The following is a 55779-nucleotide window of genomic DNA, read 5'->3' as shown; positions in this document are numbered from 1 at the left end:
TGTCGTCGGCACCGGCGGCCGCATCGGCGTCGATGAACTCGGCGTTCGTCCCCGATTCGGCGGCGTCGATATCGGACTCGAGTGGCTGTTGGGTCGGTTCGTCAGCGGGTTCGTCGGAGGGCGTGTCGGCGTCCGTCGCGGTGGAGAGACTCGTCACTTCGGTATTCTCACTGATGACGTTGCGCTCGCCACAGCGGGAACACTCCTCGTATTCCTGGACGGTAACGACGACTTCGCTGCCCCGTTCTTCGCGCTCGCGTTCGACATCGGCCTCGCCGAAGTCGTGCCCGAGCAGCGAACATCGCAGGACCATTGTCCCACCGTACCGAGTCATTCCATAAAAAACGTACTGCCTGTGTGTCCTAGCTCCGTGACGGTCTCGAAGAGCGACCGGTTCGAGGGAGCGACCCGAGTCCCGTTCCCAAGGGTGGGTCGACGAGCGTCGGCGTACGGCCGACGGCCGGCGGCCGTCGCCGTCGGAACGGCAAACGTCAAATCCCAGGTTATCGAATGGGCATACGGATGAGAGCAAAGCGGGAGTACCGGAACCGGGAACGGACGGAGGTGGCGGTGCTCGACGAACTGGTCGACCGCGCCGACGATGGGATGACCGTCTTCGAACTCCGCGCGGCCGTCGAGGTCGACATCGACGAGCTCGAGGACGCCCTGTCGACGCTCAAGGAGGACGACCTGATCGACGTCGAGTCGGGCTCCGAGACGGTTATCAAGCCCGCCGAGCGCGTCGTCCCCGACGAGCCGGCCGACGAGGATGACGAGCAGTCGCTTGGCGAGTGGCTGCGCGAGCGGATCCCTTTCTGAATCGAAACGCCTGAGGGCTTCAGACCCCAGGAGGTACGCATGACCGTCATCGAGTCCGTCCACGAGGATCACGGGGCTACGTTCGGCGAGCGCGCCGACCGGACGATCGTCGAACATTTCGGGCGACCGGAGCGGACCCACCGCGCAGTCCGCAACGGCGTCGGCCTGCTCGAGTTGGCCTACGGCGTCATCGTCGTCGAGGGCGCAGACCGCCGCGAGTACGTTGACAACGTCGTCTCGAACCGGGTCCCCGACGAGGACGGCCAGGGCTGTTACGCGCTCGTCCTCGACCCACAGGGCGGGATCGAGGTGGAGCTCTACGTCTATAACGCGGGCGAGCGCCTGCTGTTGTTCACCCAGCCTGAGACCGCCGAGCCGCTGGCCGAGGAGTGGTCGGAGAAGGTGTTCATCCAGGACGTCGAGATTCGCGTCGCGACCGACGACTACGCCGTCTTCGGCATCCACGGTCCGCAAGCGACCGAGAAGATCGCGAGCGTCCTCAATGGGGCCGGCTCACCCGACGAGCGGTACTCGTTCGTCCGCGGGACGATGGGTGACGAAGGCGTCACCGTCATCCGCACCGATGCCCTCACCGGCGAGGAGAGCTACGAGGTCGTCTGTGCGGCCGACGACGCCGAGGCCGTCTACGACACGCTGCTCAATCAGGGACTGAACGCCGCGCCGTTTGGCTATCGAACCCTCGAGAGCCTCACCCTCGAGGCCGGCTCCCCGCTCTTTCATACCGAACTCGAGGGAACGCTGCCGAACGTGCTGGGACTGCGAAACGCGCTTGACTTCGAGAAGGGCTGTTACGTCGGTCAAGAGGTCGTTTCCCGCGTCGAGAACCGCGGCCAGCCCAGCCGGAAGCTCATCGGACTGACGCTCGAGGGCGAGCGTGTGCCCGATTCGGGCGCGGCCGTCTTCGACGGCGACGCGTCGGTCGGCGAGGTGACCCGCGCGGGCGAGAGCCCGATACGAAAGGAGGTCATCGCGCTCGCGCTCGTCGACTACGGCTACGAGAGCGACGAGCTGACGGTTCGGGTCGGTGGCGAGGAGGTTCCGGCCGCCCCGACCGACCTGCCGTTCGTCGCGGGCTCGGATCGGTCGGACCGGCTGCCGAACTACCGGTAACGGCGAGACGAATTCGACCTTCCGCCGACACCTCGATCGGCAACCACCTCCCCCACGCGGTGGGGTGGTCGTGGGCGGCGAAACTGAACGGCGACGAGGCATTACTCGAGGACGATCGAGTCACCGCGAGCCAGTATAAAGCGCCCGCTGGGACAGGCCAACGGCTACCCGTCGATCGGCCGGAGAGGCGGTCGATATGCAACTCGAGCGGCCGAGCCAGGAGACAGCGACCTGGAGCGGTACGGTGCCGAGCGCGGTCGATTCGCGGGTCCTCGGACTGATCGTCGTGACGGCCAGTCTCGCGGCGTCGATCAACCTCCCCTACGGCGGGCTGCCGATGGCGGCTGCCGCGTTCGGGCTGCTTTCCGTGAGCGGCGTCGCTCTCCACCTACTCGGCGAGCGGAAGCTCCGCCGAATCACCGAGGGGCTCGTCGAGCGATGGGTTGCGGCCGGCGGCGAGATCGAGGACGTCACGCGGTCCGCGAGCGGCACGCGGACGGAGTGGCGGATCCACACCCCCGACGGCGAGGTCGTCGTCGGCGGGGTCGCACTGGTTCCGATCGCTCGGCTCTCAGTCGAGTGGCGCGGCATCGGCGATACGATGGCCGCCAGCGAGGCCGAAGCCGACCTTGACCGGCTCGCGGCGGGGCTCTACCGCGAGATTTTCGAGTTCGACTCGAACCGGTAGCTCGAGCCAGATGTGGGACCGAACTAGCGTGATGAGGATCGGCGGTACTGGGCCGATCACTCGAACAGTTCCCCGTGACGCCCTGCTAGATCCGTGTACTCTCCGGATGAGTACGCCTCGAAGATTTCTCTGGCATCGATCCCCGTCTCGGAGAGCGGAGTGACCTGTGCGGGGACGCCGCGGACGAACGACTCCGGCGGGATCGAGTAGGCGTCCGGGACCACGGTCCCCGCGGCGACGATGCTACCGCTGCCGATCGTCACGTCGGTGTTGATCGTCGCGTTGAACCCGACGAGAGACTGCGCTTCGACGGTCGCCTCGTTGAGTACAGCCCCGTGGCCGACCATTACCGAGTCCGCGAGTTGGGCCGCGTGCAGCGTCGCGTTGTCCCCGACGTGGGTCACCCGCCCGATCCAAACAGGACCGATATCGCCCCGACAGACGACGCCGGGCCAGACGCTCGCGTCCGCCTCGATCGTCACGTCGCCGACGAGGGTCGCATCGCGACTCACCCGCGCCGCCTCGTCGATCGTCGGCCGTTCCCCCTCGAACTCGTAGGTTCGTCTATCGACCATGCATTATCGTCCCATACCTGCGGCTATAATACCGAATTCCGCCGATCGTGACCGTCAGCGCTCGTTGACAATCCCGCGACGGGGTAGATGGAGACCCATTTCGTGGTGAAAACAGACGGTCCGAAATGGAGCGAAGCGGATCGCGACGCGAGAGTCACGACTCGATCTTGTCGACGATCTCCGTGGCCTGTTCTTTCGCTTTGTCCTCGCCGACGTGCTTATCGATCAGAACGCTCGTGACCTCCCAATCGTCCTCGCCCTCGAGCTTGCCGGTCCTGACTTCGCTCCCCTCCGAAACCGATTCGGCCGGCTGTTCCGCCCAGTCGGGGGTCCGTATCTCGTCGTACCGATCCGGGTCGCGAAACCGGACGTGGATATACTCGTCGTCCGTCTCGACCATGTTGACATCAGGGGTGTCGGCCATATGCGACTGTCCACGGCCAGCGCGCGTAAATGACATCCCTGAATGTGCTTCGTCCGGCGACCGTCGGCCCACCGTCAACGACGACGCTCGAGCCACCGCCGACCGGCAGTCTTCGGCACTGTCGCTATCCGGCTCGCGCCTGTAGCATCGCCATGCTCGTCCTCGGCGACGCTCACGCCTCCGAGCCGGACCGGCTGGAAACGCTGCTCGCGCTCTACCGAACCCTCGAGCCGGATCACGTCCTCCAGCTCGGCGACCTCAAGCGGTACGACCTCCCGGCACCGACGTGGTTCGTCGCGGGTAACAACGAGGATCTCGACGTGATCGACGCGCTCCGGGCGGGCGAGGAACCGCCGGAGACGACCACCGTCCACCTGCTGGCGAGCACGGCGGCGACGGTCGACGGGCTCCGCATCGCCGGCCTCTCGGGCAACTTTGCGCCGACGAAGTACGACCTCCCGCGGGACGACCTGTCGGGCAACCATCGTCGTCACTTCACGCACGAAGACGTTGAGCAGGCCGCCGCACTCGAGGATATCGACGTCTTGCTTACCCACGAGGCCCCGACCGGCCTGCTGTCCTACGGCTACGACCCCGGCTGCGAGCACATCGACGACCTCGTTCGGGCGCTCGAGCCCGAGCTCTGTCTGGTCGGGCACCACCACCGCCACCGCGAGAGCGAAATCGGAGAGACGAGAGTCGTGAGCCTCGCTCCCGCGTGGGAACGATACTACACGCTCGATCCGGAGACGCTGGCACTCGAGGGCCACGATCACGAGCTATCCGCGAACGGCAGCTGACGGAACTCGATGGGCATCGAATCGGGCCGAAAAACGAACCGGAAACTCGAATTCGAGCGGCGGTGCCGTGCGGCTTAGAACGTCTCGAGGTAGCGGTCGAGCTCCCACTGGGAGACGTCGACGAGGTAGTCCTCGAACTCCTGGCGCTTCGCTTCGACGAACTTGGAACCGACGTGGTCGCCCAGTGCGTTGTAGATGACTTCGTCTTCCTCGAGGGCCTCGACGGCCGCGCCGAGGTTCGACGGGAGCGTCTCGATCCCGTACTCCTCGCGTTTCTCCTCGTCGAAGTCGTAGATGTTCTCGCGGACCGGGTCGGGACATGCGAGATCCTTCTCGATCCCGTCGAGACCTGCGTGGATCATGACGGCGAGTGCAAGGTAGGGGTTACAGGACGGGTCGGGCGAGCGCAGTTCGACGCGTGAGGCCGCGGGCGTCCGCGCTGCCGGCTTGCGGATCAGTGCCGAGCGGTTGCGGTCCGACCACGCGACGTAGACGGGTGCCTCGTAGCCGGGCACCAGCCGCTTGTAGCTGTTGACCGTCGGGTTCGCGATCGCCGTGATCGCCGGCGCGTGCTCCAAGATCCCCGCGGTGAAGGCGTGCGCTTCGTCGCTCAGGTTGAACTCGTCGTCCTCGTCGTGGAAGGCGTTCTCCCCGTCCTCGGTGAACAGCGAGAGGTGCGTGTGCATCCCCGAGCCGTTGATTCGCGGGATCGGCTTTGGCATGAACGTCGCGTGCAGGTCGTGCTGGGCCGCGATCGCGCGCACGACGGTGCGGAAGGTCCCGACGTTGTCGGCCGTCGTCAGGGCGTCGTCGTAGGTGAAGTTGATCTCGTGTTGCCCTTCGGCGACCTCGTGGTGGCTGGCCTCGACCTCGAAGCCCATGCTCTCGAGACCGTAGATGATGTCGCGGCGGACGTCGCTGGCGAGGTCTTTCGGCGCGAGGTCGAAGTAGCCGCCGGCGTCGTTGGTCTTGGTGGTCGCGCGACCGTCCTCGTCTTCTTCGAAGAGGAAGAACTCCGGTTCGGGCGCGGCATTGACCGTATAGCCCATCTCGTTGGCCCGCTCGAGGGCGTTTTTGAGGACGCGACGCGGATCGCCCTCGAAGGGCTCACCGGTGTACGTGTCGTAGACGTCACAGATCATGCGAGCAGCCGCGCTTTCCTCTTTCTGTCGCCACGGGAGAATCGCGAAGGTCTCGGGGTCGGGCTTGAGCCGCATGTCCGATTCCTGAATGCGAACGAAGCCCTCGATCGACGAACCGTCGAAGTAGATTCCCTCGGTAAACGCCTTCTCGGCCTGACGGGCCGGAACGGAGACGTTCTTGACCGTGCCCAGAATATCCGTAAACTGCAGTCGGAGGAAGTCGACGTCCTGTTCCTCGATTTCGTCGAGCACCGCCTGCTCGGTCTTAGAGAGGTTTCCGCTTGTCATCTTTCTCGTCGTATCCTCGTAACCAGTATACTAAAGCGCTACTGTTCCGTGCAAATCTCCGCTCTCCCTCGGCAAACTGCATATTCGTAAATTTCTAAAGGCCCCGGCGAGAGGGTAGATGTGATGACGTACGAAAATCTCGATGCAAAACTAGTAAATGCACTTCTCGGTGACGGTCGGGCGAGCCTCCGAAGCCTCGCCGAAGAACTCGACGTCTCGGTCACCACCGTCTCGAATCACCTCTCTGATCTCGAGGAGCAGGGCGTGATCGAGGGCTATACACCGAAGGTCGACTACGACGCCGTCGGCTACGACGTAACCGCGGTCATCCAGCTCCAGGTCGAAGGGAACGCGCTACCTGACGTCACCGAGACGCTGCGCGATCACCGACAGATGACCAGCGTCTACGAGGTCACCGGCGACTACGACGTGATCGCCATCGGCAAGTTCGAAGACACCGACGGCATGAACGACCAGATCAAGCAGTTGCTGACCGATCCCGACATCAAGGCCTCGAACACGAGCGTCGTCTTAAACGCCGCCTCCGAGAACGAACAGTTCGAACTCGAGGTCGACGAGAGCGCCTGAACTGACGGCCCGTTACGGCGATCACGCGATCGGGAACGGCATCGTCGGTCGGGAGACGACTCGAGAACGACGCGAATTCGTTCGGGATACGGACAGCGGCAGACGACAGTCTCCTCTTCCTCCTCTTCTTTCGGGCCTGGACCGAAGGCCGCCGACGTCTGAAACGGCCGATCACGCTGTTGTAACCGACCGAAGGGAGAAGGTGAAAATCGTCCCTGATCCGTCGTACTGTCCGCGCTCGAGAACGGTCACCAACGTAACGACGGCCGTTTCCGGACGGGAAATCATATGTACGGTATAATATCGATGCATAATATTAATCAGAAACGTAATGGTGACTATCAAATTACCCAGGAATATGGATCGGTCACTGGTTCGGAAAATCGGGTTTGGATTCTCTCTTACGCTACCGGTCTTCGGGCTTCTCGTCTGGTTGCTCGATGTGAATGAGATCCATACGGCACTCCGAAGTGCGGATCAAAGCGTTCTCCCGTGGGTGTTTGTATTCGTTATCTGTTGGCTGCTCGCCTGGGGGTTGTCGTTTCGTGTCGTTCTTCGATCGCTTGACATTCCCATCTCTGTTCCGTGGTCGTTTTTACTCTTCTCGGGCGCGACCTTCTCGAATAATGTAACACCGTTTGGCCAAGCAGGCGGTGAACCGATCACCGCCTACTTCATCTCTAGAACGTCGGATACGAAATACGAGACCGGACTGGCCGCGATTGCGAGCGTTGACACGCTTAACTTCATTCCATCGTTCGTCTTTATCGTCGGTGGAATCGGGTACTACGCGCTCGTCTTGTCCCTTTCCTCGCTGGTGAAAGGGGTTGCCATCTACGTCGGTGGGGTCGGACTTGTCGTATTCGGTGGCGGATACTGCGTTTGGTCGTATCGGACTGCGCTCACAGATCGCCTCGCGTCAAGAGTCAGTATATCTCTGCATCGAATCCTGTCCGTCATTCCGCGGGTGTCCACACCGAGCCAAAGCACGATCAAACAGAGAATCGTCGGATTCGGCGATTCGATCGAAACCGTTGCTGCAAATCCGACTCGGCTCCTCTTCGCACTCGGATACTCGGGAGTCGGGTGGTTGTGTCAAGTAGGTGCGCTATGGGCGGCCCTCTATGCAGTCGACGCGACGGCCCCCGTCGTGGTATTACTGTTCGCGATACCGCTCAGTAATGTCGCTGGAGCAACCCCACTCCCGGGCGGTGCAGGAGCGATCGACGCGACGCTTATCGCACTACTCGTTTCGGCGACGGGTATCGAATCGACACTCGCTGCGGCCGCAGTCATCATCTTCCGGGGATTCGTATACGGTGTACCGATCGTGATTGGCGGCAGTGTACTCGCGGCGATAACGGCGAAACGTGTCAGTTTCTAAGCGCAGATTCGGTAACGGATTTCTCGTCACGCGGGAGGACGCATCTCCGCCGACGCACGTTGACGAGTTACTCCTCAGCTTTGATATTGTGTACCGGAACGAGGGTCTCTTCGATCGTCGCGGTCTCGTCGATCCGTCCTCTAATCATGTCGCGGTCCTTGTAGGCCATCGGCGCTTCGTCGATCGTCGCCTCGGTGACGCTCGTCGAAAAGACGTCCGCCATCTCGGCGCTGAACTCCGCCATGGTGAACTCGTCGAACGCCCAGGTTCGGGAGCCACGTCGCCCGGCACCGTGAGGTGCCGACCTGTTCCACGAGTCGGCTCCGGTACCGCGGACGATAACCGACCCGTCGCGCATATTGAACGGAATTACACCGCGTTCGCCGGCGTGGACGCGCGTCGCTCCCTTGCGGATGACCAGATCCTCGAAGTCGATGTAGTTGTGTGTCGAGACGATTCGCTCCTCGATATCGGCCTCGAGTACGTCCGCGACGGTCCGTGCCATCAGCCGGCGACTCTCTGCAGCGTAGGTCTGGGCGAAGATCATATCGCGGAGGTAGCCGTGGCGGTCGTCCCCTTCGAGGTAGTCGAGGTCGTCACCAGCGCCGTTTTCGCTGGTGTAGCGAGCGATCGCGTTCAACCCCTCTCTCGTCTCGTCGATCCGCGTCGGTTCCGTCTCGCGGTAGTCCGCGACGACCGCGTCCATGTTCTTCCAATCCTCGCCCATCCCGCCCTGGACCCAGTCGAGGAGGTCGCTGTCGCTGATCGCCTCGAGATCGAATTTGTAATAGCGATCGTCGACGTCCGCAAGACGGTCGCGGATCTCGTCGGCGCGGTCGTCACAGCACTCGGTGGCCCGCTCCTGCCAGAATTTCGCGATCGACAGTCCGATCCCCCGCGAGCCGGAGTGGACGATGACCCAGTACGCGCCGGTCCGTTCCGACCGCGAGAGTTCCACGAAGTGGTTCCCGCCGCCGAGCGTGCCGAGCGAGTCAATCGCCCGCTTGGGCGAGTACTCGAGCCGATCGCATAGATTCAGGAAGTACGCCTTGCCGTACGACGGGGATGCGATATGATCGCCGTCCCAGTGATCGTTCAGGGACTCGAGTTTCGCCTCGCAACGATCCCACGGGAAGTCATCGACGAGGTGATACTCCTGGGACGGGTGGCCGGAATCGCCGAACGTCGACCGCCCCATCGGGATCGCCTGCCGAATATCCTCGTCAAGGCCGTGCATCCGGTCCTCGTTCTCGAGGCTTTCGGTCAGCCACTGGCCGGTGTCGTCGTCGAGTCGGACAGCGGTCATGCCACAGCCGATATCGACGCCGACCGTGTTCGGGCAGATTCGATCGCCGAGTTCCATCGTGAACCCGACTACGCTCCCCGCACCGGGGTGTCCGTCGGGCATGATCCGAACGGGATTGCGAAACGCCTCGTGGTCGACCATCTCCTGGACCTGTTCGACGAACGCCTCGTCGAACGCCGTTCGCGGTCCCAATACGACTGCCGTCGTCTGCTCGCCATCGATTTCGAACGTCATGGTAGTTGTCGGTCACAGTGTTCGTTCACGGAACAATACTGACTGCCTTCGTAGCCGCGGATTACACGCCAGGGCCCGAAATTCGGGAGAGAGCCGCTGCTGTGGACGTGAATGCGGCACCCCCGTGTTCCTCAGCCCCGGGCGGGTACTCCGCACGTGGGGTCGAGTTATGCGGGCGAAGAAATTCGGCCTTCGCCGGACGAGATCCCGTCGAGAGATTCGACGGGACCGGTCGTCCAGCGGTCGATGGCCGGTTCCACATGGTGATCGCTCGGTGGCACGCAGGCCAACCCATTCGTGACTACCGAAGGGCGAACGGATCGTGGGATGGCGTGTGCGATTGTCATGTGGAGTTACGTACGTGATCGCGCTGTGAACGGTTCAGATACCAATCGTATCGAGACCGTATTAACTCTGTTCAGAGAATGGTTCACACAGCCACGGCTTCGAAGCCAAGCTATGTCTCTGCCCGCAATTTCCCTGCGGTCTAAGTCAGATGGACGAGCAGCGCAAAGCGAGCCCGTGAGCGGAACAGCGGGAAAAGAATAGTTACGCTACGTTCATCGAGCGAACGAGCGAGCGGCGTGCGCGAGTGAGTGCAGCGTCAGAGCCGATTTCACATCATGCCGCCCATGCCGCCGCCCATGCCACCCATGCCGCCGGCACCGGGCGCGCCGCCCTCTTCGTCCTCGCCCTTGTCGGTCGAGAGGTCGCCGGCGGAGATGATGTCGTCGATTTTGAGCACGAGGTTCGCGGCCTCTGCAGCGGAGGTGACGGCCTGTTCCTTCGCGTGGGCCGGCTCGACGACGCCGGCGTCGAACGTGTCCTCGACGTCGCCCGAGAAGACGTTCAGGCCGGCCGTGACGTCGCCATCGTCGTGTGCCGCACGCAGGTCGACGAGCGTGTCGATCGAGTCGAGACCGGCGTTCCCAGCGAGAACGCGCGGGACGAGCTCGAGCGAGTCGGCGAAGGCCTCGACGGCCAGCTGCTCGCGCCCGGAGACGGAGTCGGCGTAGTCGCGCAGACGCGAGGCGAGTTCGACCTCGATCGCACCGCCGCCGGCCAGCACGCGGCCGTCGGAGACGGTCTGTGCGACGACGTCGAGCGCGTCGTTGACGCCGCGCTCGAGTTCGTCGACGACGTGGTCGGTCGAGCCGCGCAGCAGGAGGGTGACGCCGTGGGCGTCCTCGCCCTCGACGTAGAACAGCTCGTCTTCCTCGTCGCGGGTGATGTCACCGAAGCCGAGGTCCTCGGCGGTCGCACTCTCGAGGTCGGAGACGGTCGACGCGCCGACGACCTCCTGCAGGAACTCGAGGTCGGACTTCTTGGCGCGGCGCACGGCGAGGATACCCTCTTTGGCGAGGTAGTGCTGGGCGAGGTCGTCAATACCCTTCTGGCAGAGGACGACGTCCGCGTCGAGGTCGACGATGTGATCGACCTTCTCGCGGAGCTGTTTCTCCTCGCGGTCGAGGAACTTCTGGAGCTGGTCGGGGTCGGTCACGGAGACCTCGGTGTCGACGTCGGTCTCCTCGACCTCGATGGCCTCGTCGAGCAGCAGGATGTCCGCGTCCGTCGCCTCGGTGGGCATGTTGTCGTGGACGGGATCCTTGTCCACGATGCCGCCCTCAAGGAGGTCGGACTCGCCGGCGCTGCGGCCGGTCTGGGTCTCGATGTTGAGGAACTCGAGGTCGACGACGTTGTCGCCGTTCTCGTCCTCGACGGTGACCTGACGGATGGCCTCGACGATGAGCTCGGCGAGGTACTCCTTGTTGACCTCGGTTCCCTTGCCGGTCATCGAGGTCTCGGCCGTTTTACGGAGGAGTTCCTCGTCGTCGGTGTCGATGTCGGTCGCGATGTCATCGATCTCCTCGCGGGCCTGCTCGCTGGCGAGGTGGAAGCCCTTGATGATCGCCGTCGGGTGGATGTCCTGCTCCAAGAGGTCCTCGGCGTTTTTGAGGAGTTCGCCGGCGATCGCGACGGCCGTCGTAGTGCCGTCGCCGGCCTCGTCTTCTTGCGTTTCGGCGACCTCGATGATCATCTCGGCCGTGGGGTTGTCGATGTCCATCTCTTTCAGGATGGTGACGCCGTCGTTGGTGATGGTCACCGACCCCATGGAGTCGACGAGCATCTTGTCCATTCCCTTGGGACCGAGCGTGGAACGGACAGCTTCAGCGACCGCACGGGCGGCGCTGATGTTGTAATCCTGCGCGTCCTTGTCCTTGACGCGCTGGGAGTCCTCGCTCATTACGATCATCGGCTGACCCTGCTGCATTCGCTGACTCATAGTCGAGCGAATGATTGATTGTGATTCTATATAAATCTTCCTAATTCTGTCGGGCGTCGCACTCGGACAACACAGTCGTCGACCGAGAAAACCGTGGTAGTACGGGACGATAGCGACCGATTTCGCCGGCAAAATTCGGTCGTCAATTGTTCCCAGACGAACGGCGACGAGGTGTTTTTATACCCGTGAACAGGGGATTCGGTGATCGAATCGACCGGATCGGTCAGCCACCCGACTACTCGGTCGCCCAATCACGGCTTTCGACGGTCGAAACGGTTCTCAGTACAGCACCGGCGAAGCGGTAAGAATAGTTACTCGGAGTCGAGTCAATATAGCGGAAGAGTTATGCCGGTAGTCACGTATTACCACTCGAGCAATGGACGAGTCCCCGTCCTTTCCCGAATCGTTCGACGACCCCCGAATCACCTCGCAGTTCTGTCGCCGCCTTCCCGGCGGGGCCGGTGATCTCGTACTCGTCGGTGTCGTCCACGACCATCCCGCCAGCGTCGCCCGCGTCGAACGCGTCCTCGAGCACGTCGGTCCGGACACGCTCGCACTCGAGCTTCCGCCGGCGGCATTGCCGCTGTATAGAATCTACGCCCGGGGCGACCCGGACGATCCGACGCCGCCGCGCTTCGGCGGTGAGATGAGCGCGGCGATCCGCGCCGCTCCCGACGCCGACCATGTCGGGATCGATGCCCCCAACTGGTCGTTCCTCCGCGAGCTCGTCACGCGACTGGTGGCCGACCGCGTCTCACCCGCGACGGCCCGGAACGTCATCACGAGCCTCGGCGGCGCGACTCGCGAAGCGGTGGCCTGTCGGGTCGCCGCGACGCTGACCCACGCGACCTCGATGACCGTCGCTCCCGACGATCCGATCGAGTATGACTGCACCCCCGACGATCCGCCGGAACGCCAGGCGGAACACGAACGCTCCCACGTCGCCGGCGTGCAGGCGCTGCTGGGTAGCGTTGATACCGACGGCAGTGCACTCGCGTATCGAGACGAGACGCGCGAACAGTGTATGATTGACCGACTCGAGGCGCTCCGCTCAGAGCCGGGCGACATCGTCGCCGTCGTCGGCGTCGATCATCTAGAGCGACTCGCGGCAGGGCTCTCGGCATAGCAATACCGGTTTCGATGGACAGAACGACGTGGCGCGTTAGCGGTGTGCGGGCGGTTCGATCAGGATTTCCCCGTCGCCTCTGACCCGGACGTGGTGGCCGTTGACGACGAACGAGAGGGTGCCACTGGTTCGGGGTGTCCCGTCGTGGCGCGGCCGAAAAAGGTCGTCGAGGGCGTCGGGATCGACGGCGTCGTACAGCGAGATGCGGCTGTCGGTCACGTCGACGCCCATGCAGTCGGCCAGCGCGTGGATCACGGTCGTGCTGAGTGCGGCCGGTCCGTCGGGGTCGTGCGAGGCGTGGTACAGAGACGGAGCGCGAGACTGCGAGGGCGGAGATGCGTATCCGGTCATAACGGGTCGTCTCCCCCTACTCTCTGTTTGAACACCAAAAGCGTAATCGTTTATTACCGGCTGGTTTGTCGGATCGAACGTCGATCTGAGATCAATTGGGTCGGAATTCTCGAACGAGTGAACGATCGGGAGACGAACTGAGTTCGGCTCACCGAGACGAAGCGAGAGCCAATTACCGTCGGTATCTGTCCCTCGTTCGAGCGCCGCTCACTGTCGGATGGCGGAGACGCAGTTCCAGCAGTACGTGAACGTCTGATCGGCCTCGTTTGGCGCGCCACAGTGGGGACAGCGGACCGTCTCGTCATCGAGATCAGAGTCGGTGGCGTCCGTCGGTCGGTCGGTCTCACCGACATCGTCCGTCGCGCGCGGATACCGATCGGGGCCGGCAGACGAGCGGATGCTCGCGCGGTTGGGATCGGCCAGCGACGGTGTGCGTTCGCTCTCGTCGTCGTCACGACGGGCGTACAGGTAGTACAGTAGCAGGTGAAGCAGGGCGAACAACGCGATATAGCCGATGAGCCAGCCCCAGAGCTCCATCGGTGTGTGATACGTTCTCGAAACACTTGGATATTCCCCGCGTTTCGATCCGATGACAGTCAGGAAACGAGGACTATCGCGAGGACTGCAGGTCGCGCTGGAACTCGTCGAAAACCTCGAGGTCGTCGGGGAGGTCGTACGCGAGATGGCGCTCTTCCTGGCGGTTGATGCCGGCGTCTTCGATCGGAGTGGCAACGTCCTCCCAGCCGGGTTTGATTTTGACGCTTTGTGCGGGCATACCGACGGCGATGTGGTGGGCGGGGATGTCGTGTTGGACGACGCCGCGTGCACCGACGATGGCGTTTTCACCGACCTTGTTGCCCGCACGGACCATCGCGTCGTAGGTGAGGCGGACGTCGTCTTCGACGATCGTGTGGTAGTTGCGGACCTCGGTCTGGTCAACCACGTCGTGATCGTGGCTGTAGACGTGGACGCCATCGGAGATCGAGACGCGGTCTCCGATGGTTAACTTCCCGCGGTCGTCGAGATGGACGTCGTCGTGGACGATGGTGTTGTCCCCGATCGTGATGTTATGGCCGTAGGTAAACGAGATACCCTTGAAGAACCGGCAGCCGTCGCCGCAATCCTCGAAGAGGTGGTCGGCGAGCATCTGACGGAAGCGCAGCGCGAACTCGACGTTGTCCGCGATCGGCAGGCTGTCGAACTGCCGCCAGAGCCACTGGAGGTGCTTTGACGTGCGGAACGTCTCCTCGTCTTTCTCGGCGTAGTACTCGCTCTCGAGGGTCGTGTTACAGGGATCGTAGCTCTGTAGTCGAACGCGCTCGGCCGGCGAGACGGACTCACCGTTTTGCCAGCGCTCGTAGGCCTCGCGGTCTCCCGAGAGGTCGATCAGAACGTCCTCGACGACCGAACAGGTGTCCTCGTCACTCGAGAGCCGTCGATCGACCTCATCGATGAACTCGCACATCCCCGCCTCCGCCTCGTCGGGGAGCGACACGTACCGCTTTGTCATACCCCGAAGTATTGTCCGCCGAGTTGATAGTGGTTCGGTTGTCCGGCGACGGTTGCCGGACCCGCTGTCGCGCGTGTTACCGGTCGGCGGTCATTCGGGTCAGCTTGCGCTGTACAGGGAGATACCGGAGGAATTCGTCAATTGCTTTGCCCCTCGAGAGCCAGACGAAGGGTTGCTGCCGCCCGAAACATTCAGTTCGAGGACCTGCTGTTTCAATAACGCATAGAGGACGATCGAACGCCGACGAGAAGCGGTATCGTAACGACACCGAGTGCGAGCAACTGCGGAGCTAGTCTTCGCCCGTATTCGATCGACGTGACGTGCTCGAGCGGGATGGTATAACCGTACTGGACGCAGTCACTCCGTCTGAGACCGCCAGCCGGCGAAGAGCAACGCGGGCAGCGCGAGCGATCCGACGAGCAGCGACGTGCCGACGACGAGCGTGCCGGCCGTGACGCGGTCGCGCGGGAGCTCGAGCGTCGTCACGCCGATAGCGAATACCATCGCCGCGACGACGACGACGACCACCAGGAGACGGACGACGTTTCGCGACCGGGAGCGTGCCATACGGAGAGATGTGATCCTTCTTTCAAGAACGGTTCGACTCGCGACGCTGCCGACGTCAACTGACGGGTCGGACGCGACCGGTCCCGAACGGGTTCGGATCGGGCGCTCGAGCGTTCCGTTCACCCTAAGTTCCCCCGCTCCAAAGGGGCGCGTATGCAACACCGCGAACTGGGCGACTCGGGCGTCGAGGTCAGCGAGGTCGGCTTCGGCGCGTGGGTCGTCGGTACCGACTGGTGGGGCGACCGTTCGGAGGAAGACGCCCTCGAGATGATCGAGTATGCCGTCGATCAGGGGATCACCTACTTCGACACGGGCGACGTCTACGGCCACGGCCACAGTGAGGAGCTACTCGGCCAAGCCCTCTCCGCGGTCCGCGACGAGGTCACCGTCGCCACCAAAGTCGGCTACGATTTCTACAACAACCCGCAGGCCGGCCACGGCGAACTCCCCAAAGAGATGGATCCGGAGTACCTGCGCGAGGCCGTCGAAAAGAGCCTCGACCGTCTCGACATGGACTCCATCGACGTGCTCCAACTTCACAACGCCAACGTCGAGGAGATCACCCCCGACGTGCTCGAACTGCTCGACGAACTCGAGGAAGAGGGGCTGATCGATGCGACCGGGCTCGCGCTTGGCCCCTCGATCGGCTGGCTCGCCGAGGGCGACCTCGCGATCGAAGCGGAGTTCGACTCCGTCCAACTGGTCTGGAACGTCCTCGAACAGGAGGTCGGCAATCACTTCCTCGAGACGATCGCACGAACGGACTCGTCGACCAGCCTCATCCCCCGCGTCCCCCACTCCTCGGGCGTTCTCAACGAGCAGGTCACGCCCGACACCGAACTCGGCGAGGGCGACCACCGCGGCTTCCGCCCCGACGAGTGGTACGAGACCGGCTGGGAGAAACTCGAGCAACTGCGCTTCCTCGAGCGCGCAGCGCCACGCTCCGTGGCCGACTCAAGCGGGGGAGACTTGCGAGAGCGCGACGGCGAGCGGACGATGGGCCAGGCCGCGATCGTCTGGCTGCTCTCGCACGACCCGGTCGCGACCGTGACGCCGACGTTCCGCACTACGGATGACATCGACGAATGGGCGGCCGCCAGCGATCTGCCGCGGCTCACCGACGAGGAGATGGCCCGCGTCGACGATCTCTACGCGAACGATTTCGACATCGACCGCGACGACGGGATGGACGCGCTGCGCTCGTCGGTCGACGGCGAAGACATCGAATCGGCCGGGCTGGACAAACTCGCGGCTGACTGACTCGACTCGCGACGGTCACGGCTGAGGAACAGCCGTCGGCCGCTCGGTCACTCACTCGGCGTCGGAGTTGACGAGCCGGAACTCGAACTCGAGCATGCCGTCCGTCTTCACGTTTACGCCCCCGAGTTCCTCCGAGAGCTGCTCTCGCGCTCGAGAGCTCGGTTCGACGCTGACGGAAACGCTGTTGCTGTTCGCGTTGTAGGTGATGTTTCCGACGGCGACGTCGAACTTGAAGAACTCGGGAACGTCCTCTCGAAGCTGTGCTCGTACGCCGTCGACGTCCGACCGAACGTCGGCCATCTCTTCGTTTAACGTGCCCATCGACAGTGGTTGATGGTAACACACTATAACCGTTGAGCCTGAACTGTCCGGAGATTCATACCGACCTACGCCGGCATCCGAAGCGCGTACAGGATCGCGACCAGCCCGAAGAGTTGACTACACTGGCCGAGGATCGCCGCGATCGATTCCGAGACGAACGGGAGCGCGACGAAGGCCAACAGGAACAGGAACGGGACGGCGAGCGCCAGCGCGAACCCGATGGCGATAAACAGCATCGGTCGGCTGTCGTTGCGTCGGTAGCCGCGATACGCCTGATAGGCGATGAACAGCCCGATGAGCGCGCTCAACACGTCGGTCGTCTGGACGAACGTCGCGACCCACTCCGGGGGAAGCGACACGTCCCAGAGCAACAGCGGTGTCGCCACCACGTCAGATCCCCTCGATGAGTGTCGTGAACCGATCGGCCATGTCCTCTCGGCGGTCGACGTGCAGCGTCAACCCATCGTCGTCGAGTTCGATCGTAATCCGCTCGAGGTTCGTCGCGTAGACCGTCCGGTGGTGGCCCCGTTCGGGGTCAGGTTTCGTCCGCTCGACGAGGAGCCCGCACTCGCGGAGGTCGTCCAGCCGCCGATACACCGTGGGTTGGGACGCGTCGCAGTGGTCGCTCAACGTAGTGGCTGACATGGGTTCCTGGCTCGTCTGGGTGAGGATGGTTCGCACCGCCGGGTCCTCGAGCAGAGTCCCGATCGTTTCGACGTCCGGCTCCTCACTCACGGTTTGCGTGTGTACAGAGAAGGGATATAAAGGGATTTTCGCCGCTGCAGGCGCTGCAGTCGCGCACGGCGGTCTTTCATCACCCAGCGCGTCGGTCGACACGTGATGGCATCGGCCCACCTGCCGAACTCGATCGAACGGCTCGTCGAACGAACGCAGCGCGTCGCGAGGGGGCTGGCGGCGTCGGTCTCGAGCCCCGACGGCGGGCGTCTCCGGCCGACGGGAACCGGCGGGCTGCTCGGCGTCCTCGCGAGCCTCGCAGTGAGCGTCGCGGCCGCCCCGGTGCTGGGCGACTCCGTCAGAGTCCGCTGGAGCGTCGGCACCTACTACGGACCCGAGTACGCCCCGACAATCCTCGCGCTGGCCGCGTTCCCCGTGCTCGTGGCGCTGACGGACATCGGACTGTCGGCGCTCGGACGGGTGCTCGAGCGCGCCGCCGACGGCGAGTCTCCGACGACCTCGAGGTTCGACCGCGTCCGCGGACCCTACGAGCGATGTGCGCTGGCAACCCTGATGGCGCTCCTGCTTTTACAGGTCGCGTTCGTCGTGGCGAACCTCCGGTGGGGGTGAGTGACGCTTATTTGAAAGCGGATTTGGAATATCTGCCTCTCATCTTGCGGAGAACGAAAATATGGTATTCTGTACCTATCTATGATTTGTCGATAGCACGCTCGACGGCTTCGGCCACGCTCATCGCCTTCTCCCCGAGGTCTTCGGATACGAGCCCGTCGTCGACGGCTCCCTCGAGTTCGTCCGCGTCCACGATCTCGACCGTCCCGTCGCCGCGCCGGATCACGTCGACGTAGAGATCGACGTACCGGACGGTGTCCGGAAAGAGCTCGACCGGCGTACAGACGTTGACGTAGGTCCCCTTCGAGGTGCCGTCGGCGGCCTTGTACGTCGTCGGATACCACCAGCGGCCCTCGCGGAACTTCGTCACAGCCACGTCGCCCTCCTCTTTGGGCGTGCCGAGCGCGTCGTAGCTGCCGCCGCCGCGCATCGAGCGCTCGAGGGTGACCTTCCCCTCGGGGTCCCAGTCGGTCACCTCGCCCCGCCCCAGCGAAATGAGCCGGCCGTCGGGTTTGCCGTGGCCGATCTCGAGGCGGTCGCCGCGTTCGGGGCCGAACTGGCGGGCCACTGCGGCAAACGGGAACTCGCCGTCGCCGACGCCAGTGTCACTGACCGAGCCACAGACCGCCTCGGCGAAGTCGACCGCCGCGCTCGCGGCCCGGTCGGCCGCCTTCGTTCGGTGGTGTCCCGGCATCGTCGTCTCAACGCGACGCCGAACGTCGTCTAAGGCGACTCTGGACTCGCGGCCGAACCAGCACCACTCCGTTCGACGGAGCGCGGCCAGCAGTGCCGGCTCGCCGGGCTCATCCGGCGCGTCAGCGACCGCGTCCTCGAGCGCCCGCGCCCGATCCGCGGCGGTCTCGAGGGCGGTCCCCATCGCCTTGAGATCTGCGTCGGCCGCGGCGTGCTGCCAGCGGATTCCCCAGCCGTCGGGCACCTCGGCGGAGAGCAGGTCGGTCATGCCGACGAGTTCCTCGGCGCGCTCGCCGCGCAGCGCCGCCGAGACGCCGCTTCGGTCACGCGAGAGGGTACAGAGCCCACCCTGGACCTCGAGCGCCGGCGCGACGCGCGGTCGGTCGTCGTCCCACGGCGGCGCGGGCTCGCGGACCTGCACGCGATAGCGGTTCCCTTCGTCGACGTAGCCGTCGACGTCGTCGTAGTTGAGAAAGCCGCGGCGACCGTCGCCCAGGTCGACGACGGCACCGCTGCCGCCGCCGGCCTCGAGCACCTCGGCGTCGAAGACCGCTCCTCGAGGGGCGTCGGCCGTCCAGCGGAACGTATCGATGGCGAGTGTCTCGAGTTCGTCGGTGATTGTCTCGACCGCGTCGGGCTCGCCCGAGGTCCCGACGCCCTGACGGTCGCGGGTCGTCTCGATCGAGACGTCGGCCGGGACGGCCTCGAACGAGCGGTCGAACCGTTCCCGGATCGGATCCGAGGCCTGTACGACTTCATACCCGGCCGCAGCCAGCAGCCGGGTGATGGCCGTCGTGTAGATGCCGCGAACGCGAGCCGTCGTCATCGGTCGCCCTCCGTGGTCCGGTGCTCATCGCGGCCTCGTCGCCGATCGCTCGAGCGCGATCGCACTGCGTCCTCGAACACGGCGATCACCGCAGCGTCTCGCGGTCGGCTGCGAACCGCACTCGATCGTTGATCGTCGGCCCGAGGGAGAGCTCGACCGATCCGTCGTCTAAAATCCGGCCGTCCTCGACGTAGACGCCCCACGTGTCGAACCGGAGCCAGCCGCGCATCTCGTCGCCGTGGGTCGTGATGTCTGCGTCGTCGACGGTGTGCTCGGGATAGTCCGAACGCGAGTGGGCCATGTCCATGTCGGAGTAGACGGTGTCGTGCTCCTCGAAGAAGTCCTCCAGCGCCGCCGCGTCTCGCTTGACGGCCTCGACGACCGCCTCGGAGGCGGCCCGGAGGTCGTCCGTCTCGAGGCCGACGTCGCGAAGCGCTCGCTGGGTCCGCTGGTCGAAGTGCATACGCGTCGGTTAGCGCGGCAGGCCTTTGTGGATTCCGAGTCTGAGACGAGCGTCGCGCCCGGCGCGTCGAAACGGTGCATCGGGCACACGAACGGCGCTATGGGCTGGTCTCGAGTCACCGCTTGCCGAACCTATACCGGTCGGGCGCTCGTACGGACGACCATGCAGCGCAGGCGCGATCCGATCGAACGTGCCGAGGAGCGAAACGGCGACGGATCGACGGACCTCTACGACGTCTCAACGTGGGAGGCGCGATCGGCCGCCGATCTGCTCGCGTACGCGATCTACACCGCGGTCAGCTACGGGTTTCGGGCGCTCGTCCTGTTGATCGCGATCGCGATCACGCTCGTCCTGCTGGTCTCGCCGGCCGCGGTCGTCGTGCGAGATCCGTTCGTCGCCGCCTTCTTCGCGCTCTCGGTCGTCCCTGCAGGGCTACTCGCGGGGTATATCTGGTACGCCGACGTCACGACGAACGAACCGCTCTGGCTGCTCGTCGTGACCTTCCTGCTCTCGGTGCTGTTCGCGACGTTCGCGGCGGTCATCAACTCGGTCACCGCGACGCTGCTCGGCATCGGCGGCACCGCCCTCTTTTTCTACCTGATCGTCGGCCCCGTCGAGGAGACGGTGAAACTACTCGCCGTTCAGGTCTTCGCCTATCAGAAGGACAGTTTCGACGCCGTCATCGACGGCGCGGTCTATGGAGCCGTCGCCGGACTTGGCTTCGCGGCCATCGAGAACGCGCTCTATATCAGCCGCGTCATCGGCGAGGCGAATCCCGAGACCAGCATCCTCGTCACCGCCAGCGGGATCACGACGGTCCGGGCGCTGACCGGTCCCGGACACGTCATCTACTCCGCGATCGCGGGCTACTACCTCGGGCTGGCGAAGTTCAACCCCGACGACGCCGGTCCGATCGTTCTCAAGGGGCTGCTTGTGGCGGCGTTCGTCCACGGCACGTACAACGTCACGGTCGGTATCGTCCCTGGCCTCATCGCGACCGCGCTCCCGACGATCGGCTACGGCCTCGCGTTCGTCGGCTACGTGATCGTCTACGACGCCGCGATCGGCTACTACCTCTACCGGAAACTCTCGCGATACCGACGCACATACCGCGCCGTCAGGGACGACGCCGAGAGCGTTTCGCCGCCGGAGTTAACGGAGTTCGACCCGCCGCAGCGCTAAAACGGCGTCAGTCCTCGAATCGCGCCTCGAGCAGCCGTTCGACGTACTTCGCGAGCACGTCGACCTCGAGGTGGACCGGATCGCCGGGTTCTTTCGCCGAGAGCGTGGTCAGGTCGTACGTCGTCGGAACGATCGCGACAGTCACCCGACCGCGCTCGGTGTCGAGATCGGCGACGGTTAGACTGATGCCGTCGAGCGTGATCGACCCCTTCTCGACGACGTAGCGCTCGTACCCCTCGGGCAGGTCGAACTCGAAGAACCAGTCTTCGTCGACCGATTCGATAGCCGTCACGGTCGCGACCGCGTCGACGTGGCCCTGCACGACGTGGCCGTCGAAGCGGCCGTCGGCCGGCATTGCCCGTTCGAGGTTGACCGAAGCGCCAGCGTCGAGTTCGCCGAGAGACGTCCGCTCGACGGTCTCGGTCGCCAGAAAGACCTCGAACCACTCGCCTTCCGAATACCGCTCGACCGTGAGACACGCGCCGCTGACGCTGATACTCTGGCCGTGTTCGAGCCCCGTCGCGACATCGTCGGCCCCGATCCGCAGGCGGAGGCCGTCGTCGGTCCGCTCTCGAGCGACGATCTCGCCGATCTCCTCGACGATCCCCGTAAACATACCTACAGGTGGCGGGCGACGGGGGAAAGCCGTTCCGGGTCCGGGCAACGCGTTCCGGATCCGTCGTATCGGTGGCGAGGTTCTCGAGCGGTCGATCGACACCGCCGCGCCACCCGTCGTCCTTTTGTCGGTACCCGACCTATCCCAGCCCGATGGCCGGTATCATCGACACGATCAAACTCGCGGGAACCCTCGTCTTCGCGATTCCCGCCGGACTCGCCGGACTCCAGTTGCTGGTCGCGGGACAGACGACGTTCGGCGCGACGCTGGTCGCGCTCGCGATCGGGCTCGTCGCCGTCCAACACTGGCTCACGCTCCCGACGGATGTCCCCGAGCACCTGGCCAAGCAGGTCGTCGGAACGGTCGCGAAAGAGCCGGAGCCCGACTCGGACGACGACCGATAACGACCGGGCGAAAACCGGCCACCCAGCCTACTCCTCGAGTATCGCCGCCGGCTCGAGCGACTGCGACGGAGCCGCGAGCCAGTCCGGGCGCTCGCCCTCGTCGTTGACCGCCACGACGTCCGCGATCCGGAGCCACGTCTCGTCATCGACGCGTGCGGCCACGTCGAGGCGGGCCACGGTCCCGGCGTCGAGCGTGTCGCCGCCGTCGATCGGCCGCTCGCTCGGCTCGAGTCCGACGCCGGTGACGCGCGTCTCGACCGCATCGCCGTCGCCGAAACCGAACGAGCGTACCTCCGCCTCGAGATCGGCAGCAACGGCGGTCACGGACTCCGCGCCGGCGGTCAGCATCGACCGTGCGGAGCGAAACGACTGGGTGACGGCGACGTGAGCCCGGCGCTCCCGACCGCCGTCGGGATCGACGACGAGCGTCCGGACGAGGCCTCCGTAGTAACCCGCCGGCTCTCGCGGCGTCGTCTCGAGAACGATCGGGTCACCGGGTCGGAGCACGGTATCGTCGCGGTCCGCGTCGGAGCGAGGGTCGACGGCAGTGTTGCCGTCGGGGAACGCGCCCGCGGCGACGACGGCCTCGTCGATGGCGATCCGCAATCGAGCCCGCGTCAGGGGGACGGGATCGGCATCGTTCCCTTCGCCGCTGTCGCCGGGGATCGCGAGTCGCCCGTCGACGACCGTCGCGTCGGCCAGCAGCGATGCGGCCTGCCGGATTCCGGCGCCGGCAGCCTGCTGGGCGGCCGCGATGCGTTCGCGCTCGCCGCCCGTTTTCGCGGCCCGCGCCCGCTCTATGGCGTCCGTCGAGGCGAGATCGAACCCTCTGTTCTCGAGGTAGAGCGCCGCGTCGTGGGGGATGTGCGCTGGGGCCAGAAGGGTCCCCTCGCGGCCGCGCTCTGTGAGGGCGGCGGCGAGCCGATCGGCGGGATGGCCCCCCGATTCGTCGGCCGTCGACCGGACGAGCCACTCGCGCTCGACGCCGTCGTAGGCAACGGCGGTGAGCGATCCGGTAGCTCGCGATCCTCGTCGGAGCGCCGATCCGACGGCGGTGTGGACGGTCGACGGCGTCCGACAGCAGTACTGCACGATGGGATCGCGGTCGGTGCCGACGTGGACGAACGCCGTCGCTTCACGGTCATCGAGCGTCGCCGAGAGGACGGTGGTCGCGCGGTCGCGGCGTTCGGGAGCGACCTCGTCGGCGTCGGTATCGGCGGCCACACGACCGCGGTCGGTCCGATCGGTCACGGCGCTTCGGCTTCGACCTCGTCGGCGTCGGACTCCGCATCGGGCTCTTGGGCCTGCTCGATCAGTTCCTCGAGCGTCGAGTCGGTCAGGCGGTTCTCGAGCAGGACGTCGACCGGGAGCGTTGGCGCGCCGTCGACGAGGTTCTCGAGCAAGAAGAGGCGCTCGCGGGCTCGAGACATGCCGACATAGAAGACGCGGCGCTCGTTGTCGGTCAGGACGGGAACGGGCGACGTGGTCTTGGTAAACTCCTCGCAGCCGGGGATGTCCTCGGGGTCGTCGACGGTGGCGACCATCTGCTCGACGACCTTCTCGGTGAGATCGGTGCCGACGAAGACGTGGTCGGCCTCGCGACCCTTCGCCGAGTGGATGGTCCCAACGCGGACGCGGTCGGTGTCCGTCCCCTGATACTCGCCGATCGCGAAGTAGGATCGGACGCTCTTCTTCTGGAAGTTAGTGACTTTCCGGAGCATGTCCGACGCCGAGGCGGGACCGGGCATGAAGGGAGCGTGGTCTTCGACGACCGACGCGGGGATCATGAGGTCCTCGAGGTCGTCGATGCCGGCCTCCTCCTGGCGCTCATCGATCTCGTCGAAGAGCGCGTCGCGCTCGTTGGTGCCAAACGCCGACTCCTGGAGCATGTCCGCGAGTCGGCGGGCCTGCAATCCGGTGACGTCCTCGCCCGCGTCGACCGCCTCGACTGCGCGGACGTACTGGGTGAGTCGGTCGGTCCACATCCGCTGGTCGGTCAGCGAGGTGAAGGGGACGCCCTCGGTGATGAACTCGTCGATGAACTGGAACATCTGGTAGCGGGCCCGGAACAACACCATGATGGTACCGTCGCCCTGGGCGAGGGTGCGACGGACCATCCGGACGACGTCGAGCATCGAGGCGTTCGTTCGCGCCTCTACGGCGCCGCCTTCCTTGCGGGGCTTGAGGTCCTTGTCCTGGCGCTGGTCGATGTGACGAATTTCCTTGTTGACCGCGTTGAGAACGTTCGACGGCAGGCGATACGAGTTAGGAAGGATGATGTCTTCGTCGACCTCCTCCTCAAGCAAGAGCGCGGGATCGGCCCCCTGCCAGGAGTAGACGACCTGATCGTCGTCGCCGGCGATCAGGACCTGCTCCATGTAGGGTTTCCACTCCTCGTAGACGTCGTACTGGAGGGTGGTGATGTCCTGGAACTCGTCGATCACGAGGTAGTCGACGCTCGGCAGTAGTGAGCGCTGTTTGACGCGCTCTAACATGTCGGCGAAGCCGATTTTCCCCTCTTCGCCCTTGTAGGTGCGCCAGCCGCGGATCGCCTCGGGAACGTCGATCCGGTCGTCGTCGCTCGGCCAGGTCGGCGTGTACTTGTTCCCCTCCTGGGCGTTCGGGTCGATTTCGGGCGGGAGGCGGACCTCTTCCTCGTCCCACTGAAACGGGACGTCGTACCAGTCGGAGACGTCGCGGCTGGTCCGCTGGAGCCACTGGCTGGTCGCGATGACCTTGTTGCCGATCGTCGTCGATCGGGCGGTCCGGCGGCCGGCACCCGAATACTCGTCTTCGTACTCGAGTCCGTACTCCTCACAAAAGTCCTCTTTATCGGATTCGCCGATGACGTCGCTTCGAGAGAGGTCGAGTAGCTCGTATGCCTTCGCGTGCATCGTACAGACGTTCCCTTGCAGTGCACGCGGGCTCTCGTCGAGGCGGTCGGCGAGTCGTTCCCGAACCTCCTGTGCTGCCGCACGCGTATACGAAACGACGAGAATGTCCCGGAAGGTAACGCCGTCCTGCTCGAGGATGTCTTCGACGTGGTCGAGAAGGGCCGTGGTCTTGCCGCTTCCCGGACCACCGAACAGGCGGGTGACCGTCGTATCCGTCGTAGCCATTGTACCTGTACAAGAGCGCGACGCCCATAAGTGACGTGGGTCTTCGTCGACAGAAGCCAAACGGCTACGGATCGCGCGGAGAGCGGGCCTCTCGGACGTCAGCACCGTCGCGGATTTTGTCCTGACAGTCCGGGCAGACGCGTGGGTCGTCGACGCCTCGTGGCGTAAATACCCGAGCGTACGCGTCGGTGACGAATCCGCCGCAGTTCTGGCATTTCGGCATAGGTATTCTCAGTTACTGATAGTCGGTAATACATTATAATTGTACCGAATCTCCAGTGATAAAAACAGATGGGCGACCGCGACGAACGCGACCGACGGCGATGGCAGAATGGAACGCAACGTGGGCGGGAGGCCCGAAACGTGGCGTTACGACGTGGGTTCCCACCCGCAGACGGTACAAGCACTCGCTGACGTGTCGTGGAGTCCGCCACACTCCGGACACTGCTTCTTGTTATACTCCCGTTCCCACCCTACTTGTTCGACCGAATGACCGCGGTCGGACAGAAATTGATCGATGACGTCGTCACCGGCATCCGTGGGTGAGGTTGCCATAATCGTGTGAATGGGTGCCACAGTATTAAATCGTTGGGTGGGTGAAGATACTGCCTCCAAGTCGGTCGAACGGTCCGACTCGGCGACGGAGATCCGACCCGCGGACTTTTGCCGATCTCGGCCCAATCGAGACGTATGAGCGATCTTCGCCTCGACACGACTCAACTCGACCGCTACTCGAGACACGTCATCATGGACGAGATTGGCCCCGAAGGGCAACAGCGCCTGCTCGAGGGATCGGTCCTGATCGTCGGTGCAGGTGGACTGGGTTCACCGGCGATCCAGTACCTCGCCGCGGCCGGCGTCGGTCGGCTGGGAATCGCCGACGACGACGTCGTCGAGCGCTCGAACCTCCAACGCCAGATCGTCCACGGAGACGCGGATGTCGGCCGCCCGAAAGTCGAGAGCGCGGCCGACTACGTCGAGCGGCTGAATCCGGACATCGAGGTCGAGACCTACGAGACTCGCGTCACCGCAGACACCGCCGAAGAGCTGGTCGCGGGTTACGACGTGGTCCTCGACGCCAGCGACAACTTCGCCACGCGCTACCTGCTCAACGACCACTGCGTGCTCACCGAGACGCCGCTCTCCCACGGCGCGATCTACCGGTTCGAGGGGCAGGTGACGACGTTCACGAACGAGCGCGGTGGCGACGAATCGCCGCCGTGTTACCGCTGTCTCTTCCCCGAAGCGCCCGAACCCGGCACCGTCCCCGACTGCGCCACGACGGGCGTCCTCGGGGTCCTCCCCGGCACCGTCGGCTGCATCCAAGCCACCGAGGTCGTCAAGTACCTGCTCGAGAACGGCGACCTGCTCGAGGGGCGACTCCTGATGTACGATGCGATGGACATGAGCTTCGAGGAAGTGCCGATGCAGTCGAACCCGGCCTGTCCGGTTTGTGGGGACGATCCGGAGATCGAGTCCGTCGGCGATGTGGCCTACGAGGGAACCTGCGAGATTTCGGCGGACTGAACACCACCGTGAAGACGGCCAATTCGTCGGGCCGAGCGTCGACGCGACGACCGTTACGGCGTGCCGACGTGCCGGTGTCTGCCGTTCAGATAGACGACCGACGAGAGCCAGAGCGCGACGATGAATCCGTACACGCCGTCTCCCGACGGGTTCGCCGACTGCAGGACCGTCGCTCCCAGATAGACGAGCGCGTACGCGGCAAGCGGCACGCCGACGTACGCCCAGTGATTCGGCACCCAGTCGCGCCTCACTTTTCGAAGGGCGACCGCGTCCTCGAAGAGCGCGACGGCGGCGACGACGGAGAACGGAACGAGCACGAACAGCGCCAGAACAGAGAGGGCGAATCCGGCATCGCCGTCGGGCCGGACGCCGAACACGGAGAGCAACACCGCCGGGGCGAAGAGACAGTACGCGGCAACGTACCGCCACCAGCCAGCGGCATCACCGTCTGGCTCTTCGCCCGCTCGCAACGCCGTCCGAGCCCGATCGACCCGGTCGACCACCCAGTCGCCCACGTAGGCACCGAACGCCCCAATCAGGGCGAACAGCCCGACGCCGATCGAGACGGCGATCGGGATCAGGAGGACAGCGATCACGGCCCACCATGTTGACAGGGACCGTGCGAGGGGGAGCATGTGAGCGACCGCCCAGAGCACTGCGGGGACAGATCCGGCGATTCCGGTGACGATCCCTGCTCTGTGGCTCGCGGCCGGTCGCTTACCGTAACGATACCCCTCGAGCGGGCCGACATCGCCGTTCTCGGCCGAGCGATCGGCGTAGTGGAGGCCGGTAAGCAGGCCGGCGACGAAGACGGCCGTCCCCGAAACTGAAGTCGGCGCGGACTCCCACGAGAGGACGACGGTGAACGGAATCGACGCGACTCCGAGGAGGAGCGCCGCGCGAAAGCGCTCGTCGGTCAGCTCCGCGACGATAGTGCGAATTGGAGACATCGTAGTCGCTCACTCGCCATTACACGGCGCTCACTGAAGTTGTTGTAGATCCAACTAGTCGTCATCCGACATGGCCGCATTCTCGAGTGCGTCGGACTGACCGTTCTGGGTCGACCCAAAGCGATGCACGCCCGACCGAACGACGGCGGGTGACTCCAGAACGCCGGCCAGTGCGACGCACGAAGCGAACGCGGTCGTTCCGAGTTTGCCGCCTGCGCCGACCAGCACGGGGGAGACCGCGAGAAAGACGAGGCCACAGAGGAAGCCGGCTCCGGCGATCTGCCATATCGATGCTAACCGCTCGGCACTCGACATCCCGACGAACGAGGCACAGAAGGAAACGACGGCCAGCGTCGATCCCAGCGCTGGCACGGCGAGGGGGAAGCCGACGCCGGCAACGACACCGACCGCCGCGGAGGCGACGACCGCACTCGCGCCGGCGCGAGTGCGGAGGCCGACCGTCGCAACCGCAGCGACGACCGCCGTCGGAACGATCACCGGGGCGAGTCCCCACTCGAGCGCACCACCGGCGGCGAAGTCAGAGCCCGTCAACGCGGTCGTCGAAGCGCAGCCAAAGAGCGCGAGCGTCCCGTATTTCCCGCCGAAACCGCCGAACGATTGCGCCGTAGCGACGAACGCGAGACCGGCGATGAGTCCCGCCAGCGCGACCGACTCGAACGACGGAAATACCGCCGGTGAAACCATCCCGACGAACGACCCGCAGTAGACCGGGCCGTCGATCCGCGGCGCGGCGCGGCCGACGACCAGACCGACGAGCGCGGAAGCGAGTACTGGGCCGAGACCGGCGTCGACGCTCAGCACGTACGTGACGATGGCACCGGCCGCGACTGCGAGCGCGTCGACGGCGTCCGCTCGATCGAAGCTGGGCGCATCGAACGGCGCGAGCCGGCGACGCTCCGTCGCAGCGACGACGGTTCCGGCGAGAACGATTCCGAGCGGAACAACACCCGTTCCGAGCAGCGGGTTCGCCGGTGCGCGAGCGGCACTGAAGAGCAACGCGGCGGGCGTCACCAGCAATGCGACGTATCCAGCCACCTGAACCCGACCGTACACGGCACCTCCTCGTCGGAGGGGAACCGAGAGAGTTACGATTCGAGACCTGTCAGCTCCGTAGAAGCCCGCCGTCGATCGGCACCTCGGCCCCGTTGACGAAACTCGAGCGCGGACTCGAGAGAAAGGCCACGACGTCGCCGAGTTCGCGGGGTTCGCCGATGCGCTCCATCGGAATCTCGCTGGCCATCGCTTCCAGTCCCGCCTCGTAGTCGTCGTGCGTGCCGCGCTCGACGCCGGCCTCGACGAGTTCCTCGATCCGGGCCGTCTCGATCGTCCCCGGGAGGACCGCGTTGGCCCGGATCTCGGGGGCGAACTCCCGCGAGACCGTCTTGACGAGGCCGATTACCCCCCGACGAACCGAATTCGAGAGCAGGAGGCCGTCCGCGACCTCTCGGACCGTTCGCGAGGTGATGCAGGTGATCGTCCCGTACTCGGAGTCGAGCAAGTCCTCGTAGCTCTCCTCGATCGTCCAGACGACGCTCATCACCAGCAGGTCGTAGGCCTGGTACCAGTCCTGTTCGTCTGTCTCGAGGAAGGTTGTACTCGGCGGGCCGCCCGAGGAGGTGACGAGGTGATCGAGCCCGCCAAAGGCGTCGACCGTCTCGCGGACGAGGTGTGACACGTCGTCGGGATCGGTCAGATCCGCCTGTACGGCGAGGACATCGCCCGATCCCGTCTCGACGAGTTCATCGCGAGCCGATTCGAGCCGTTGTTCGTCGCGGCCGCAGATCGCGACGTTTGCACCCTCCTCGGCGAGCGCCTGCGCGCTCGCAAAGCCGAGCCCGCTCGAGGCGGCGGTGACCAGTGCCGAATTACCGTCCAGATCGAACTCCATACGGGGGCCGACGCTGGGAACATACAAATCACCCGGGGAATCGGCAGACGCCCCAGAGACAGCGGCGGTCACGCATCAGAGAGGCACGTCGATCGGCGCAGGTGTGGGGCTGATGACCGCGCTCGTCTCCGGAGTGGCCGTCTATGAAACAGCAACGTCCGACTGACCGGTACTGACAGCACCACGGAGAGTTAGCGGCGACGAAGCCACGTCCGCGGATCAGTCCTGATGGCGGACGCGGACCATCCCTTCTGACGTGACGCCGACGATCAGCGGCGTCGACACCTGCCGACCGGAGACGGCCGACCCCGCGGCGTCGCTGACGACTTTCATCAGATCCGGCGCGGTGTGGTCGACCTTGACGCCGGCCTCATCACAGGCGTCATAGACCATCTGTGGCACGTCGTAGAGGTCGGTCCCGGCCGGAACGCGGACGCGAACCGGCGCGCGAAGCGCCTCCGCGAACGCGACCGTCTCGCGGGCTTTCGCTACGTTTTCGCGAGCGCTAGACTCGATCGAGGAGACGTTCGCTCGCGAGGTACCCAGTCCTTGGGCGATGTCAGCCTGCGAGACGCCGCGTTCACGTAAGGCGAGGACCTGCGCTTGGCGGTGAGTCAGTACGCTCGTCTCGGCCTCGAAGCCGATCTCCTCGAGGAGTTCCTCGATGTCGTCGATCACGCACCCCTCACCCCCATACCGCAGGTTCGCACGCGCATGACAGGGGCTAGAACTGGTGGGATCAAAGCTTCCACGGTCTCGGCACCGACCGTCGTCGACCCGCGTTCGTAGCGAACCACGGGGCCGGCGGGTGCGGATGCTCGGGGACTATCGGCGAGAACAACGACGAAAAGCGATTAGTCTGCCGACTGGCCGGCCGCGACCGGATCGGGATCGGAGTCGGTCGGGGACCCAAGCACGGACTCGTAGGCCCGGCGCACCGCCGAGCGGGCGAACCGAACGACGTTTGCAGGACCGTCGTGGGGACCGGGCGAGCGATAGCAGACGATCAGCGACCACATGGTCGCGACGCCGAGCGAGCCGGCCGCCGAGAAAGACATTCCCATCGTCGCGTACGTGAACGCGTAAATCGCTCCGATCGTCATCGATGGAACGCTCGAGCCGAGGGGGATTCGAGCCGTCGCATCGCGTACCGTCGGCGCGAGGAATGCGATCGAGAGGGCGCTACCGGCGAGGAAGACGAAGTCTTGCCACATCGTACTAAACCATAACTCGCCTTCGAGTAAAAACTTCTCGGTATCACACGGCCGCCGAAGCGAGAACCGATCGGCGAAGTGACGGATGTCGCCTCAGCGGTGTCAGTACTCGAGGGCCCAGCGGTTCGCATCGGTCGCGGCGAGTCTATCGGCGACGCCGTCGGCCAGCCGATACTCCGTTCCGTCGCGGACGACGGTGTCCGCCCGCTCTAGGTGCTCGAGATGCGCGTACGATTCGCCCGGGCCGTGGAGGATGTGAATTCCGTCAAGATCGCCGAACAAGTCGGCACTGACCGTCCACGTGTCACAGGGCCCGTTACGATCGAGAGCGTCGAGGACGCGCCAAGAGCGCTCCTCGTGGTGATCGATGATGTGCTGGGCGCGGTCAGCGGGGTCGTCGATCGGATCGCGGTGGCCCGGCCACGCGCGGTCATACTCGGCCTCGACGATTCCTCGCAACGCCCGGAGATACTTCTCGAGCGGCCGGTCGACCCGAACGTCCGCGCCGCCGACGTTGGGCGTGTAGACGGGCAACAGCGCGTCGCCGGAGAAAACCTGCCGTTCGCCGTCGATCGCCGCCTCGAACATGCTGAGGCCGGCCGCGTGCCCGGACGTATGAATGACCTCGAGTTCGGTGTCGCCGACCGCGAACGTCTCGCCGTCCTCGAATGGGGTGACGGTCGGCGGTTCGACCGTCGTCTCGCCGTCGGTCATCCGCTCGAGCAGGACCTCCTGTCGGTCTTCGGGCATCCCCCACTCCTCGAAGTAGTGTTTCTGCCGATCGTACATCGCCGTCCAGGCGTCCTCATCCCCCTCGATCAGCGCCGCGTCGGCAGCGTGAGCGTACACGTCGGCCCCGCTCTCGGCCTGAATCTCGCCGGCCAGCCCGCAGTGGTCGTGGTGCCAGTGAGTGAGGAAGATACGGTCGACATCGGCGAACGCGAGGCCACGCTCGGAAAGCGCCGCCTCGAGTTGTTCGCGGGTTGTAGCCATCCAGTCGCCGGTGTCGATCAGGACCGTTTCCGCACCCGCTGTAAACAGATAGGCGTTGTTGTCTCCCTCGAACGCCGAATTCGATAACGAGATTCGTTCCATGGACCCACATCACATGGGTAGCGAGAAAACGTTGTCTGAAGCGGAACGTCACGAGCGGCGGAACCGGCCGTACGAAGTGACGCAATAGCCGCGCAAAAACCGGGCGCAAAACGCGATGGCAGGAGACTCGAGCGCGAACGCTGCCGCTGACTGTCCACTGCGGGGCAGGTTAGGAGCCCCAGAAGTTCTCGCGGCTACCGAGGCGCTCTCGTGCCGGGCCGTCGTCATCGTCCGAGTCGCCGTCGTCTTCGGCGTCGACCACGCCAGTCGGTTCCTCGGTTTCGTCCTCGTCGGGTTCCATCGGGAGGAGTTCTAGTTCCTCCGCGCGAGCGTGATTGCTGTGAACTTGCGTAATCTCGACTCGAGCGCGAGCGTCCGGCAGGACGCCGTCGACCATTACGATGAACCCGTCCTCGGTCCGGCCGACGCCGGCACCGCTTTCGTGCATATCGACGACGTCGATGATGACCTCCTCGCCGGGTTTGACCGGCTGCGTTTTGAGGTCCTCGATCGGCTGGCTGTAGTGGTTACACCACTCCTTACCACCCCGGTCACCGTAGTGTTGACACCCCATTCCCGAGATCCGTTCGGAGAAGCTCGGACAGTCATCGGCGAGTGGACAGTCTGCCATGCTCCGTACTACTAGCGGTGGCGTTAAACCGTTTCCGTCTTCCGTATTCCGAACGCGTTTTCGTGAAACGCTGGTAGCGAATGTCGGCCGAATCGACACCGACCGTAACGTCGATAAAATAATAGCCGAAATGTGGTAACTGAACGACTTCTCCGGGACGCTGCGTTTCGAAAAGGTTTACGGTATGGGCGTTGCAGTGAGATATGATGAAAATTCTCGTTACGGTCAAAGAGGTGGCGACCGTCGAAGACGAGTTCGAAATTCAGGGCACCGATATCGCGGACCAGTATCTCGGAGCCGATCTTAACGAGTGGGACGATTACGCCATCGAGGAGGCTGTCCAGCTCCAAGAGGACGGTATCGCTGACGAGGTCGTGACCGTCACGATCGGTCCCGAAGACTGCGAACAGACCATCCGGCAGGCGCTGGCGAAGGGCGCCGACCGCGCCATCCGCGTCTGGGACGACTCCCTCGAGGGCGTCGACCTACTGGACGTCGGCGCGAAGACCGAGATTCTGAGCGCCGTCGTCGAAGCCGAGGATCCCGACCTCGTACTCAGCGGCGTCCAGGCCGGCGACGACAGCTTCGCCGCGACCGGCGTCTCCGTCGCCGAGAACATCGGCTACCAGTGGGGTGCCGTCGTCAACCACCTCGAGCACGACCTCGACGACGGGGTCGCCTCGGTTCGCCGTGAACTCGAGGGCGGCGTCGAGGAGCTGACCGAGATCGAGTTGCCGGCGGTGCTGACGATTCAGACGGGGATCAACGAACCTCGCTACGCCAGCCTCCGGGGTATCCGACAGGCCCAGCGCAAGGAACTCGACGTCCAGAGCCTCGCCGACATCGGCGTCGACGAGAGCGCCGTCGAGGGCGACCTCGAGCTGACGGAGATGTACGAACCCGAAAGCGAGAGCGACGTCACCGTCTGGGAAGGCAGCGCCGACGAGACCGCATCGGAGCTCGGTGAACTGCTCCGCGACAAGGGGGTGGCACAATGAGCGACGTCCTCGCGGTCGCAGACCACCGCCGCGGCGAACTGCGCGACGTCAGTTACGAACTCATCACTGCCGGCCGCGACCTCGTCGACGAGACCGGCGGCGACCTCCATCTGGCCGTCATCAGCGGCACCGTCGACGAGTTCGCCGAGAAGCTCGACCGCGACGGCGTCGACACCATCCACACCGTCGACCACGGCGAGGAGTTCAACCACGACGTCTACGCGCAAGCGGTCACCCAGCTCTACGACGAACTCGCGCCCCAGTACGTCCTGACCCCGAACAGCGTCAACGGCCTCGACTACGCCCCCGCCATCGCCACCGAACTCGACCTCCCGATCGTCACCGACACGGTCGGCCTCGAGACCGACGGCGAGACGCTCGTCGCGACCCGCGAGATGTACGGCGGCAAGGTCGAAACTACCACCGAACTCTCCGGCGACGCAATCGTCACGATCCGCGGTGCCGAGTGGCCCGCTGCGGAGGGCACCGGCGACGCCGCAATCGAAGCCGCCGACGCCGACATCGACGAGGACGCGATCGGCTCGACGGTGACCGGCTTCGAGGAGGTCGGCGGCGGCGACGTCGACATCAGCGAAGCGGACCTGCTGGTCTCGATCGGCCGCGGGATCGAGGAAGAGGAGAACCTCGACCTGATTCGCGATCTCGCCGACGCGTTGGACGCGACGCTGTCCTCGTCTCGTCCGATCGTCGACAACGGCTGGCTCCCGAAAAACCGGCAGGTCGGCCAGTCCGGGAAGGTCGTCACGCCCGATGTCTACATCGCGATCGGTATCTCCGGGGCGGTCCAGCACGTCGCCGGCATGAAAGGCTCTGACACAATCGTCGCGATCAACACGGACCCCAACGCCCCGATCATGGACATCGCCGACTACGCGATCCACGACGACCTCTTCGACGTCGTCCCCGAACTCATCGACGAGTTCCAATAGTCGGTTCACACGACGGGCGCGACCGTCTCGGATGCGGTTTCTCGCTTTCCACTCTACGTTTCTCTCCACGGTGCTTTCCTCGGTGGCTGCACGGCCGGCGGCTCGTTCCGCTAAAAGCCCCTGCACCTGAAGACCGACCGTGGAACAGACCGTTCGACGGATTACGGTCCTCGAAATCGGTAAGCATCGCTATCTGTTGCACTAAATGTCATAATTGTAGACTATCCGCCATCTCCCTCTTAGGTGGTTCTAACCCCAATTAACATGATGTATAGAGAATAGTTCTCGGAAGTCAGACAGTGAGGTTATATGTTACGAACGAAATGAAACGGTATGTCCTTTAAAACGAATCGCCGAAAGCTACTGTCCGGTTTCGGTGCCGCCGGTCTTGGCGGCCTGGCCGGCTGTCTCAGTTCGGTACCCGGACTTGGCTCGGACGACATCGAGGACGGGGGTAGTGTCGGGGGGACCGACCGAACGCTCAAACTCGGCATCATGCAGCCATTGAGCGGCAGACTCGAGACGGTCGGGAACGGGATGCGAAACGCTGCAGAGCTTCCGATCAAGCAGGTCGAAGACAACGTTCCGCTCGAAATCGACTACGATGTCGCCGACACGGAGACGTCTTCGGCCGTCGGCGTCCAGCGGGCCCTCGACCTCGTCGACTCGGGGTATCCGATGGTCAACGGGCCGGCGGCGTCAGACGTGACGCTACAGGCGACCCAGCAGGTGCTCATCCCGTACCGAACCGTCTGCTGTTCGCCCGGTGCAACCACGCCGACGATCACGTCGCTCAACGACGCCGGCCTCGTCTTCCGGACCGCGCTGTCAGACCGGATGCAGGCGGTCGTTCTCGCCGACAAAGCGGCGAACGATCTCGGCCACGACAGCGCCGCGATTCTCTACGAGAACAACGACTACGGCTGGCAGTTGGGCCAGGCGTTCACGCGGTCGTTCCAACGGACCCACGGCGGCACGGTCACGTCACAGGTTCCGCTGATGCAGGACCGGGACTCCTACGACACGGCCATCGAAAAGGCCAGGACGGGCGATCCCGGTCTGTTCCTCGTGATCGGGTATCCGACGACCGGCGGCCAGGTCCTCGCCGATCTGGGTGCCGACGCACCGGAGGACATCCTCGTTAGCGACGGAATGCAAGAGGGCACCCTCCACGACAAGGTCGGCTACTCGCTCGACGGGATCCGCGGCACCGCGCCGCTGGTCGACGGTCCGGGCAATCAGACGTTCAGTGATCTGTTCAGGTCCGAGTACGACAGCGAGCCGGGCGTCTTCACGCCCCATTCGTACGACGCAAGCGCCGTCTTACTGCTCGCAAACGCCTACGCCGGGCAAAACGACGGCTCGGCCATCGGCAGCGCTATGCAGGTCGTCACGGCCGGAGACGGAACGGAGATCACTCCGGAGAACCTCGCCGAGGGGATCGAACTCGCGGCCAAGGGTAACGACGTCACGTATCAGGGCGCGTCGGGATCGCTCGAGTTCGACGAGAACGGCGACGTGGTCGACGGGGTCATCGAGTACTGGAAGTTCGACGAAAGCGCTACCGGCGGTATCGCCGAGATCGACAGGGTGAATCCGTAATGGTGTCGCTCGCAGATCTGGTACCGTCGTTCGTCCGGCGGCGGTACCTCGTGAAGTTCGTGGTCTCGATCCTCGCCGTCGTGCTCGTAATCGGTGCTGTCGGGGCAGTCAGCTACGCACACATCGACCAGACGGTCCGTGCAGACGCGAACGAACAACTCGAATCGACCGCAGAAACGGACGCCAACGGGATCAGCAACTGGGTCGAGACCATGCGCGTCCAGACCCGGACGGCGTCGGACTCGTCGATCTTGCGGGAGGGCGATCCGCAAGAAATTCAGGCGCAACTCGTCGAGGAACAGGCGCGGATGGACGTCGACGTGCGCGCGATCCATTACGTCGACACCGAGAACAACGAGATCGTCACGAGCACGACCGCGGCCTATCGTGGGGCGTCGTTCGCCGACCTCGAGGAACCGTGGGCCACCGACGGCTTCGAAGACAATCTCGGGCTCGACGAGTCCGTTTGGCACTCCCAGTCGGCCTACGAATCGCCGACCCTCGGCGACAAGGTGATGGCCTTCGCCAGCCCGGTCACCGACCGCGACGACCGGGCCATCGTCATCATCGGTACGCTCGAATACCAGGTTAACCAGCTCCATCAGGAGAACGCGTCCGCGTCGACGGCAATCATCGATGGCAACGGATCGACCGTCTTCAAGGCCGAATCGGCGTCGTTCGACGGCGATTCCGTCGACGAGGATGCGATGGCGGCCGCCCTCGGCGGCCGGCTGACTCGCACTCAAGCCCAAGACGGCGACGTCGTACGGGCGTACGTCCCCGTGAGCAACACGCAGTGGGTTGCGGTGACGAGCGTCCCGACGGACCAAGCCAACGGGGTCGCGTCAGACGTCGAGACGAACGTTATCGCGATGATACTGGCGAGCCTGATTGCGCTCGGAGCCGTCGGCGTCGTCCTCGGTCGACAGACGGTCGGGCCGCTGGCTCGGCTGCGCGATCGGACGACCGAGATGGAAGAGGGGAACCTCGACGTCGATCTCGAAACAGACCGCGTCGACGAGATCGGACGGCTCTACGACGGCTTCGACAGCATGCGTAACTCGCTGCGCGAGCAGATCGAGGCCGCGGAAACCGCCCGCGAGGAGGCCGAGGCGGCCCGCGCCGAGACCGAGTCGATGAACCGTCACCTCGAAGCGAAAGCCGAGGAGTTCAGCGCCGTAATGGATGAATGCGCCGACGGCGACCTGACCCGGCGACTCGAGCCCGAGAGCGAGAGCGAGGCGATGACCGACATCGCCGAGGCGTTCAACGAGATGGTCGCGGACCTCGAGGAGACGACCGGCGACGTCAAGGCCTTCGCGAACGAGGTCGCGGCGGCCAGCGAACAGGTGACTGCCTCCAGCGAAGAGGTTCGCTCGGCCTCTCAGCAGGTCTCCCAGTCGATTCAGGAGATCTCCGACGGTGCCGACCGGCAGAACGAGAACCTCCAGTCGGTCAACCGGGAGATGAACACGCTGTCGACGACGACCGAAGAGATCGCCGCCTCCTCGAACAACGTCGCCGACATCGCCGAGCAGACGGCCGAAACCGGCCGTCTCGGCCGTGAGGCCGCCCAGGAGGCAATCGACGGCATGCACGAGATCGAGATGGAATCGAGCGAAGCCGTCGAGGCCATCCAGGAACTCGAAGAAGAGATGGCACAGATCGACGAGCTCGTCGAATTCATCAGCGAGGTTGCCCGCGAGACGAACATGCTCGCGCTGAACGCGAACATCGAAGCGTCGCGTGGCGACGACGGTGAAGGTGCCGGGTTCGGTGCCGTCGCGACGCAGGTCAAGGAACTGGCCGCGGACACGAAATCGACCGCCGAGGACATCGAACAGCGACTCGAGCGCATCGACGAACAGACCGCCGAGACCGCAACGGAGGTCCAGCGGACCGCCGATCGGATCGCGGAACACGTCGACTCCGTCGAGAACGCCGCCGAGGCGCTCGACGAGATCGCCGACTACGCCGACCGAACCAACGACGGCGTTCAGGAAATCTCCGCGGCGACCGAAGAGCAGGCGGCCTCCACCCAGGAGGTCGTCGCCATGGTCTCGTCGGCGACCGACATCTCCGAATCGACGGCGGCCGAGGCCCAGCGCGTCGCTGCCGCCGCGGAGGAACAGACGTCAGCCCTCTCGGAAGTCTCCAAGAGCGCGAGTTCGCTCGCCGACCAGGCGGCCCACCTGAGCGAGACGCTCGATCACTTCGAGACCGACGAGGTCGCAGACGTGTCAACGGATGAGTACAGCATCGACCACGAGCACGAGTCCTTCGCACTCGACGAGACGGACGTCGACGGATTCGGCGACGACGGCGTCGACGCAGGCGGCACCGACGCGGCCGAGTCCGAAGGCGAGACGGGCGACGCGGCCGCCGCTGGCTCGGCATCGATCGACGACGGTGTCGACGGCGAGGCGGCCGACGATGCCGATTCGGAACCGGCTGACGAAGACGACGTCGAGTCGAGTGACGACGACCCCTCCGGCGACCGAAACGGGTTCACGTTCAGTCAATTCGGAGAGGAGTAGCCGGGAAGTCGACGAGTTCCGCGAAACCGTCACGTACTTTTCACCCCCGTTCTAAACGCGTGTGATGCAACTGCTGGAGTGCCGACGGGCGCTGATCGAGGAGCGTCTCGTCGAAGTCGTCGAGGGAGTTGAACCCGAGACGCTCTCCGAGGAGGTACGCCACGTCGCGCTCTCTGAGGGGAAGCGCGTCCGGCCGATGGTGACGCTGTTGGCCTGCGAGACGGTCGGCGGGCAGGCCGAGGACGCGGTCGAGTTCGGCGTTGGGATCGAACTCGTCCACACCGCGTCGCTGGTCGTCGACGATATTATCGACCGCTCGGAACTCCGCCGCGGCACGACCAGCGCCTGGGCCGAGTTCGGCTACGGACCGGCGATTATCACCAGCGACGGCCTGTTGGGTGAGGCGTTCGCGCTCTTTTCTGCCGACCCGGACGCCACCCGCGCCGTCGCCGACGCGATGGTCGAACTCGGCGTCGGCGAAGCGACCGAGCTCTCGGCCGAACCCGCAAACGAGGAGGAGTATATGACCCTCGCCCGGCGCAAAACCGGCGCGCTGTTTCGGGCCGCGGCCGAACTCGGCGCAATCGCTGCTGACTCCGAGCCCGCCACCGTCGATGCACTTGGCGAGTACGCCGAACGCGTCGGCGTCGCCTTCCAGATCAGAGACGACGTCCTCGACGCCGTCGCCGACCCCGAGGAACTCGGCAAACCGACCGGCCACGACGCCGCCTTAGAGCGCCCGTCGGTCGTCCAGGTGACCGAGCTCACCCCCGAGGAAGCAAACGCCCACGCCAGAGCCGAGGCCGACCGGGCGATCGATGCCTTAGAGCGGGTCGAGGTCGCCGACGCCGAGGCCCGGAACTACCTGCTTGAGCTGGCGGAGTTCGTTGTCGAGCGCGAACGATAACTACACTCGCTCGGCCCCGCGCGTTCCGTCATCTCGGTCGGCATCAGAAAATCTGGATTCCGCGACGGCGAAGGCGAGCGTGCTAACGATACCCAGTAGCGTTCCCGCCGTCAGCGCCGCCGCGAGGTAGGTGATGCCGACCCGGTCGAGGAAGAACGCGCTCACCGCGTGGAGGACGAGCGCGATCGAGAGGACGTAGAAGGGGGCGTTGAGATAGCGCCACTCGAGGGTGCCGGCGATGTACTCGTCGGTGATCTGGCCGAGACTGGTCGTGAGGCCAGCGGCGGCGAACCAGTGGATCGAGCCGTAGACCAAGGCGGCGAGCATGACGGGTACCTTGACGTCACCGACGGTCGATCGCTGTACCGACTCGAGGGAATCGAATCCGCTGACGCCGCCGAGGACGAACAGCGCGGCGGCGACGACGTACGCCAGTAACGTCGTCCGGCCGGCGTACAGCGAGCGGCGGCCGCGCTCGACGGCCTCGTCTAGCCGCTCGCCGAGGCCGAGCCCGCGCGAAATGAGATAGAAACCAAGCAGCGCCGATGTCGTCCCGAGAACGAGTCCCGGCGTGTTCAACACGGTGCCGATCAGTGCGAGCGGGTAGATCAACAGGAGAATGCCAAGGGGAATGAGCACCGTGCCACGCGTCTCGGGATCGTTGAGAACCTGCTTGATCGTGTAATACATCGACTCTAAGTTCTGTGCCTGCCGGACGACGACCCGCCGGACGCCGTCGATCGGCACCCGCGAGCGGACGATCGGAATGACCGACTCGTCCTGTGCGCCGTCCGTGACGATGAGCGCGGTGACGTCCTCGGCGGTTGAGAGGCTCGCAAGGACGGTATCGACCTCGTCGCCGACCTCGCGATTGGCGCTGACGTCGCCCTCATCGTTGCCGGTGACGACGGCGACCTCGACGCTCTCGTCGCGTTCGGCAAGGTCGTCGTAGATGTGCAAGCCCTGAAAGATGACGTTGAGGTCCGAGTCCTCCGGGTCTGCGGTCGCGAGGGCGACGGCCGCCTCCTCGACGGGAGCGCGACCGATCACCGGCGTCGAAAAACCGGTCTTGCGGCCGAGGTCGTCGTCGAGGTCGACACAGAGGACCAACAGCATCGGTCGACCGTTCGACCGCGAGGTATTTCCATCTTCTGGGGGAGAGGGAACGCCGCGAACGGGCTTGAGAGTCGCCGAACGGAATCGGCAGGTTGCAGCGACACGGAAGCGATCCGGGAGTCCACTGTTAGTCGGTCGGTCGCGCCGCTTCGAGGCTGGTGACGCCACGGATCTCGAACCGGGCACCGCCGTCCCGGCCGTCACAGGCGCTGACCTGCCAGCCGTGTGCGTCGGCTATTTCGGTGACGATGCCCAGCCCGAGGCCGGTGCCGTCATCGGCCGTCGTGTGCCCGAACTCGAAGATGTCGTCGGTGTCGGGGAGGCCGGAGCCGTCGTCCTCGACGAAGAAGCCGGCGTGCTCGCTCTCGGTATCTAACCGGCCGACGGTTACGGTCACGTCCTCGCCGCCGTGATCGACGGCATCGCCAGCGCAGGAGCCGCACTGACTGCTCGTCGAGCCATGCTCGACGCTGTTCCGAAAGAGGTTCTCGAGGAGTTCCCGGATGCGTCCCTCGTGAGCGGTAATCGTCCCCTCGATAGTCACCACCAGTGTCGCGTCGCCGGTATCGACTCCCGCCCAGGCGATCTCGGCGAGGTCCGCAAGTTCGATGCGCTCGCGGTCGGCGACGGTCCGGCCGTACCGAGCGAGTGCGAGCAGATCGTCGATGAGTTCCTCCATGCGATCGATCGCCCACCGCATCTCGTCGATCGATTCGCTTTCGCACTCCGTCTCGAGCACGTCGAGATGCCCCTGTGCGACGTTGAGCGGATTGCGGAGGTCGTGGCTGACGAGACCGACGAACTTCTCCAGTCGCTCGTTCTGGCGCTCGAGTTCCTCCCGGTACTTGATGCGTTCGGTCACGTTTCGGAACGCGTAGACGGTACCGGCGAACTCGCCGTCCTCGAGGGGAAGCAGCCCCATGTTGACTTCGGTGATACCGCGCTCGCCGTCGTCGTCGACCCACTCTTCCTCGTAGGTGACCCGCTCATCGTCGTTTGCCGAGGAGAGCAGACGCCGCACTCGCTCGAGGTAGGTCTCGAGGGTGGCGTTGGGGAAGTACCCCTCCGTCTGAAGGATTGTGAAATCCGTCCCGACGAGCTCCCTGTCCGAAATGCCGAGATCGTTCGTGAACTCCTCGTTGTGCCAGACGATGTCGCCGTCCTCGTCGATGGCGAGCAGGCCGACCGGCGCGGTTTCGATGATAGCTCGGTACTGGCCGAGTTTTCGAAGACGTTCCTTTCGTTTCGTGATATCACGAATCACGCCGACGGAGCCGGCGTAGTCGCCGGTATCCGTCGTAACGACCGTGATATGCGCTTCGCCGATCCGGGTTTCCCCGTCAGGCCCGTGAATCGTTGCTTCGAACGTGTCTCTGTCCTGCCCATTCCGCTCGTAGAGGCGTTCGATCGCCGTCGTCGCGGTCTCATACGTCGGGTCGCCGATGAACCCGTCGACGTGCCGCCCCTCGATCTGGTCTCGATCGTAGCCGGTGTACTCGAGGAGCGCATCGTTGACGACGACGCAGCGTCCCCGCTCGTCGAGGACGTACATCGGATCGGCAACTCGATCGACGAGCGATCGATAACGGTCGAGTTCGGCCTCGACGGGCGACGCCCACCGACCGCCGACCGTCGCGCCGTCGCCGGCTCGATCGCCTGGGAAGTCACTCTGATCCCGGTCGCGTCCGGTTTCGGATCCGTCTCGACCGACGGCGAGTTCGATGCGACGCGCCAGCAGTTCGGCATCATCGCGTCCGCTCGAGAGCGCGTGGAGATCCGTCGCGCCGGCCGCAATCGCCTCCTCGGCCCCGGTTCCCGATTCGTCGACGCAGGCGATCAGCGGCAGCGACGGGACGCGGTCGCGGACGGTTCGACAGAACTCGATGCCGTCCGGCCCTGCCGCGCCGGTCGATTCCACTCTGATGACGACGCAGTCGATATCGTCTCGCTCGAGACGAGCAACCGCATCGGACGGCGCGGAAAGAGACGTTACGGTGAACGCATCGGATCGGCGGTCGAGTGCCTGCACAGTCGGTTCCCGATCGTCACCGACCCAGAGGACGCGAACGGTGCCTGCCATCGATACGGTGTGTATGTCTAAAGCAGGTCAATTAAGTCTATAGGCCACGCGGGCCATCGACGTCCCAGAGAGGTTTGGGCCGTCGTCGGGAACGCGGCGTCGGGGAGGGGCGTTCCGAACGATCGCAAGGCGTCTCTATATGGTGAGAAAGGCAGCTGTAGCACGCGACCGTGCGACACACCTCGATCCGGGCCAGTTTCGCACGGCTTTTGAGTCTCGGCCGGGTAGGGACCGTCGAATGATTTCGAAGGGCTGTGAGCAGTGCGCGAAAGGCGGCAAGATGGTCATGTTCGTCTACGGTTACTGCGACCAGCGCGACTGCTTTTACTGCCCGCTCGGCGAGAATCGCAAGAACGTCACCGACGTCTACGCCAACGAACGACTCGTCGAGAGCGACGAGGACGTACTCACCGAAGCCAAGCGGATGGACGCGCTGGGCACCTCGATCACCGGCGGCGAACCCCAGGAGGCGCTCGACCGAACCTGTCACTACCTCGAGCTCCTAAAAGACGAGTTCGGCGAGGACCACCACACCCACCTCTATACCGGCATCACCGGCGGTCGCGAGAACATGCGTCGCCTCTCAGAAGCCGGCTTGGACGAGATTCGCTTCCACCCGCCCTACGAGCAGTGGGGCGACCTCCACGGGACCGAGTGGGAGGAAATTCTCTATATCGCCCGCGAAGAGGGGCTCACGCCCGCGTTCGAGATTCCCGGTATCCGCGCCGAGGAAGAGTTCCTCGACTTTTTAGACGAGGGCGCGGCGGACTTTTGCAACGTCAACGAGTTCGAGATGTCCCAGGGCAACTACCGCCGGATGCAAGAGCAGGGCTTCGAACTCAAAGAGGACCACATGAGCGCCGTCGACGGCTCCCGCGAGGACATCCTCGAGACGATGGGCGATCACGAGCGGGTCTACTTCTGTACCTCCGTGTTCAAGGACGCGGCCCAGCACCGCCGCCGTCTCAAACGCATGGCCCGCAACGTCCGCCGCGAGTTCGACGATATCACCGACGACGGTACGCTCGTCTACGGGAAAACCTACGCCGACCCCGAACGCTTCGAAGCGCTGGGCGTCCCCCGAGAGTTCTACACAGTCAAAACCGACCACGTCGAAGTGGCCTGGTGGCTCTTGGAGGAGATGATCGAAGAAGGCGATCTCGAGGGCGGTGAGATCGTCGAACAGTATCCGACCTACGACGGACAGGTAGTCGAGCGGACGCCGTTAGCGTAGGCGGTCGAGCACGACCCATCGTAGGGATAACAGGGTTCGGTGGCACGCGGGACGTGGAGCGTCTCGTAGCACGTGAAAACGGCCGCGTCCGCGAAACGGATTTTCGAGGAGAGAGGAAAGCGGACTCGACGGGAAAAGCGCACGTGGTGGGGTGTCAAGCGGACGCCGTATGGTTCCACAAGCGACCGGAGGAACGGGTGAGTTCATTTTCAATTTTAGCACCTCTTATAACCGTCCCACAATATGAAACGCGGGAAGACGGCCGCATTGAGGTCGTTTGGAGGGTTCTCTCGGTGGATGGATTTTAATCGTTTATCTAGCCTGTAATAATGGCGACTATCTCGTAATGCGGTGTTACGATGCAATTCCGAAACGCCGCAATCGTCGCGGTCGCACTGCTCGTGGTCTTCTCGGGGTGTAGCGCTCTGGGGGGGTCACAGGCGGACGCGCCGAACGAAACGACGAACGAGGACGCACCGAACGAAACGGCGAACGAAACCGAATCCGCAGACGGGACGGGGACGAATGCAAGCGACGAAACCGGAACGGGAACGGATGCAGACGGCGGGGACGACACAGCGAGTGAGTCTTGGTCCCCGCCCACGGAGCCAAACCGGCCGCTCGAGAACAAGCGTGAGGACCGGATCGAAAGCGTCCAGTTTGTCGATAAGACGCCCGAAAACAGCACCGACGGCTACTCGAATTTCAACCTCGAGGTCGTTGCCAATACCACCATGGAGGACGTCGATCCGGCGAGCCACGGTGACGTCGTAGGCGAACCATACTTCTTCGTCAAGATCAACGAAGACAAGCAAAAGATCGTCGAACGCACTGGCGAAATGCGCATGGAAGACAACGGTACGTTCCATATCGACGTCCGGCCGGCCGGGATCGAAGAGTTCGGTTCGGGTCCCCTGACCGTCGAGGTCTTCCTGATGGACGAGGACAAGGACTGGGACGATATCTACGACGCCGTTGGCAAGGAAATCCAGTTCAATCCGAACGCGAGTGCCGGCACCGCGGACGCTGGCAGTGACGGAGCGACGGCAGCCGAGACCTAACAACGCCTCCCGACTGAACGCGACGGCCGATGCGATCAGTCGACTGCGGTCGGATCGACGCCCGGGAGCGTGATGAGGTTCTCCCGTCCGATCCGCAGTTTTTCGATTTCATCGTTCTCGTCCATCTTCGAGAGGAGTTGTGAGACCTTGGCGTTCGACCACCCGGTCTCCGAAACGATCGACGCCTGCTTCATCCGGCCGCCGTTTCGCTTGAGGAGACGAAGCACACGTTCCTCGTCGCTCAACAGCTCCGGATCGATTCCGTCGTCGGTAGACTCCTCGAACTCGAGGCGAGTTCCCGTTTCAGTCTCCGCTGGTGGAGCTGACTCGACCGTCGCGCTTGGGCCCGTCTCCGAGTCACCGTCTCCCTCAGCCGTGGTACGCCGACGATCATCGCTGGCGTTCGTGCGATTACCGAACTGTTCCGACAGCCCGAGCGCCTCGCGGAGTCCGAGCGACGGGAGTCGATCGACCGGAAGCGACCGATCGATCGTGATCCCTCGTCGCGCGAGCAGATAGCTGCCGGCACCGACGAGAACCGTGAGTACGAGGAACACGCCGATCAGCAGGCTCCAACCGGAGAACGGTTGCGGACCGGCTCCGCGAAGGATCGTGATCTCGAGTCCGTCCGTGTCGAAGCGATGCGGACCGTCCCAGACGAGCGCTCCGTTCTCAGTGCCCGTCGGGGCATCGACGAAGCCGTAGTTGTTCGGCGGTGCAATAATGAGCCGTTGACCGTCGCTTAACACCCGAATCAGCGGCCCCTCTGACGTAGAGAGAGCATCGCCAACGTGAATCCGATCACCGTCAACGGTCGCGAAGTTCGTCCAGGTAAACGAGTAGGAGATGACGCCGACGCGGCTATCACCTTCTGTTGTGGCCCCGCTGGACTCGTTCTCGATCCGTTCAATTCGCGGCTCGTCCCAGCCGGCGTTCTCGACTGACATTTCGCGACCGGTCGACTCTGACGCGCGAGCGACGAACCGTGCGAACATCTGTCGGTCGTAGGGGGCTGGCTCTTTGCCGGACGTGACCGCAGCAGCGTATTCGTTGAACGTCTCTTCGTCTGTATCGTTGGTAACGAGAAATCTACTTTCGACCGTCCATCTCGCATTCCCATTGTCGGTGACGCGAATTTCGATCACCTGCCAGGTATTGGGACGCTCGAGCGGCGGCGATGCAGTCGACGTGGACGAGATATCGGCGGATTGCTCGAGTGCTGGGGAGAGGGGGGACGACGCTGACGAGGACCGCTCGACCGGCGACGAGGAAGCCGACGGAGTGGCGGCCACTGCCCCCAGCGCCGTCGTCGCGAGGAGGATGGTGAGGGCGAGTGTGGCGGCAGTGGTAATCCGCATGCGTACCAACGGGTGGTTTCCCGGGGGAAAAAACCCTTTCCATCGAAAAATAAAACGTTACCGGCAGCTGTGAACGGTCTTGAGAGGCGTGAATAATCGTGAAAGGAGCGGTCTCGCCGGTTCGTCGGCAGACGACCAGTTTTTGTATCAGGAGTACGTACGGTGGTGCGATGAACAACGCGACCCCTGCCCTCCTCGCGTTTCTTCTTGTCCTCTCGGTACCTGTAGCGACAGTCACAGCAACAGGACCGGCCGACGAGCAGGCCGGCGAATCCGCTGCGGTCACCTCTCAACAGGTCTCCCAACGACTCTTGCAAGCCGAGGTCACTAACACGACGAACCGACTCCAGCTGACTGGCGATGTTCGAAGTGACTACACGGAATATCAGCCTGGTCTCGGAATGGCACTTGCAAGTGCCGACGACGAACTCCGAATCAACCACGAACAGTACGCTATTATTGATGAACAATTCAATAGCGCCACCGGCGAGGAGCAAGCAGCGATGCTTCGGGCAGCGCACGAACAACTCATGCAACGCGCCGACGAGCTCGAGCAGCGCGAGCGAAGAGCGGTGAGAGCACATGCAGCCGGTAAACTTTCGACGATCGGACTCCTCCAAGCACTGTTACGGAATCACAAGGAAGCGGCGGTGCTTTCGGAGCGTCTTGACGAACTCTATGCCCGAGCAAACCAGGTGCCAGAGTATTCGATATCGAAAAAACAGATACGCGCCGGTAAGCTAACACTTGGGTTCCATCAGACTCCGCTTCGAGAAACGCTCACACAGCAGTTTCAAACGCCGGCCAATGGCCATTACGACGTGACCGTCGCAACCTCACAGAACGGATATAGCCTCTCGCTACTATCGGGCAATCGCTACATAGGTGAGACGGTACGATTCGATAATCGTAATCAAACAGCACCCGATAAATTCGAAAACTTGGAAGCAGCGCTCAAGCATTCGAGAGAGCTCTATCCGTGGGCCGACGAACACAAACAAGCGTTGTCCTTCGAGGATAACAGTCGGACTCCCGAGAACTACTACTGGACCGAATTCGGCCACACCCAGGGACGACTTGAGGTCTACCTCGACGGGGGAACGGGGCAGGTGTTCCGCGAGGTACAGGTCCTTACAGTGCCATCGATTCCACAAACCGAAACCGGAGTCGGACCGTGGACCGGTAACGGGCTCAACATGACGATGAACAAGACGGCGAAGACCGGACCGGTCGAAGTGACCGTGACCGATCAAGATACCAATGAGACCGTGAACGCGACCGTTACGTTCGACGGTGTGGAAGTCGGTCAGACCGGCGAAGACGGAACGCTGTGGGTCGTCCCGATGCTCGGTGCACATACACTCGAGGCGAAAACGGAAAACGGAAGCGTCACCGCGACGGTGGCGCGATAAGACGAAGTCGAGGGAGTCGATTCAGACGCATGCCGTGAAGCTACAGACCGTGGGCGAACCAGGGTTTATACGAAAAGGGGCGGACAGGACGGTGCGTGATTCCGAAGCCGAAGCACGATCGACAGCCATCTCGGCCAACCGGCACACGTGCCGTCAGTCCAATCGTTGGCGTCCTCGTTTTGCTCGCGCTCACCGTCTGTCTGGCAGTCGTCGTCGCGATCGGCGTTAGTGGGATATCGCTCGAGTCGGCCGGGCCGACTGCGACCTTCGAACTCGCGGCCGATGGGAATCGCTCGACGATCGCGATCAACCACGTCGCGGGTGACTCGATCGATGTCGAATCGCTGTCCGTGACGATCGCGGTAAACGGTACCGAGCTATCGCGGCAGCCGCCGGTTCCGTTCGTCGGCGCGCGCGGATTCGACGGCTCACCGGGCGGGCCGTTCAACGCGAGAGCCGATCCAGAGTGGACGCCGGGAGAGCGTGTCGGACTGTCCATTGCGGGAACGAACAGTCCTCGCGTTTCGGTCGGCGATTCGGTTACCGTCTCGCTCGCGGTCGACGGGAAACGAGTGGCCAGACTCGAGACGACAGCGGCCTAAACGGGCTCTCGCATCGAACGCTCGAGCGAAGACGAACAGTGTTGGGTCTTATTCGGGCGTGCGACCGATCGTCGTGATCGCAACGTCTGGATCGTGTGGCGGACCCATGAACGCGTGTTTCACGTCCTCGAATCCGGCAGTCTTGAACATCCGGTCGGCCTCGTACTCGTCGTAGAAGAACATGATCGCGTCGGCGAGTCGCTGCGTGATCGACGTATCGGGATAGTTCGGTCCGACGACCAGCACCTGACCGCCGGGTTTGAGGACGCGACGGAACTCCCGGAGCGCGAGAATCGGCGTCGGCCAGTACTCGATCGATCCCGACGACCACACGACATCGAACGTGTCCGTCGCGAACGGGAGCCGCTCGGCGTCACCACGGTGGAAGTGGACCGGCGGGGCGCGCTTGCCGAACTTTCCGTAGGCTTGCTCGAGTTGATGTTCGCTCTGATCGATGGCGTAGACTTCGTCGACGTGCTCAAGCAGCCCTTCGGTCGCGAAACCGGTTCCACAGCCGACGTCGAGGACGGTCATATCCTCCTCGAGGTCGAGCAGTGAGAGCGCCTCGGTACGCATCGTCTCGGTCCAGATGAACGGGTTCACCCAGTCGTAGACCCGCGAGAGGTACTTATAGAACAGTCGAGCGCGGGCCTTGTTCTCGAGAATTCCCATTGGCACGGAGTTTCGGTCCGATCGGCATATGTCTACTGTTCCGGACGCCGCCCGCCGGGAGTAAGACGTGATTACCGGTCAGTTGAGGAGGGGTCGCACTGACGGACTTTCGCAACTACCATATACGCGCTCTGGCAAACGTCCGACTGCTTAGAGTATGCCGAGTCCAGAGGTTCTCGAACGAATTAAGTCGGCGGAGGACGAGGCCGACGAGATCGTCGCACAGGCAACGAACGACCGCGACGAGCGAATAGCCGAGGCTCGAGAACGTGCCGAGGAGATTCGCACGGAAGCGGAACAGGAGGCGCAACAGTTGAAGGAGCGCCGGCTGGAGGAGGCTCGCGAGGAGATCGACGCGGAGTGCGAGCAGGTCCTCGAAGAGGGCGAACGCGAGCGAGAAGAACTCGCCGAGCGCGCCCGGGATCGGATCGACGAAGTGACCGACCACGTCGTCGAGCTGTTCCAGGAGGACGTCCATGCTCAGACCTGAACGGATGAGCAAGGTCTCGGTGGCCGGCTCCAAGGGCGTGATGCCCACGGTCATCGAGACGGTCCACGAACTGAGTCTAGTCCACCTCTCGGACTACGACGGTTCCTGGGAGGCGTTCGACAACGGCGACCCGATCGAGGGGGCCGACGAGGCGTCGGAAAAGCTGGTGACCGTCCGCGCCCTGCAGAGCACCCTTGATCTGTCGGCCGACGAGGCCGAGTCGGGTGCGCTCACGAGCGGTTGGCAAGACCGACTCGAAGAGATCCGGACGCGAGTCAACGAACTCGACGACCGCCAGACCGAGATTGACGACGAACTACGCGACGTCGACGAGCGCCTCGACCGCGTCGCGCCCTTCGCGGAACTCGGCATCGACCTCGACCTGCTGTCGGGGTACGAGACGGTCGACGTGCTCGTCGGCGAAGGCTCCCACGGGGACGTCGAGTCGGCCGTCGCCGACTCCGACGAGATCCGGGCGTTCGAGACGTTCACCGGTGGCGACGTCGTTGCCATCGTAGCCGCGCCCACAGAAGACGCCGGCGAGAACCCGATCGACGACGCGCTAGTCGGCGTCGAGTTCACCCGCTATGAGGTGCCCGACACCGACCAGAGCCCGGACGACTACGTCGCCGACCTGAAACGTCGAAAGCGCGACCTCGGGTCCCAACTCGACGAGATCGACGCGGAACTCGAGGAAATCAAGCGCGAGGAAGGCGGATTCCTCTTGCGAGTCGAAGAGGAGTTGACAGTCGAGGTCCAGCAAGCGGAAGCGCCGCTGCAGTTCGCGACGACCGATCACGCGTTCGTTGCGGAGGGCTGGCTCCCGACCGAGGAGTACGATCGGCTCGTCGAGACGCTGAGCGACGCCGTCGGCGGCAGCGTCGAGGTCGAGGAACTCGTTCGCGCGGATTACAACGACGAGGGGTATCCGACGCGGACGGAGGAGGTCGACCACGGCGGCCCCGGCGGCGAAGACGAGACGAGCGAGGAAGAAGAACGGGAGGTCGCGACGCAGGAGGCGATCGCCGACGGCGGTACGACGACCGCCAGCGGCGGCGTCGTGACGATGGCCGACGACCCACCGGTCGTCCAGGACAACGTCGGTCCCGCAAAGCCGTTCGAGTTCCTACTGCGGCTGATCGACCGCCCCAAGTACAGCGAACTCGATCCGACGATCGTCCTGCTGTTGACGTTCCCGGCGTTCTACGGCTTCATGCTGGGCGATCTCGGCTACGGAATGCTGTACACCGCTGCTGGCTACCTGCTGTACAGTCGCTTCGATGAGGACATTATCCGTAGCCTCGGCGTGATCGGCATGTGGGCCGGCGGGTTCACGATGCTGTTCGGGATGCTGTACGGCGAGATTTTCGGCTTGCACGTGCTCGGCGAGGTCCTCTTCGGCGGCAGTCCGCCGCTGCACAAGGGGATCCAGCCCGTGTTCTCGAAGTACGGCCAGGCGTGGCTGCTGGTGAGTGTCTTCATCGGACTGGGACACCTGACGCTTGGGTACATCTTCGGGTTCGTCAACGATCTCGACCACGGCGTCGCCGACGCGTACTTCGAGAACGGCTCGTGGGCGCTGCTCATGATCGGCGTCTGGATCTGGATCTTCAGCCGCCATGGAGAGGGCGCGAAGCCGGACTTCCTGTTCGAGCTGTTCGGGAGCGGTTCCGAGGCAGCGTTCGAACTCGGCTTCAACGGCTTCGCCGTCGAAATCGGGAAATTCGTCGGGCTCCCGCTCCTCGCGATCGGATTCGTGACGATGGTCTACGGCGAGGTCAAACACTACGGTGCCCTCGGCATCATCATCGGCAGCCTCGAGAGTTTCAACGTCTTCGGTGACGTCCTCTCGTACCTGCGGATCGCAGCGGTCATCCTGGCGAAGGCGGGCATGGCATTCGTCGTCAACATGCTCTTCTTCGGGGTGTACGTCGTCGAGACCGACCACGGCGCGGAGTGGCACTTCGGTACCACCCACGCGCCCAAGCACATGCTCCATGAAGGGACCTACCACGGTCACGAAGTGACCGAGGTCATGTTTGGTGGCTTGCTCCATGGCGGCATCGTGATGGCACTTATCGGCGTGATCATCCTTGTCCTCGGCCACGTCGTCGTCCTGTTGCTCGGGATTACGAGCGCCGGCCTGCAGGGGATTCGTCTGGAATACGTCGAGTTCTTCAACCGGTTCTATGAGGGCGGCGGACGGGCATTCGAGCCCTTCGGCGGCATTCGGTCCGACGACGACAGCTGACGCCGCTCGTCGGCGGCCGTCCTCATCACCACCTTGCGCGGTATTCTGTCTCGTATTTTGCCGGCCGTATCGAAAGGATAATACCTTCGGAAGCTGCGTATTGAGGGTTAGGACGCCAAAATCGGCAGTTTAGTTTGGGAAGTTTTAAGAAGACGCTGGGGAGTAGTACCATCTGTCCGGTTGCAAAACCACGAGGAAACTCAATCATGACAATCGAAGCTCTACCCGAACTGACGCTCGCGCTGAACAGTCTCGCAGAGAACGCGGTTGCGCTTCAGGAGAACGCCACGGCTGGCGGGAGCGGCGGACCTGCAATTGAGCGAGGGGCGGCGGCTGCACTCGGTATCGGTCTCGCGGCAATCGGTGCGGGCTATGCGGAGCGAGCGATCGGCGCATCGGTCGTCGGCGCACTCGCCGAGGACTCCATCTCGCCGGGTATCGGGATTCTGCTGACGGTCCTGCCCGAGACGCTCGTGATCTTCGCACTGGTCGCGCTCTTCGTCGGACCTTAAAGCGCCCTATCGAACCTTCTTACAATGAGTCTAGATACAGTCGTTGAGGACATTCGAGAAGAGGCTCACGCGCGTGCGGAGAATATCCGTTCTGAGGGCGAAACGCGCGCCGAAGAGATCGAGTCAGCCGCTCGAGAGGATGCAGACGAGATCGTCGCCGACGCCGAGGCGGAGGTCGAACGGGAGATCGAGCAGCTGCGCGAACAGCGACTCTCCAGTGCGAAACTGGAGGCGAAACAGAAGCGCCTGGAGGCGCGTCGCGACGTCCTCAGCGAGGTCCGCGAATCGGTCGAGGAGGAACTCGCCGCCCTCGAGGGGGACACCCGTGAGGAACTCACCCGGGACCTGCTCGAGGCGGCCACCGGCGAGTTCGACGAGGGCGACGATGTCAACGTCTACGGTCGCGGCGGCGACGAGGAACTGATCTCCTCGATCCTCGCCGAGTACACCGGCTACGAGTACGCCGGCGAGTACGACTGTCTCGGCGGTGTCGTCGTCGAGAGCGAGCAGTCCCGCGTCCGCGTCAACAACACGTTCGACTCGGTGCTCGAGGACGTGTGGGAAGACAACCTCCGGGAGATCAGCAATCGACTCTTCGAGCAATGAGTACGGGTGCCTCGAATCCGGAGTACGTGAACGCTCGCGTTCGCTCGCGTCGAGCGGCGATGTTGTCCGACGAGGATTACCGCAAGCTGATCCGGATGGGGCCGAGCGAGATCGCGCGGTTCATGGAGGAGACGGAGTACGAACATGAGATCAACGCACTCGGGACGCGCTTTTCGGGCGTCGACCTGATCGAGTACGCGTTAAATCGCAATCTCGCGAAGCACTTCGACGACTTACTCGAGTGGTCAGAGGGGAAACTCTACGACCGCATCGTCCGGTACCTCCGGAAGTTCGACGTTTGGAACCTCAAGACGATCATCCGCGGGATCTACACCGACACTGATCCCGAGGAAATCCGCACGGACCTCATCCGCGCTGGCGAACTCGACGATCGAACGCTCGATCGGCTGGTCGAACTCGACGCGATCGAGGACGTGATCGAACTACTCGAGGGAACGATCTTCGCCGAACCCCTCGAGAACGCCTACGAGCAGTTCGAGGACGTCGGGACGCTCGTCCCGCTCGAGAACGCGCTCGATCGGGCGTTCTACGAGAACCTGCTCGAGGACCTCGGGCGGCCACAGGAGGGGCCGGAGGCGAAGTACGTCGAGTTCCTGCAGGCTGAGATCGACTTCCGGAACGCGCGAAACGCCTTGCGGCTTGCGCGAAGCGGGGCCGATCTCGACCCGGCGGCCTACTACATCGACGGCGGCGTCCTGTTCGAGGAGTCGGAGCTAAACCGACTCGTCGGCCATTACGACGAACTCGTCGACCATATCGCCGAGAACAAGCGCTACGGCGACCGTCTCTCGGGGGCGCTCGATCGTCTGCGAGATGCTGACAGCCTTATACAGTTCGAGCACGCACTAGACGCTGCGTTGCTCGAGTACGCGGACACGCTCTCGAGCGTGTATCCGACCTCGATTTCCCCCGTTCTCTCGTTTATCCTCGCCAAGGAGCGCGAGGTCGAGAACATCCGTGCGATCGCACGGGGTCGCGAGGTCGGACTCGATGAGAGCGAGATCGAAGAGGAGCTGGTGATCCTATGAGCCAGGAAATCGCAGTCGTCGGCAGTCCGGAGTTTACGACCGGCTTCCGCCTCGCGGGAGTCCGACGGTTCGAGAACGTGCCGGACGATGAAAAAGACGAACGATTAGACGACGCGGCGACAGCGGCCCTCGAAGACGAGGGCGTCGGGATCGTCGTCATGCACGACGACGACCTCGAGTACCTGTCGCGCAACGTTCGCCAGGAGGTCGAGACGAGCGTCGAGCCGGTCGTCGTCACCATCGGCAGCGGGACGGGTGGCGGCGGGCTGCGCGAACAGATCAAACGTGCGATCGGTATCGACCTGATGGACGAGGAAGACAGCGAGTAACACTATGAGCCAGGCAGAAGACATCGAATCCGTCGACGAAGACGGTGTAATCGAAAGCGTGAGCGGTCCCGTCGTGACCGCCACGGACCTCGACGCCCGGATGAACGACGTCGTCTACGTCGGCGACGAAGGACTGATGGGCGAGGTCATCGAGATCGAAGGGAACCTGACCACGATTCAGGTGTACGAGGAGACCTCCGGCGTCGGCCCGGGCGAGCCGGTCCAGAACACGGGCGAGCCCCTGAGTGTCGACCTCGGTCCCGGTATGCTGGACTCCATCTACGACGGGGTCCAGCGGCCACTCGACGTCTTAGAAGAGAAGATGGGGACGGCGTTCCTCGACCGTGGGGTCGACGCCCCCGGAATCGACCTCGAGAAGCTGTGGGAGTTCACACCCGAGGTCGAGGAAGGCGACGAGGTCGAGCCCGGCGACATCGTCGGGGTCGTCGAGGAGACAGTCACCATCGACCACAAGGTCATGGTGCCGCCAGATTACGAGGGCGGCGAGGTCGCCAGCGTCGAGAGCGGCGAGTTCACGGTCGAGGAGACCATCGTCGAACTCGACAACGGCGAGGAGATTCAGATGCACCAGGAGTGGCCGGTCCGCGAGGCCCGCCCCGCTGGTGACAAAGAGACGCCGACCGAGCCGCTGGTGACGGGCCAGCGCGTCCAGGACGGCCTCTTCCCGCTTGCAAAAGGCGGGACAGCGGCGATTCCTGGACCCTTTGGCTCCGGGAAGACCGTCACCCAGCAGCAACTCGCCAAGTGGTCCGACGCGGACATCGTCGTCTACATCGGCTGTGGCGAGCGAGGCAACGAGATGACCGAGGTCATCGAGGACTTCCCGGAACTGCCCGACCCCCAGACCGGGAACCCGCTGATGGCCCGAACCTGCCTCATCGCCAACACGTCGAACATGCCCGTTGCGGCCCGCGAGTCCTGTATCTACACGGGGATCACGATCGCGGAGTACTACCGCGACATGGGCTACGACGTCGCGCTGATGGCCGACTCCACCTCCCGGTGGGCAGAGGCCATGCGCGAGATTTCGAGCCGACTCGAGGAGATGCCCGGCGAAGAGGGATACCCCGCATATCTGGCGGCGTCGCTCTCGGAGTTCTACGAGCGCGCTGGCAAGTTCCAACTGATCAACGGCGGCGAGGGTACCATTTCGGTCGTCGGCGCGGTCTCCCCGCCCGGCGGTGACTTCTCTGAGCCGGTCACCCAGAACACGCTGCGTATCGTCAAGACGTTCTGGGCGCTGGACGCCGACCTCGCCGA

The 55779-nt window shown here is 64.0% G+C and carries 58 protein-coding genes (2 of these 58 running past the window's edge); 28 read left to right on the top strand and 30 right to left on the bottom strand.

The window, feature by feature from the left end; all coding sequences use genetic code 11:
* Positions 1-313 carry the start of a hypothetical protein gene (locus ACJ70B_RS10800; RefSeq protein WP_408956992.1) on the bottom strand. The gene continues 692 nt to the left of window position 1, outside the view, so only the first 313 of its 1005 coding nucleotides appear in the window; the start codon lies at positions 311-313; its stop codon lies beyond the left edge, outside the window.
* A gap of 209 nt (positions 314-522) precedes the next feature.
* Between ACJ70B_RS10800 and ACJ70B_RS10795 the strand changes: the two genes are divergently transcribed.
* From ACJ70B_RS10795 to ACJ70B_RS10785, 3 genes are all read left to right on the top strand, one after another.
* Positions 523-819, top strand: a complete 297-nt coding sequence (locus ACJ70B_RS10795; RefSeq protein ID WP_408956991.1) for a DUF6432 family protein — start codon at positions 523-525, stop codon at positions 817-819.
* A gap of 39 nt (positions 820-858) precedes the next feature.
* The gene (locus ACJ70B_RS10790) at positions 859-1950 is read left to right on the top strand and encodes an aminomethyltransferase family protein (RefSeq protein WP_408956990.1); all 1092 of its coding nucleotides are present in this window, start codon (positions 859-861) and stop codon (positions 1948-1950) included.
* Between the two features lie 196 nt (positions 1951-2146).
* Positions 2147-2638, top strand: coding sequence for a hypothetical protein (locus ACJ70B_RS10785; protein WP_408956989.1), 492 nt, complete (start codon positions 2147-2149; stop codon positions 2636-2638).
* A gap of 56 nt (positions 2639-2694) precedes the next feature.
* On the opposite strand, the gene ACJ70B_RS10780 is transcribed toward ACJ70B_RS10785, so the two are convergent.
* Together ACJ70B_RS10780 and ACJ70B_RS10775 are read right to left on the bottom strand one after the other, a co-directional pair.
* Positions 2695-3213 (bottom strand): gamma carbonic anhydrase family protein, encoded by a 519-nt coding sequence (locus ACJ70B_RS10780; protein ID WP_408956988.1) that lies wholly within the window; start codon positions 3211-3213, stop codon positions 2695-2697.
* 154 nt (positions 3214-3367) lie between these two features.
* Positions 3368-3637: a hypothetical protein gene (locus tag ACJ70B_RS10775; protein ID WP_408956987.1), complete on the bottom strand. Its 270-nt coding sequence runs from the start codon at positions 3635-3637 to the stop codon at positions 3368-3370.
* Between the two features lie 152 nt (positions 3638-3789).
* Between ACJ70B_RS10775 and ACJ70B_RS10770 the strand changes: the two genes are divergently transcribed.
* Positions 3790-4437, top strand: a complete 648-nt coding sequence (locus ACJ70B_RS10770) for a metallophosphoesterase (protein ID WP_408960104.1) — start codon at positions 3790-3792, stop codon at positions 4435-4437.
* A 74-nt stretch (positions 4438-4511) separates the two neighbouring features.
* Here the strand turns inward: ACJ70B_RS10770 and glnA are convergent, their stop codons facing one another.
* Positions 4512-5867, bottom strand: a complete 1356-nt coding sequence (gene glnA / locus ACJ70B_RS10765; RefSeq protein WP_408956986.1) for a type I glutamate--ammonia ligase — start codon at positions 5865-5867, stop codon at positions 4512-4514.
* Between the two features lie 123 nt (positions 5868-5990).
* Here glnA and lrp point away from each other — a divergent pair, with 123 nt between their 5' ends.
* Together lrp and ACJ70B_RS10755 are read left to right on the top strand one after the other, a co-directional pair.
* The gene (lrp, locus tag ACJ70B_RS10760; protein ID WP_408956985.1) at positions 5991-6455 is read left to right on the top strand and encodes an HTH-type transcriptional regulator Lrp; all 465 of its coding nucleotides are present in this window, start codon (positions 5991-5993) and stop codon (positions 6453-6455) included.
* 358 nt (positions 6456-6813) lie between these two features.
* Positions 6814-7839 carry a YbhN family protein gene (locus ACJ70B_RS10755; protein WP_408956984.1) on the top strand — a complete coding sequence of 342 codons (1026 nt, stop codon included), beginning with the start codon at positions 6814-6816 and terminating at the stop codon, positions 7837-7839.
* Between the two features lie 67 nt (positions 7840-7906).
* Here the strand turns inward: ACJ70B_RS10755 and ACJ70B_RS10750 are convergent, their stop codons facing one another.
* Both ACJ70B_RS10750 and thsB read right to left on the bottom strand, forming a co-directional pair.
* On the bottom strand, positions 7907-9379 hold the full coding sequence (locus ACJ70B_RS10750) for an RtcB family protein (RefSeq protein WP_408956983.1): 1473 nt from the start codon (positions 9377-9379) through the stop codon (positions 7907-7909).
* A 616-nt stretch (positions 9380-9995) separates the two neighbouring features.
* Positions 9996-11651 carry a thermosome subunit beta gene (gene thsB / locus ACJ70B_RS10745; protein ID WP_408960103.1) on the bottom strand — a complete coding sequence of 552 codons (1656 nt, stop codon included), beginning with the start codon at positions 11649-11651 and terminating at the stop codon, positions 9996-9998.
* Positions 11652-12039: 388 nt separating this feature from the next.
* Between thsB and ACJ70B_RS10740 the strand changes: the two genes are divergently transcribed.
* Entirely contained in the window at positions 12040-12789 is a 750-nt protein-coding gene (locus ACJ70B_RS10740; protein WP_408956982.1) for a hypothetical protein, read from the top strand.
* Between the two features lie 36 nt (positions 12790-12825).
* Here the strand turns inward: ACJ70B_RS10740 and ACJ70B_RS10735 are convergent, their stop codons facing one another.
* The 4 genes from ACJ70B_RS10735 to ACJ70B_RS10720 all read right to left on the bottom strand — a co-directional run bounded on the left by ACJ70B_RS10735 (position 12826) and on the right by ACJ70B_RS10720 (position 15217).
* Positions 12826-13140 carry a HalOD1 output domain-containing protein gene (locus ACJ70B_RS10735; protein ID WP_408956981.1) on the bottom strand — a complete coding sequence of 105 codons (315 nt, stop codon included), beginning with the start codon at positions 13138-13140 and terminating at the stop codon, positions 12826-12828.
* 207 nt (positions 13141-13347) lie between these two features.
* Positions 13348-13677 (bottom strand): hypothetical protein, encoded by a 330-nt coding sequence (locus tag ACJ70B_RS10730; RefSeq protein ID WP_408956980.1) that lies wholly within the window; start codon positions 13675-13677, stop codon positions 13348-13350.
* A gap of 73 nt (positions 13678-13750) precedes the next feature.
* Positions 13751-14650 (bottom strand): acyltransferase, encoded by a 900-nt coding sequence (locus tag ACJ70B_RS10725; protein ID WP_408956979.1) that lies wholly within the window; start codon positions 14648-14650, stop codon positions 13751-13753.
* A gap of 357 nt (positions 14651-15007) precedes the next feature.
* Entirely contained in the window at positions 15008-15217 is a 210-nt protein-coding gene (locus ACJ70B_RS10720) for a hypothetical protein (protein WP_408956978.1), read from the bottom strand.
* 153 nt (positions 15218-15370) lie between these two features.
* Between ACJ70B_RS10720 and ACJ70B_RS10715 the strand changes: the two genes are divergently transcribed.
* Entirely contained in the window at positions 15371-16477 is a 1107-nt protein-coding gene (locus ACJ70B_RS10715; RefSeq protein WP_408956977.1) for an aldo/keto reductase, read from the top strand.
* A gap of 51 nt (positions 16478-16528) precedes the next feature.
* Here ACJ70B_RS10715 and ACJ70B_RS10710 read toward each other — a convergent pair whose 3' ends face one another.
* The 3 genes from ACJ70B_RS10710 to ACJ70B_RS10700 form a co-directional block, all read right to left on the bottom strand.
* Positions 16529-16798, bottom strand: coding sequence for a hypothetical protein (locus ACJ70B_RS10710; protein WP_408956976.1), 270 nt, complete (start codon positions 16796-16798; stop codon positions 16529-16531).
* Between the two features lie 65 nt (positions 16799-16863).
* Positions 16864-17187, bottom strand: a complete 324-nt coding sequence (locus ACJ70B_RS10705) for a hypothetical protein (protein WP_408956975.1) — start codon at positions 17185-17187, stop codon at positions 16864-16866.
* Between the two features lies 1 nt (position 17188).
* The gene (locus ACJ70B_RS10700) at positions 17189-17533 is read right to left on the bottom strand and encodes a helix-turn-helix domain-containing protein (RefSeq protein WP_408956974.1); all 345 of its coding nucleotides are present in this window, start codon (positions 17531-17533) and stop codon (positions 17189-17191) included.
* Between the two features lie 105 nt (positions 17534-17638).
* Here ACJ70B_RS10700 and ACJ70B_RS10695 point away from each other — a divergent pair, with 105 nt between their 5' ends.
* A complete protein-coding gene (locus ACJ70B_RS10695) occupies positions 17639-18103 on the top strand; it encodes a hypothetical protein (RefSeq protein ID WP_408956973.1) in 465 nt (154 codons plus the stop codon).
* A gap of 79 nt (positions 18104-18182) precedes the next feature.
* On the opposite strand, the gene ACJ70B_RS10690 is transcribed toward ACJ70B_RS10695, so the two are convergent.
* Together ACJ70B_RS10690 and ACJ70B_RS10685 are read right to left on the bottom strand one after the other, a co-directional pair.
* Complete coding sequence (locus ACJ70B_RS10690; protein WP_408956972.1) at positions 18183-19622, bottom strand: DUF402 domain-containing protein; 1440 nt, start codon at positions 19620-19622, stop codon at positions 18183-18185.
* An 85-nt stretch (positions 19623-19707) separates the two neighbouring features.
* Positions 19708-20085, bottom strand: coding sequence for a hypothetical protein (locus ACJ70B_RS10685; RefSeq protein WP_408956971.1), 378 nt, complete (start codon positions 20083-20085; stop codon positions 19708-19710).
* Positions 20086-20247: 162 nt separating this feature from the next.
* Here ACJ70B_RS10685 and ACJ70B_RS10680 point away from each other — a divergent pair, with 162 nt between their 5' ends.
* Positions 20248-21267 (top strand): PrsW family intramembrane metalloprotease, encoded by a 1020-nt coding sequence (locus ACJ70B_RS10680; RefSeq protein WP_408956970.1) that lies wholly within the window; start codon positions 20248-20250, stop codon positions 21265-21267.
* Positions 21268-21274: 7 nt separating this feature from the next.
* On the opposite strand, the gene ACJ70B_RS10675 is transcribed toward ACJ70B_RS10680, so the two are convergent.
* Positions 21275-21883, bottom strand: a complete 609-nt coding sequence (locus ACJ70B_RS10675; protein WP_408956969.1) for a riboflavin synthase — start codon at positions 21881-21883, stop codon at positions 21275-21277.
* A 152-nt stretch (positions 21884-22035) separates the two neighbouring features.
* Between ACJ70B_RS10675 and ACJ70B_RS10670 the strand changes: the two genes are divergently transcribed.
* Entirely contained in the window at positions 22036-22287 is a 252-nt protein-coding gene (locus tag ACJ70B_RS10670; protein WP_408956968.1) for a hypothetical protein, read from the top strand.
* A gap of 27 nt (positions 22288-22314) precedes the next feature.
* Here the strand turns inward: ACJ70B_RS10670 and ACJ70B_RS10665 are convergent, their stop codons facing one another.
* The 3 genes from ACJ70B_RS10665 to ACJ70B_RS10655 all read right to left on the bottom strand — a co-directional run bounded on the left by ACJ70B_RS10665 (position 22315) and on the right by ACJ70B_RS10655 (position 25961).
* Positions 22315-23538 (bottom strand): M24 family metallopeptidase, encoded by a 1224-nt coding sequence (locus ACJ70B_RS10665; RefSeq protein ID WP_408956967.1) that lies wholly within the window; start codon positions 23536-23538, stop codon positions 22315-22317.
* Positions 23535-25406 carry a UvrD-helicase domain-containing protein gene (locus ACJ70B_RS10660; RefSeq protein WP_408956966.1) on the bottom strand — a complete coding sequence of 624 codons (1872 nt, stop codon included), beginning with the start codon at positions 25404-25406 and terminating at the stop codon, positions 23535-23537. Before ACJ70B_RS10660 ends, ACJ70B_RS10665 begins: the two co-directional genes overlap by 4 nt.
* Before the next feature lie 369 nt (positions 25407-25775).
* Positions 25776-25961, bottom strand: a complete 186-nt coding sequence (locus ACJ70B_RS10655) for an HVO_0416 family zinc finger protein (protein WP_408956965.1) — start codon at positions 25959-25961, stop codon at positions 25776-25778.
* Between the two features lie 135 nt (positions 25962-26096).
* Between ACJ70B_RS10655 and ubaA the strand changes: the two genes are divergently transcribed.
* The gene (gene ubaA, locus ACJ70B_RS10650) at positions 26097-26933 is read left to right on the top strand and encodes an SAMP-activating enzyme E1 (protein WP_408956964.1); all 837 of its coding nucleotides are present in this window, start codon (positions 26097-26099) and stop codon (positions 26931-26933) included.
* 53 nt (positions 26934-26986) lie between these two features.
* Here the strand turns inward: ubaA and ACJ70B_RS10645 are convergent, their stop codons facing one another.
* The 7 genes from ACJ70B_RS10645 to ACJ70B_RS10615 all read right to left on the bottom strand — a co-directional run bounded on the left by ACJ70B_RS10645 (position 26987) and on the right by ACJ70B_RS10615 (position 32732).
* A complete protein-coding gene (locus tag ACJ70B_RS10645; protein ID WP_408956963.1) occupies positions 26987-27883 on the bottom strand; it encodes a DUF5518 domain-containing protein in 897 nt (298 codons plus the stop codon).
* Between the two features lie 54 nt (positions 27884-27937).
* Positions 27938-28957: a hypothetical protein gene (locus tag ACJ70B_RS10640; protein WP_408956962.1), complete on the bottom strand. Its 1020-nt coding sequence runs from the start codon at positions 28955-28957 to the stop codon at positions 27938-27940.
* Positions 28958-29006: 49 nt separating this feature from the next.
* Positions 29007-29792: an SDR family oxidoreductase gene (locus ACJ70B_RS10635; protein ID WP_408956961.1), complete on the bottom strand. Its 786-nt coding sequence runs from the start codon at positions 29790-29792 to the stop codon at positions 29007-29009.
* Positions 29793-30011: 219 nt separating this feature from the next.
* Positions 30012-30470: a Tfx family DNA-binding protein gene (locus ACJ70B_RS10630; RefSeq protein WP_408956960.1), complete on the bottom strand. Its 459-nt coding sequence runs from the start codon at positions 30468-30470 to the stop codon at positions 30012-30014.
* 176 nt (positions 30471-30646) lie between these two features.
* Positions 30647-31006 (bottom strand): hypothetical protein, encoded by a 360-nt coding sequence (locus ACJ70B_RS10625; protein WP_408956959.1) that lies wholly within the window; start codon positions 31004-31006, stop codon positions 30647-30649.
* A gap of 102 nt (positions 31007-31108) precedes the next feature.
* Positions 31109-32101, bottom strand: coding sequence for an MBL fold metallo-hydrolase (locus ACJ70B_RS10620; RefSeq protein WP_408956958.1), 993 nt, complete (start codon positions 32099-32101; stop codon positions 31109-31111).
* Positions 32102-32270: 169 nt separating this feature from the next.
* Positions 32271-32732: a TRAM domain-containing protein gene (locus ACJ70B_RS10615; RefSeq protein ID WP_408956957.1), complete on the bottom strand. Its 462-nt coding sequence runs from the start codon at positions 32730-32732 to the stop codon at positions 32271-32273.
* A gap of 206 nt (positions 32733-32938) precedes the next feature.
* Between ACJ70B_RS10615 and ACJ70B_RS10610 the strand changes: the two genes are divergently transcribed.
* From ACJ70B_RS10610 to ACJ70B_RS10590, 5 genes are all read left to right on the top strand, one after another.
* Positions 32939-33730 (top strand): electron transfer flavoprotein subunit beta/FixA family protein, encoded by a 792-nt coding sequence (locus ACJ70B_RS10610; protein ID WP_408956956.1) that lies wholly within the window; start codon positions 32939-32941, stop codon positions 33728-33730.
* Positions 33727-34680, top strand: a complete 954-nt coding sequence (locus tag ACJ70B_RS10605) for an electron transfer flavoprotein subunit alpha/FixB family protein (protein WP_408956955.1) — start codon at positions 33727-33729, stop codon at positions 34678-34680. Before ACJ70B_RS10610 ends, ACJ70B_RS10605 begins: the two co-directional genes overlap by 4 nt.
* Before the next feature lie 333 nt (positions 34681-35013).
* A complete protein-coding gene (locus ACJ70B_RS10600; RefSeq protein ID WP_408956954.1) occupies positions 35014-36282 on the top strand; it encodes an ABC transporter substrate-binding protein in 1269 nt (422 codons plus the stop codon).
* Positions 36282-38819, top strand: a complete 2538-nt coding sequence (locus ACJ70B_RS10595) for a methyl-accepting chemotaxis protein (protein WP_408956953.1) — start codon at positions 36282-36284, stop codon at positions 38817-38819. Before ACJ70B_RS10600 ends, ACJ70B_RS10595 begins: the two co-directional genes overlap by 1 nt.
* Before the next feature lie 64 nt (positions 38820-38883).
* Positions 38884-39726 (top strand): polyprenyl synthetase family protein, encoded by an 843-nt coding sequence (locus ACJ70B_RS10590; RefSeq protein WP_408956952.1) that lies wholly within the window; start codon positions 38884-38886, stop codon positions 39724-39726.
* Here ACJ70B_RS10590 and ACJ70B_RS10585 read toward each other — a convergent pair whose 3' ends face one another.
* Both ACJ70B_RS10585 and ACJ70B_RS10580 read right to left on the bottom strand, forming a co-directional pair.
* Entirely contained in the window at positions 39727-40842 is a 1116-nt protein-coding gene (locus tag ACJ70B_RS10585; protein WP_408956951.1) for a DUF373 family protein, read from the bottom strand.
* Between the two features lie 127 nt (positions 40843-40969).
* Complete coding sequence (locus ACJ70B_RS10580; RefSeq protein WP_408956950.1) at positions 40970-42922, bottom strand: PAS domain S-box protein; 1953 nt, start codon at positions 42920-42922, stop codon at positions 40970-40972.
* A 238-nt stretch (positions 42923-43160) separates the two neighbouring features.
* On the opposite strand from ACJ70B_RS10580, the gene ACJ70B_RS10575 reads away from it, so the two are divergent.
* Positions 43161-44156, top strand: coding sequence for a radical SAM protein (locus ACJ70B_RS10575; RefSeq protein WP_408956949.1), 996 nt, complete (start codon positions 43161-43163; stop codon positions 44154-44156).
* 359 nt (positions 44157-44515) lie between these two features.
* Positions 44516-45217, top strand: coding sequence for a hypothetical protein (locus tag ACJ70B_RS10570; RefSeq protein ID WP_408956948.1), 702 nt, complete (start codon positions 44516-44518; stop codon positions 45215-45217).
* 35 nt (positions 45218-45252) lie between these two features.
* Here the strand turns inward: ACJ70B_RS10570 and ACJ70B_RS10565 are convergent, their stop codons facing one another.
* Complete coding sequence (locus ACJ70B_RS10565; protein WP_408956947.1) at positions 45253-46575, bottom strand: helix-turn-helix transcriptional regulator; 1323 nt, start codon at positions 46573-46575, stop codon at positions 45253-45255.
* Positions 46576-46745: 170 nt separating this feature from the next.
* Here ACJ70B_RS10565 and ACJ70B_RS10560 point away from each other — a divergent pair, with 170 nt between their 5' ends.
* Entirely contained in the window at positions 46746-47987 is a 1242-nt protein-coding gene (locus ACJ70B_RS10560) for a hypothetical protein (protein WP_408956946.1), read from the top strand.
* Positions 47988-48082: 95 nt separating this feature from the next.
* Complete coding sequence (locus tag ACJ70B_RS10555) at positions 48083-48589, top strand: type IV pilin N-terminal domain-containing protein (protein WP_408956945.1); 507 nt, start codon at positions 48083-48085, stop codon at positions 48587-48589.
* Positions 48590-48637: 48 nt separating this feature from the next.
* Here the strand turns inward: ACJ70B_RS10555 and ACJ70B_RS10550 are convergent, their stop codons facing one another.
* Entirely contained in the window at positions 48638-49261 is a 624-nt protein-coding gene (locus ACJ70B_RS10550; RefSeq protein WP_408956944.1) for a methyltransferase domain-containing protein, read from the bottom strand.
* Positions 49262-49418: 157 nt separating this feature from the next.
* Between ACJ70B_RS10550 and ahaH the strand changes: the two genes are divergently transcribed.
* From ahaH to ACJ70B_RS10515, 7 genes are all read left to right on the top strand, one after another.
* The gene (gene ahaH, locus ACJ70B_RS10545; protein WP_408956943.1) at positions 49419-49751 is read left to right on the top strand and encodes an ATP synthase archaeal subunit H; all 333 of its coding nucleotides are present in this window, start codon (positions 49419-49421) and stop codon (positions 49749-49751) included.
* Complete coding sequence (locus ACJ70B_RS10540) at positions 49738-52002, top strand: V-type ATP synthase subunit I (RefSeq protein ID WP_408956942.1); 2265 nt, start codon at positions 49738-49740, stop codon at positions 52000-52002. The genes ahaH and ACJ70B_RS10540 overlap by 14 nt, the downstream gene beginning before the upstream one ends.
* A 230-nt stretch (positions 52003-52232) precedes the next feature.
* A complete protein-coding gene (locus ACJ70B_RS10535; protein ID WP_408960102.1) occupies positions 52233-52514 on the top strand; it encodes a hypothetical protein in 282 nt (93 codons plus the stop codon).
* 24 nt (positions 52515-52538) lie between these two features.
* Entirely contained in the window at positions 52539-53120 is a 582-nt protein-coding gene (locus ACJ70B_RS10530) for a V-type ATP synthase subunit E (protein WP_408956941.1), read from the top strand.
* On the top strand, positions 53117-54169 hold the full coding sequence (locus ACJ70B_RS10525; protein WP_408956940.1) for a V-type ATP synthase subunit C: 1053 nt from the start codon (positions 53117-53119) through the stop codon (positions 54167-54169). The genes ACJ70B_RS10530 and ACJ70B_RS10525 overlap by 4 nt, the downstream gene beginning before the upstream one ends.
* A complete protein-coding gene (locus ACJ70B_RS10520; RefSeq protein WP_408956939.1) occupies positions 54166-54498 on the top strand; it encodes a V-type ATP synthase subunit F in 333 nt (110 codons plus the stop codon). Before ACJ70B_RS10525 ends, ACJ70B_RS10520 begins: the two co-directional genes overlap by 4 nt.
* Positions 54499-54502: 4 nt before the next feature.
* On the top strand, positions 54503-55779 hold the 5' portion of the coding sequence (locus tag ACJ70B_RS10515) for an ATP synthase subunit A (protein ID WP_408956938.1). The gene runs 487 nt beyond the window's last position; the window shows 1277 of its 1764 coding nt (coding positions 1-1277); it begins with the start codon at positions 54503-54505; the stop codon falls past the right edge of the window.

Source organism: Natrinema sp. 74, assembly GCF_046097095.1.
Taxonomy (GTDB): domain Archaea; phylum Halobacteriota; class Halobacteria; order Halobacteriales; family Natrialbaceae; genus Natrinema.
The sequence above is the reverse complement of the archived record's forward strand: the minus strand, read 5'-3'. Positions and strand labels throughout refer to the sequence as shown.

Coding starts and splice junctions, on each gene's coding strand:
- ACJ70B_RS10795 (WP_408956991.1), top strand. CDS start 523: ATGAGAGCAAAGCGGGAGTACCGGAACCGGGAACGGACGGAGGTGGCG.
- ACJ70B_RS10790 (WP_408956990.1), top strand. CDS start 859: ATGACCGTCATCGAGTCCGTCCACGAGGATCACGGGGCTACGTTCGGC.
- ACJ70B_RS10785 (WP_408956989.1), top strand. CDS start 2,147: ATGCAACTCGAGCGGCCGAGCCAGGAGACAGCGACCTGGAGCGGTACG.
- ACJ70B_RS10780 (WP_408956988.1), bottom strand. CDS start 3,213: ATGGTCGATAGACGAACCTACGAGTTCGAGGGGGAACGGCCGACGATC.
- ACJ70B_RS10775 (WP_408956987.1), bottom strand. CDS start 3,637: ATGGCCGACACCCCTGATGTCAACATGGTCGAGACGGACGACGAGTAT.
- ACJ70B_RS10770 (WP_408960104.1), top strand. CDS start 3,790: ATGCTCGTCCTCGGCGACGCTCACGCCTCCGAGCCGGACCGGCTGGAA.
- glnA (WP_408956986.1), bottom strand. CDS start 5,867: ATGACAAGCGGAAACCTCTCTAAGACCGAGCAGGCGGTGCTCGACGAA.
- lrp (WP_408956985.1), top strand. CDS start 5,991: ATGACGTACGAAAATCTCGATGCAAAACTAGTAAATGCACTTCTCGGT.
- ACJ70B_RS10755 (WP_408956984.1), top strand. CDS start 6,814: ATGGATCGGTCACTGGTTCGGAAAATCGGGTTTGGATTCTCTCTTACG.
- ACJ70B_RS10750 (WP_408956983.1), bottom strand. CDS start 9,379: ATGACGTTCGAAATCGATGGCGAGCAGACGACGGCAGTCGTATTGGGA.
- thsB (WP_408960103.1), bottom strand. CDS start 11,651: ATGCAGCAGGGTCAGCCGATGATCGTAATGAGCGAGGACTCCCAGCGC.
- ACJ70B_RS10740 (WP_408956982.1), top strand. CDS start 12,040: ATGGACGAGTCCCCGTCCTTTCCCGAATCGTTCGACGACCCCCGAATC.
- ACJ70B_RS10735 (WP_408956981.1), bottom strand. CDS start 13,140: ATGACCGGATACGCATCTCCGCCCTCGCAGTCTCGCGCTCCGTCTCTG.
- ACJ70B_RS10730 (WP_408956980.1), bottom strand. CDS start 13,677: ATGGAGCTCTGGGGCTGGCTCATCGGCTATATCGCGTTGTTCGCCCTG.
- ACJ70B_RS10725 (WP_408956979.1), bottom strand. CDS start 14,650: ATGACAAAGCGGTACGTGTCGCTCCCCGACGAGGCGGAGGCGGGGATG.
- ACJ70B_RS10720 (WP_408956978.1), bottom strand. CDS start 15,217: ATGGCACGCTCCCGGTCGCGAAACGTCGTCCGTCTCCTGGTGGTCGTC.
- ACJ70B_RS10715 (WP_408956977.1), top strand. CDS start 15,371: ATGCAACACCGCGAACTGGGCGACTCGGGCGTCGAGGTCAGCGAGGTC.
- ACJ70B_RS10710 (WP_408956976.1), bottom strand. CDS start 16,798: ATGGGCACGTTAAACGAAGAGATGGCCGACGTTCGGTCGGACGTCGAC.
- ACJ70B_RS10695 (WP_408956973.1), top strand. CDS start 17,639: ATGGCATCGGCCCACCTGCCGAACTCGATCGAACGGCTCGTCGAACGA.
- ACJ70B_RS10690 (WP_408956972.1), bottom strand. CDS start 19,622: ATGACGACGGCTCGCGTTCGCGGCATCTACACGACGGCCATCACCCGG.
- ACJ70B_RS10685 (WP_408956971.1), bottom strand. CDS start 20,085: ATGCACTTCGACCAGCGGACCCAGCGAGCGCTTCGCGACGTCGGCCTC.
- ACJ70B_RS10680 (WP_408956970.1), top strand. CDS start 20,248: ATGCAGCGCAGGCGCGATCCGATCGAACGTGCCGAGGAGCGAAACGGC.
- ACJ70B_RS10675 (WP_408956969.1), bottom strand. CDS start 21,883: ATGTTTACGGGGATCGTCGAGGAGATCGGCGAGATCGTCGCTCGAGAG.
- ACJ70B_RS10670 (WP_408956968.1), top strand. CDS start 22,036: ATGGCCGGTATCATCGACACGATCAAACTCGCGGGAACCCTCGTCTTC.
- ACJ70B_RS10660 (WP_408956966.1), bottom strand. CDS start 25,406: ATGGCTACGACGGATACGACGGTCACCCGCCTGTTCGGTGGTCCGGGA.
- ACJ70B_RS10655 (WP_408956965.1), bottom strand. CDS start 25,961: ATGGCAACCTCACCCACGGATGCCGGTGACGACGTCATCGATCAATTT.
- ubaA (WP_408956964.1), top strand. CDS start 26,097: ATGAGCGATCTTCGCCTCGACACGACTCAACTCGACCGCTACTCGAGA.
- ACJ70B_RS10645 (WP_408956963.1), bottom strand. CDS start 27,883: ATGTCTCCAATTCGCACTATCGTCGCGGAGCTGACCGACGAGCGCTTT.
- ACJ70B_RS10635 (WP_408956961.1), bottom strand. CDS start 29,792: ATGGAGTTCGATCTGGACGGTAATTCGGCACTGGTCACCGCCGCCTCG.
- ACJ70B_RS10625 (WP_408956959.1), bottom strand. CDS start 31,006: ATGTGGCAAGACTTCGTCTTCCTCGCCGGTAGCGCCCTCTCGATCGCA.
- ACJ70B_RS10620 (WP_408956958.1), bottom strand. CDS start 32,101: ATGGAACGAATCTCGTTATCGAATTCGGCGTTCGAGGGAGACAACAAC.
- ACJ70B_RS10615 (WP_408956957.1), bottom strand. CDS start 32,732: ATGGCAGACTGTCCACTCGCCGATGACTGTCCGAGCTTCTCCGAACGG.
- ACJ70B_RS10610 (WP_408956956.1), top strand. CDS start 32,939: ATGAAAATTCTCGTTACGGTCAAAGAGGTGGCGACCGTCGAAGACGAG.
- ACJ70B_RS10605 (WP_408956955.1), top strand. CDS start 33,727: ATGAGCGACGTCCTCGCGGTCGCAGACCACCGCCGCGGCGAACTGCGC.
- ACJ70B_RS10600 (WP_408956954.1), top strand. CDS start 35,014: ATGTCCTTTAAAACGAATCGCCGAAAGCTACTGTCCGGTTTCGGTGCC.
- ACJ70B_RS10595 (WP_408956953.1), top strand. CDS start 36,282: ATGGTGTCGCTCGCAGATCTGGTACCGTCGTTCGTCCGGCGGCGGTAC.
- ACJ70B_RS10590 (WP_408956952.1), top strand. CDS start 38,884: ATGCAACTGCTGGAGTGCCGACGGGCGCTGATCGAGGAGCGTCTCGTC.
- ACJ70B_RS10585 (WP_408956951.1), bottom strand. CDS start 40,842: ATGCTGTTGGTCCTCTGTGTCGACCTCGACGACGACCTCGGCCGCAAG.
- ACJ70B_RS10580 (WP_408956950.1), bottom strand. CDS start 42,922: ATGGCAGGCACCGTTCGCGTCCTCTGGGTCGGTGACGATCGGGAACCG.
- ACJ70B_RS10575 (WP_408956949.1), top strand. CDS start 43,161: ATGATTTCGAAGGGCTGTGAGCAGTGCGCGAAAGGCGGCAAGATGGTC.
- ACJ70B_RS10570 (WP_408956948.1), top strand. CDS start 44,516: ATGCAATTCCGAAACGCCGCAATCGTCGCGGTCGCACTGCTCGTGGTC.
- ACJ70B_RS10565 (WP_408956947.1), bottom strand. CDS start 46,575: ATGCGGATTACCACTGCCGCCACACTCGCCCTCACCATCCTCCTCGCG.
- ACJ70B_RS10560 (WP_408956946.1), top strand. CDS start 46,746: ATGAACAACGCGACCCCTGCCCTCCTCGCGTTTCTTCTTGTCCTCTCG.
- ACJ70B_RS10550 (WP_408956944.1), bottom strand. CDS start 49,261: ATGGGAATTCTCGAGAACAAGGCCCGCGCTCGACTGTTCTATAAGTAC.
- ahaH (WP_408956943.1), top strand. CDS start 49,419: ATGCCGAGTCCAGAGGTTCTCGAACGAATTAAGTCGGCGGAGGACGAG.
- ACJ70B_RS10540 (WP_408956942.1), top strand. CDS start 49,738: ATGCTCAGACCTGAACGGATGAGCAAGGTCTCGGTGGCCGGCTCCAAG.
- ACJ70B_RS10530 (WP_408956941.1), top strand. CDS start 52,539: ATGAGTCTAGATACAGTCGTTGAGGACATTCGAGAAGAGGCTCACGCG.
- ACJ70B_RS10525 (WP_408956940.1), top strand. CDS start 53,117: ATGAGTACGGGTGCCTCGAATCCGGAGTACGTGAACGCTCGCGTTCGC.
- ACJ70B_RS10520 (WP_408956939.1), top strand. CDS start 54,166: ATGAGCCAGGAAATCGCAGTCGTCGGCAGTCCGGAGTTTACGACCGGC.